The 56,053-nt window shown below is 71.5% G+C and carries 50 protein-coding genes, 4 tRNA genes and 2 pseudogenes (2 of these 56 running past the window's edge); 40 read left to right on the top strand and 16 right to left on the bottom strand.

From position 1 onward, the window contains the following. Positions 1 to 564, top strand: partial view of an ABC transporter permease gene (locus tag R4Z62_RS13675; RefSeq protein ID WP_385503486.1) — the 3' portion only. The gene continues 336 nt to the left of window position 1, outside the view; the window shows 564 of its 900 coding nt (coding positions 337-900); its start codon lies beyond the left edge, outside the window; its stop codon occupies positions 562 to 564. Positions 565 to 607: 43 nt separating this feature from the next. Here the strand turns inward: R4Z62_RS13675 and R4Z62_RS13670 are convergent, their stop codons facing one another. Continuing rightward, a complete protein-coding gene (locus R4Z62_RS13670; RefSeq protein ID WP_064534547.1) occupies positions 608 to 1,114 on the bottom strand; it encodes a DUF6668 family protein in 507 nt (168 codons plus the stop codon). Positions 1,115 to 1,291: 177 nt separating this feature from the next. On the opposite strand from R4Z62_RS13670, the gene R4Z62_RS13665 reads away from it, so the two are divergent. After that, positions 1,292 to 2,887 carry a tetratricopeptide repeat protein gene (locus R4Z62_RS13665; RefSeq protein ID WP_491519919.1) on the top strand — a complete coding sequence of 532 codons (1,596 nt, stop codon included), beginning with the start codon at positions 1,292 to 1,294 and terminating at the stop codon, positions 2,885 to 2,887. 25 nt (positions 2,888 to 2,912) lie between these two features. On the opposite strand, the gene R4Z62_RS13660 is transcribed toward R4Z62_RS13665, so the two are convergent. Further along, the gene (locus R4Z62_RS13660) at positions 2,913 to 3,398 is read right to left on the bottom strand and encodes a VOC family protein (RefSeq protein WP_064534549.1); all 486 of its coding nucleotides are present in this window, start codon (positions 3,396 to 3,398) and stop codon (positions 2,913 to 2,915) included. Between the two features lie 21 nt (positions 3,399 to 3,419). On the opposite strand from R4Z62_RS13660, the gene R4Z62_RS13655 reads away from it, so the two are divergent. After that, positions 3,420 to 4,064, top strand: coding sequence for a CGNR zinc finger domain-containing protein (locus R4Z62_RS13655; protein ID WP_385503479.1), 645 nt, complete (start codon positions 3,420 to 3,422; stop codon positions 4,062 to 4,064). A gap of 37 nt (positions 4,065 to 4,101) precedes the next feature. On the opposite strand, the gene rarD is transcribed toward R4Z62_RS13655, so the two are convergent. Then, positions 4,102 to 5,265 (bottom strand): EamA family transporter RarD, encoded by a 1,164-nt coding sequence (gene rarD, locus R4Z62_RS13650; RefSeq protein ID WP_491519918.1) that lies wholly within the window; start codon positions 5,263 to 5,265, stop codon positions 4,102 to 4,104. A gap of 155 nt (positions 5,266 to 5,420) precedes the next feature. After that, complete coding sequence (locus R4Z62_RS13645; protein WP_064534551.1) at positions 5,421 to 6,275, bottom strand: SDR family oxidoreductase; 855 nt, start codon at positions 6,273 to 6,275, stop codon at positions 5,421 to 5,423. Between the two features lie 89 nt (positions 6,276 to 6,364). On the opposite strand from R4Z62_RS13645, the gene R4Z62_RS13640 reads away from it, so the two are divergent. After that, a complete protein-coding gene (locus tag R4Z62_RS13640) occupies positions 6,365 to 6,787 on the top strand; it encodes a winged helix-turn-helix transcriptional regulator (RefSeq protein ID WP_491519917.1) in 423 nt (140 codons plus the stop codon). A 15-nt stretch (positions 6,788 to 6,802) separates the two neighbouring features. Here R4Z62_RS13640 and R4Z62_RS13635 read toward each other — a convergent pair. From R4Z62_RS13635 to R4Z62_RS13615, 5 genes and pseudogenes are all read right to left on the bottom strand, one after another. Further along, positions 6,803 to 7,803: pseudogene (locus R4Z62_RS13635) on the bottom strand (2-oxoacid:ferredoxin oxidoreductase subunit beta). Positions 7,804 to 7,851: 48 nt separating this feature from the next. Next, positions 7,852 to 9,772, bottom strand: a pseudogene (locus R4Z62_RS13630) (2-oxoacid:acceptor oxidoreductase subunit alpha); the annotation flags it as partial. 418 nt (positions 9,773 to 10,190) lie between these two features. Beyond that, the gene (locus R4Z62_RS13625) at positions 10,191 to 10,850 is read right to left on the bottom strand and encodes a response regulator transcription factor (protein ID WP_324604186.1); all 660 of its coding nucleotides are present in this window, start codon (positions 10,848 to 10,850) and stop codon (positions 10,191 to 10,193) included. Between the two features lie 409 nt (positions 10,851 to 11,259). After that, entirely contained in the window at positions 11,260 to 12,627 is a 1,368-nt protein-coding gene (locus R4Z62_RS13620) for a sensor histidine kinase (protein WP_382850995.1), read from the bottom strand. 210 nt (positions 12,628 to 12,837) lie between these two features. Beyond that, on the bottom strand, positions 12,838 to 14,070 hold the full coding sequence (locus tag R4Z62_RS13615; RefSeq protein ID WP_064534557.1) for a sensor histidine kinase: 1,233 nt from the start codon (positions 14,068 to 14,070) through the stop codon (positions 12,838 to 12,840). A 231-nt stretch (positions 14,071 to 14,301) separates the two neighbouring features. Between R4Z62_RS13615 and R4Z62_RS13610 the strand changes: the two genes are divergently transcribed. The 13 genes from R4Z62_RS13610 (at position 14,302) to R4Z62_RS13550 (ending at position 26,305) form a co-directional block, all read left to right on the top strand. Then, positions 14,302 to 14,730: an NADH-quinone oxidoreductase subunit A gene (locus tag R4Z62_RS13610; protein ID WP_491519916.1), complete on the top strand. Its 429-nt coding sequence runs from the start codon at positions 14,302 to 14,304 to the stop codon at positions 14,728 to 14,730. Next, positions 14,721 to 15,392 carry an NADH-quinone oxidoreductase subunit B gene (locus R4Z62_RS13605; RefSeq protein ID WP_491519915.1) on the top strand — a complete coding sequence of 224 codons (672 nt, stop codon included), beginning with the start codon at positions 14,721 to 14,723 and terminating at the stop codon, positions 15,390 to 15,392. Before R4Z62_RS13610 ends, R4Z62_RS13605 begins: the two co-directional genes overlap by 10 nt. Beyond that, positions 15,389 to 16,717: an NADH-quinone oxidoreductase subunit C gene (locus R4Z62_RS13600; RefSeq protein WP_491519914.1), complete on the top strand. Its 1,329-nt coding sequence runs from the start codon at positions 15,389 to 15,391 to the stop codon at positions 16,715 to 16,717. Before R4Z62_RS13605 ends, R4Z62_RS13600 begins: the two co-directional genes overlap by 4 nt. After that, positions 16,714 to 17,682, top strand: coding sequence for a complex I subunit 1/NuoH family protein (locus tag R4Z62_RS13595; RefSeq protein ID WP_382850986.1), 969 nt, complete (start codon positions 16,714 to 16,716; stop codon positions 17,680 to 17,682). The genes R4Z62_RS13600 and R4Z62_RS13595 overlap by 4 nt, the downstream gene beginning before the upstream one ends. Then, positions 17,682 to 18,257 carry a NuoI/complex I 23 kDa subunit family protein gene (locus R4Z62_RS13590; RefSeq protein WP_491519913.1) on the top strand — a complete coding sequence of 192 codons (576 nt, stop codon included), beginning with the start codon at positions 17,682 to 17,684 and terminating at the stop codon, positions 18,255 to 18,257. The genes R4Z62_RS13595 and R4Z62_RS13590 overlap by 1 nt, the downstream gene beginning before the upstream one ends. Then, complete coding sequence (locus R4Z62_RS13585) at positions 18,254 to 18,934, top strand: NADH-quinone oxidoreductase subunit J family protein (protein WP_064534566.1); 681 nt, start codon at positions 18,254 to 18,256, stop codon at positions 18,932 to 18,934. Before R4Z62_RS13590 ends, R4Z62_RS13585 begins: the two co-directional genes overlap by 4 nt. Continuing rightward, positions 18,934 to 19,359 carry an NADH-quinone oxidoreductase subunit NuoK gene (gene nuoK, locus R4Z62_RS13580; protein ID WP_491519912.1) on the top strand — a complete coding sequence of 142 codons (426 nt, stop codon included), beginning with the start codon at positions 18,934 to 18,936 and terminating at the stop codon, positions 19,357 to 19,359. Before R4Z62_RS13585 ends, nuoK begins: the two co-directional genes overlap by 1 nt. Next, on the top strand, positions 19,356 to 21,350 hold the full coding sequence (locus R4Z62_RS13575; RefSeq protein WP_064534570.1) for an NADH-quinone oxidoreductase subunit 5 family protein: 1,995 nt from the start codon (positions 19,356 to 19,358) through the stop codon (positions 21,348 to 21,350). Before nuoK ends, R4Z62_RS13575 begins: the two co-directional genes overlap by 4 nt. A 6-nt stretch (positions 21,351 to 21,356) precedes the next feature. Then, on the top strand, positions 21,357 to 22,931 hold the full coding sequence (locus tag R4Z62_RS13570) for a complex I subunit 4 family protein (protein ID WP_491519911.1): 1,575 nt from the start codon (positions 21,357 to 21,359) through the stop codon (positions 22,929 to 22,931). Beyond that, positions 22,928 to 24,451, top strand: a complete 1,524-nt coding sequence (locus tag R4Z62_RS13565) for an NADH-quinone oxidoreductase subunit N (protein ID WP_064534574.1) — start codon at positions 22,928 to 22,930, stop codon at positions 24,449 to 24,451. The genes R4Z62_RS13570 and R4Z62_RS13565 overlap by 4 nt, the downstream gene beginning before the upstream one ends. Before the next feature lie 189 nt (positions 24,452 to 24,640). Continuing rightward, on the top strand, positions 24,641 to 25,504 hold the full coding sequence (gene htpX, locus R4Z62_RS13560; protein WP_064534576.1) for a zinc metalloprotease HtpX: 864 nt from the start codon (positions 24,641 to 24,643) through the stop codon (positions 25,502 to 25,504). Further along, complete coding sequence (locus tag R4Z62_RS13555; protein ID WP_018564762.1) at positions 25,501 to 25,893, top strand: YccF domain-containing protein; 393 nt, start codon at positions 25,501 to 25,503, stop codon at positions 25,891 to 25,893. Before htpX ends, R4Z62_RS13555 begins: the two co-directional genes overlap by 4 nt. Before the next feature lie 145 nt (positions 25,894 to 26,038). Beyond that, positions 26,039 to 26,305 carry a GlsB/YeaQ/YmgE family stress response membrane protein gene (locus R4Z62_RS13550; RefSeq protein ID WP_064534578.1) on the top strand — a complete coding sequence of 89 codons (267 nt, stop codon included), beginning with the start codon at positions 26,039 to 26,041 and terminating at the stop codon, positions 26,303 to 26,305. A gap of 87 nt (positions 26,306 to 26,392) precedes the next feature. On the opposite strand, the gene R4Z62_RS13545 is transcribed toward R4Z62_RS13550, so the two are convergent. Then, positions 26,393 to 26,881 carry a YajQ family cyclic di-GMP-binding protein gene (locus R4Z62_RS13545; RefSeq protein WP_064534580.1) on the bottom strand — a complete coding sequence of 163 codons (489 nt, stop codon included), beginning with the start codon at positions 26,879 to 26,881 and terminating at the stop codon, positions 26,393 to 26,395. 317 nt (positions 26,882 to 27,198) lie between these two features. Between R4Z62_RS13545 and R4Z62_RS13540 the strand changes: the two genes are divergently transcribed. Continuing rightward, positions 27,199 to 27,280: transfer RNA gene (locus R4Z62_RS13540), tRNA-Tyr, on the top strand. A 394-nt stretch (positions 27,281 to 27,674) separates the two neighbouring features. Here R4Z62_RS13540 and R4Z62_RS13535 read toward each other — a convergent pair. Next, positions 27,675 to 28,670: a hypothetical protein gene (locus R4Z62_RS13535; RefSeq protein ID WP_491519910.1), complete on the bottom strand. Its 996-nt coding sequence runs from the start codon at positions 28,668 to 28,670 to the stop codon at positions 27,675 to 27,677. A gap of 627 nt (positions 28,671 to 29,297) precedes the next feature. On the opposite strand from R4Z62_RS13535, the gene R4Z62_RS13530 reads away from it, so the two are divergent. The 3 genes from R4Z62_RS13530 to R4Z62_RS13520 all read left to right on the top strand — a co-directional run bounded on the left by R4Z62_RS13530 (position 29,298) and on the right by R4Z62_RS13520 (position 31,500). Further along, entirely contained in the window at positions 29,298 to 30,284 is a 987-nt protein-coding gene (locus tag R4Z62_RS13530; RefSeq protein ID WP_491519909.1) for a hypothetical protein, read from the top strand. Positions 30,285 to 30,455: 171 nt separating this feature from the next. Further along, a complete protein-coding gene (locus tag R4Z62_RS13525) occupies positions 30,456 to 31,121 on the top strand; it encodes a class F sortase (protein ID WP_491519908.1) in 666 nt (221 codons plus the stop codon). 151 nt (positions 31,122 to 31,272) lie between these two features. Then, positions 31,273 to 31,500: a hypothetical protein gene (locus R4Z62_RS13520; protein WP_064534586.1), complete on the top strand. Its 228-nt coding sequence runs from the start codon at positions 31,273 to 31,275 to the stop codon at positions 31,498 to 31,500. Between the two features lie 55 nt (positions 31,501 to 31,555). Here R4Z62_RS13520 and R4Z62_RS13515 read toward each other — a convergent pair whose 3' ends face one another. Together R4Z62_RS13515 and R4Z62_RS13510 are read right to left on the bottom strand one after the other, a co-directional pair. After that, on the bottom strand, positions 31,556 to 32,212 hold the full coding sequence (locus R4Z62_RS13515; protein ID WP_064534588.1) for an SDR family oxidoreductase: 657 nt from the start codon (positions 32,210 to 32,212) through the stop codon (positions 31,556 to 31,558). 298 nt (positions 32,213 to 32,510) lie between these two features. After that, positions 32,511 to 33,824, bottom strand: a complete 1,314-nt coding sequence (locus R4Z62_RS13510; RefSeq protein WP_491519907.1) for an amidohydrolase family protein — start codon at positions 33,822 to 33,824, stop codon at positions 32,511 to 32,513. Between the two features lie 314 nt (positions 33,825 to 34,138). On the opposite strand from R4Z62_RS13510, the gene R4Z62_RS13505 reads away from it, so the two are divergent. From R4Z62_RS13505 to R4Z62_RS13480, 6 genes are all read left to right on the top strand, one after another. After that, positions 34,139 to 34,211 (top strand) — tRNA-Thr (locus tag R4Z62_RS13505). Positions 34,212 to 34,256: 45 nt separating this feature from the next. Beyond that, positions 34,257 to 34,329 (top strand) — tRNA-Met (locus R4Z62_RS13500). Positions 34,330 to 34,420: 91 nt separating this feature from the next. Beyond that, a complete protein-coding gene (gene rpmG / locus R4Z62_RS13495) occupies positions 34,421 to 34,585 on the top strand; it encodes a 50S ribosomal protein L33 (protein ID WP_003948671.1) in 165 nt (54 codons plus the stop codon). A gap of 114 nt (positions 34,586 to 34,699) precedes the next feature. Then, positions 34,700 to 35,152 carry a MaoC family dehydratase N-terminal domain-containing protein gene (locus R4Z62_RS13490; RefSeq protein WP_064534591.1) on the top strand — a complete coding sequence of 151 codons (453 nt, stop codon included), beginning with the start codon at positions 34,700 to 34,702 and terminating at the stop codon, positions 35,150 to 35,152. A 7-nt stretch (positions 35,153 to 35,159) separates the two neighbouring features. After that, complete coding sequence (locus R4Z62_RS13485; protein WP_018564771.1) at positions 35,160 to 35,588, top strand: MaoC family dehydratase; 429 nt, start codon at positions 35,160 to 35,162, stop codon at positions 35,586 to 35,588. A 53-nt stretch (positions 35,589 to 35,641) separates the two neighbouring features. Further along, entirely contained in the window at positions 35,642 to 36,697 is a 1,056-nt protein-coding gene (locus R4Z62_RS13480) for a UDP-N-acetylmuramate dehydrogenase (RefSeq protein ID WP_389597483.1), read from the top strand. 76 nt (positions 36,698 to 36,773) lie between these two features. On the opposite strand, the gene R4Z62_RS13475 is transcribed toward R4Z62_RS13480, so the two are convergent. After that, positions 36,774 to 37,406, bottom strand: coding sequence for an NAD(P)-dependent oxidoreductase (locus R4Z62_RS13475; protein ID WP_491519906.1), 633 nt, complete (start codon positions 37,404 to 37,406; stop codon positions 36,774 to 36,776). Between the two features lie 135 nt (positions 37,407 to 37,541). Between R4Z62_RS13475 and R4Z62_RS13470 the strand changes: the two genes are divergently transcribed. After that, positions 37,542 to 38,162: a TetR/AcrR family transcriptional regulator gene (locus R4Z62_RS13470; protein ID WP_064534598.1), complete on the top strand. Its 621-nt coding sequence runs from the start codon at positions 37,542 to 37,544 to the stop codon at positions 38,160 to 38,162. Positions 38,163 to 38,197: 35 nt separating this feature from the next. Beyond that, a complete protein-coding gene (locus tag R4Z62_RS13465; protein WP_491519905.1) occupies positions 38,198 to 38,944 on the top strand; it encodes a DsbA family protein in 747 nt (248 codons plus the stop codon). Positions 38,945 to 38,966: 22 nt separating this feature from the next. Here R4Z62_RS13465 and R4Z62_RS13460 read toward each other — a convergent pair whose 3' ends face one another. Both R4Z62_RS13460 and R4Z62_RS13455 read right to left on the bottom strand, forming a co-directional pair. Then, entirely contained in the window at positions 38,967 to 39,998 is a 1,032-nt protein-coding gene (locus tag R4Z62_RS13460; RefSeq protein WP_491519904.1) for an adenosine deaminase, read from the bottom strand. Between the two features lie 132 nt (positions 39,999 to 40,130). After that, on the bottom strand, positions 40,131 to 41,357 hold the full coding sequence (locus R4Z62_RS13455) for a pyridoxal phosphate-dependent aminotransferase (protein ID WP_064534604.1): 1,227 nt from the start codon (positions 41,355 to 41,357) through the stop codon (positions 40,131 to 40,133). A gap of 273 nt (positions 41,358 to 41,630) precedes the next feature. Between R4Z62_RS13455 and R4Z62_RS13450 the strand changes: the two genes are divergently transcribed. From R4Z62_RS13450 to R4Z62_RS13400, 11 genes are all read left to right on the top strand, one after another. Continuing rightward, positions 41,631 to 41,703 (top strand) — tRNA-Trp (locus R4Z62_RS13450). A gap of 107 nt (positions 41,704 to 41,810) precedes the next feature. Next, entirely contained in the window at positions 41,811 to 42,095 is a 285-nt protein-coding gene (secE, locus tag R4Z62_RS13445) for a preprotein translocase subunit SecE (RefSeq protein WP_018564778.1), read from the top strand. An 81-nt stretch (positions 42,096 to 42,176) separates the two neighbouring features. Beyond that, complete coding sequence (gene nusG, locus R4Z62_RS13440) at positions 42,177 to 43,124, top strand: transcription termination/antitermination protein NusG (RefSeq protein WP_491519903.1); 948 nt, start codon at positions 42,177 to 42,179, stop codon at positions 43,122 to 43,124. 170 nt (positions 43,125 to 43,294) lie between these two features. Further along, a complete protein-coding gene (gene rplK, locus R4Z62_RS13435) occupies positions 43,295 to 43,729 on the top strand; it encodes a 50S ribosomal protein L11 (RefSeq protein WP_018564780.1) in 435 nt (144 codons plus the stop codon). Between the two features lie 88 nt (positions 43,730 to 43,817). Next, a complete protein-coding gene (gene rplA, locus R4Z62_RS13430; RefSeq protein ID WP_018564781.1) occupies positions 43,818 to 44,543 on the top strand; it encodes a 50S ribosomal protein L1 in 726 nt (241 codons plus the stop codon). 172 nt (positions 44,544 to 44,715) lie between these two features. After that, positions 44,716 to 45,648 carry an SCO4651 family lipoprotein gene (locus R4Z62_RS13425; RefSeq protein WP_355476314.1) on the top strand — a complete coding sequence of 311 codons (933 nt, stop codon included), beginning with the start codon at positions 44,716 to 44,718 and terminating at the stop codon, positions 45,646 to 45,648. A gap of 88 nt (positions 45,649 to 45,736) precedes the next feature. Next, the gene (locus R4Z62_RS13420) at positions 45,737 to 46,687 is read left to right on the top strand and encodes an SCO4651 family lipoprotein (RefSeq protein WP_491519902.1); all 951 of its coding nucleotides are present in this window, start codon (positions 45,737 to 45,739) and stop codon (positions 46,685 to 46,687) included. Between the two features lie 301 nt (positions 46,688 to 46,988). After that, positions 46,989 to 47,519, top strand: a complete 531-nt coding sequence (gene rplJ / locus R4Z62_RS13415) for a 50S ribosomal protein L10 (protein WP_018564784.1) — start codon at positions 46,989 to 46,991, stop codon at positions 47,517 to 47,519. 116 nt (positions 47,520 to 47,635) lie between these two features. Then, positions 47,636 to 48,019, top strand: a complete 384-nt coding sequence (gene rplL, locus R4Z62_RS13410; protein WP_064534613.1) for a 50S ribosomal protein L7/L12 — start codon at positions 47,636 to 47,638, stop codon at positions 48,017 to 48,019. A 618-nt stretch (positions 48,020 to 48,637) separates the two neighbouring features. Beyond that, positions 48,638 to 52,123 carry a DNA-directed RNA polymerase subunit beta gene (gene rpoB, locus R4Z62_RS13405; RefSeq protein WP_018564786.1) on the top strand — a complete coding sequence of 1,162 codons (3,486 nt, stop codon included), beginning with the start codon at positions 48,638 to 48,640 and terminating at the stop codon, positions 52,121 to 52,123. A gap of 102 nt (positions 52,124 to 52,225) precedes the next feature. Beyond that, positions 52,226 to 56,053 carry the 5' portion of a DNA-directed RNA polymerase subunit beta' gene (locus R4Z62_RS13400; protein WP_064534615.1) on the top strand. It continues 87 nt past the right edge of the window, so 3,828 of the gene's 3,915 nt are visible here — the first part of the coding sequence; the start codon lies at positions 52,226 to 52,228; the stop codon falls past the right edge of the window.

Here is a 56,053-nt window from a genome sequence, read left to right as displayed (position 1 = left end):
GGCGACGCGATCGCGGGCGAGTCCGGCTCCGGCACCCTGCGCTATCTGCTGGTCGCCCCCGCCGGGCGCACCCGCCTGCTGCTCACCAAGTACGCCACGGTGATGGTCTTCTGCCTGGCCGCCACCCTGGTGGTCGCCGCCTCCGCGCTCGCCGTGGGCGCGCTGCTCTTCCCGCTGGGCGACCTGACGACGATCTCCGGCACCGAGATCACCTTCACCGAGGGACTGGGCCGGGCCCTGCTCATCGCCGTGGCGGTCGCCCTCTCCCTGACCGGTGTCGCCGCCCTCGGCCTGTTCGTCTCCACCCTGACCAGCAGCGGTGTCGCGGCGATGGCGACGACCGTCGGCCTGCTGATCACCGTGCAGATCGTCGACCAGATACCGCAGCTGCACGCGGTGCAGCCGTACCTCTTCCCGCACTACTGGCTGTCCTTCGCCGATCTCATGCGCCAGCCGGTCTACTGGGACGACCTGGTGAAGAACCTGGAGCTCCAGGCGCTGTACGTGGCGGTGTTCGGCTCGGCGGCGTGGGCCCGGTTCACGACGAAGGACATCACCGCCTGACCCGGCGGCTGTCCGTGGCTGCGGCGGACTGGCCGAGCGGAGGTCAGCGGGCGGCTCGTGCCGTGCCGGTGAGCCGGGCCAGCGGCTCCGCCTCGCGCGGCGGCGGACCGCTGAGGTCGCCGAGCCGCCAGGCCGGTACCCACGGCACGCGGTGCACATCGACGACGGACTCGATCGGCTCAAGCCGCTGCGCGAGCGGGCGCGGCAGCCGGCCGGGCGCGTCCGCGACGAGCACCACGGAGTCCAGGTCGAGCCCGGCCGGTGCCCCGCCCCCGCGGAACGCCTCCAGCGCCCGTACCACGGCGTCGAGGCCGGCCGCGTGGGTGCGGGCGACGAGCAGCACGGAGCGCGGGGCGCCGGGCGCGGGCCAGTCGCGTCCGCAGTCGTGGCCGCCGTAGACCGCCGCGAGCGTGGTCGTACCCGCGCCGCCGTGGGTCGCCACCCAGGAGTAGCGCCGGGGTGAGGCATAGGAGGGGGCCGTGCCGGGCGGCTCGGCGGACACCGGTCCGCGGATCCATATCTCCGGTCCCTGCTGCATGTCTGTTCGCATGCCCGTTCCCTCCGTGGTCACCACGACGATCTTGGCGCTCGCCGCGTTACTCCGGTCACAGGTCAGCGGTTCCTGGTGCGAGTCTGTGACGTCGCGGTGACGTGGAAACCGCAGGCGAGCAGCGACACTCGACAGTACGCGCAGGGCCGGATGGCACGCATCCGAGTGAGGGAGCCGATGTACCGACTGAGCCGCGAGAAGAAGCGGGAACAGAAGCGCGCCGCGCGCTCGGCGACGTCCGCGGCGGCACCGATCGCCGTGCACGTGCCCGTGCCCACGGCCGGATCCGGCGACGGCGACGGCGGCGGCGGGGGAGCCCGTGCCTGGGCCTCGGTCGCCGGGGTGCGGCTCGACCCGGCGCCCGGCGAGGAGATCCAGCAGACCGTGCTGAACCACCTCCACCGCATCGCCCTCACCACCGGCCGTCCCGTCCTCGCGACGGTCACCGACGAACGCATCGGCTATGTCGTCCCGCTCCGGGTCCACGGCGACGGCTCCAGCACGTTCACGGCCCAGCCGCTGCGCACCGCGCCGCCCCCGCTGGAGCGCGCCCCGGAAACAGGCCACCGGGAATTGGGTCAGCAGGGGGAGCAGCGGGAGCGGTACGAGACGGACCGGCCGCTGCCGGACGAGGGCCCGACCCACGTCCTGCGCCGGCTCCCGCGCCCGTCGGGGGAGCCGCGCCCGGCATCCGGGCCGCGCTCGGGGCCGCGATGGGCGGCGGAGGCACAGGGGGCACAGAAGGCACGGGAAGCGCGGGGGGCACAGGGGGCGTCGGAGCCGTCGCCGACGTTCGTGCTGCGCCCCGCGCGTGACCTGCCGGACGGCGACCGGCCGGACCCCACCCGGACAGCGGACCCGACCGCCGGTCCGACAGCGGGTCCGATCGCCGGTCCGACAGCGGACCTGACCGCCGGTCCGACAGCGGACCCGGTCGTCGATCCGACGGCGGGGCCGACCACATATCCCGTTCCGGACGCGGCACCGGACGCGGCACCGGCCCCGGTCCTGCCGCCCGGCACGGCGGTGGCGCCCACGGGCAGCTTCGGCCCGCCGCCGGTGATGGACCCGGAGCGTCCCGCGTCCGCCGGTACGCGCCCGGCGGTCGTGCCGGGCCCCGCACCCGAACTCGCGGAGCCCGCGCCGCTGCCGGTCTCCGTCCCCCGGCCCGCCGTCGCCCCCGTCATCGACCCCGAGACCGTCATCGGCCTCGACCCCGACCCCAGGCCCACCCCCGCCCGCGGGTTCGACGCCGTGGCCGAGGCCGTGCTCGGCGACGATCCGCGGACCCTGGCCGGTGGGGGCGGTGCCGTTCTGCTGGCCGAGCCCCTGGCCCAGGTCAACGAGGCGGTGCGCGCCGGGCAGATCGAGGAGGCGGCGGCCCTGGCGGAGCGCACGGTCGCGGAGGCGTCCGGCACGCTGGGCGCGACGCACCCCGAGGTGCTGCGGGTGCGGGAGCTGTCGGCGTACATCGCCTATCTGGCCGGTGAGTCCGAGCGCGCCTTCGCCCTCTCGCTCGACCTGGCCCGTATCCACCGGGCGGCGGACGACGCCGAGGGCGCGTACGGCAACGTCCGCAGCGCGGCCACCGCCTGGCGGGGCGTCCGCGATCCCGAGGAGGGGCTGCGTCTGGGCGGCGAACTGCTCGGCCTGTGGACCGAGCTGGCCGCCGAGGACGGTCCGGCGGCCGAGGACATCGAGGAACTGGAGTCCGCCCGCATCCGTATGGAGCGCCTGACCGAGCGGGCCGGCAGGCGGTCCGGGGGCCGGTGACCCGGTGACCCGGTGGCTGAGTGGCTCAGTGCACGCAGAACTCGTTGTCCTCCGGGTCCGCCATCACCACCCACTGCCCGGCGGGCTCCTTCACCTCCCGCAGCACCCGCGCGCCCAGCGCGCACAGCCGCTCCACCTCGTCGGCCCGCCGGTCCGCGCCGGGGTGCAGGTCCAGATGGAGCCGGTTCTTGCCGGTCTTCGCGCCGGCCGCCCGCTGGAAGAGCAGCCGCCGCCCCAGCCCGGTGCCGCGCTCGGGGTCGTACGGATCGTCCGGGTGCCGGACGCCGACCAGGTCCCGGAAGGCCGGGCGGCCGTGGTACTCGACGGTGGCCTCGGCAGGCAGCGCGCCGTACTGGAGCAGTTGCTCGACGAGGGCGCTGTTGTCCTCGGGCTCGTAGTGCAGCGCGCCCGCCCAGAAGTCGGCCTGCGCGTGCGGGTCGGCGGCGTCGATGACGAGCTTCCAGTGCACCGGCGCGGGGGTGCGGGCTGAGGACATCTGTGTCTCCGTCATGTAACCACTTATACTAGTTACATGAACGCGCAGGCAACGGAATCACCGGAATCGCCGGAACCGGCTCCCGGACTGACCCTGGTCTCGCACGAGGGGAAGCCGTACCGCTTCGACCCAGGCACGCTGTGTCTGGAACTGCTGCCCACGGGCGGCCCCGGGCCCTTCGCCCGCTACGAGGTGCTGCACACGCCCGCCGACCTCGTGACCTGGGCCGGACGCAGCAGGCTCGCCGACGGCCTCGGCCTCACGGTCACCGAGGACGAGCTGGAGCGGACACGCGCCGTCCGGGACGCGCTGTTCCTGCTCACCGCCGACCGCGCGCACGGCCGTCCGCCGCGGGGCGCGCACCTGGACGCGGTCAACGAGGCCGCCGCCGCGCCGCCCCTCGTCTCCCGGCTGACCCCCGAGGGCACCCGCGTCTGGGCACCCGGCGCCACCGGCACCCAGTTGCTCTCGACCGTCGCCCGCGATGCGATCGACCTGTTCAGCGGGCCCTTCGCGGACCGCGTCCGGGAGTGCGGCGCGCACGACTGCTTCCTGCTCTTCGTGGACACCTCACGTCCGGGACGGCGGCGCTGGTGCGCGATGGAGCACTGCGGGAACCGTGAGAAGGTCCGGGCGCACCGCGCCCGCGCGACCCGGCCCGACGACAGGACGACGCCCTGACGGCCCCGCGCCCGGCCCCCGGTCCGGCTCGGTCGGTCTACGCCTCCACCGCGCCCGTGGCCGACCGCGCGCCCTCGGCCGCAGCGTCGAGAGCAGAGGCCGGGGCCGGGGCCGGTTCCGGTGCCGAGTCCGACGCCTGCGCCTGTGCCTGTGCCTGCGCCGGAAGAGCGTCCGCCAGTGGCGCGGGCTGCCCCGCCACCACCTTGCCCGCCGCACCCGCACCCGCACGGTCACCCGCACCCGCACCCACACCCGCGCCCCCGCTCAACGGCGCGGCGCCCGCCGCGGCGAGTGCCGCGCGGGCCTGCGCCGCCCGGCGGGCCGTACGCAGCCCGTCCCAGGTCAGCAGGGTCAGCGCCAGCCACACCAGGGCGAACCCGGCCCAGCGCTCGGCCGGCATGGACTCATGGAAGTAGACGACGCCGAGCAGGAACTGGAAGACCGGCGCCAGGTACTGGAGCAGCCCCAGCGTGGACAGCGGCACCCGGATCGCCGCCGCGCCGAAGCAGACCAGCGGCAGCGCGGTGACGACGCCGGTGGAGGCGAGCAGCGCGGCGTGCCCGGCGCCCTCGCTCGCGAAGGTCGCCCCGCCGTGTCCGCCCAGCCACAGCAGATAGCCGAGCGCCGGCAGGAACTGCACCGCGGTCTCGGCGGCCAGCGACTCGACGCCGCCGAGGTCCACCTTCTTCTTCACCAGGCCGTAGGTGGCGAAGGAGAAGGCGAGGCAGAGGGAGATCCAGGGCGGCTGGCCGTAGCCGACGGCGAGCACCAGCACGGAGGCGGCGCCCGTGGCGACCGCCGCCCACTGCACGGGTCGCAGCCGCTCCTTGAGGAGCAGCACGCCCATCGCGATGGTGACCAGCGGGTTGATGAAGTAGCCGAGGGACGCCTCGACGACATGCCCGCTGTTCACGGCCCAGATGTAGACGCCCCAGTTGACGGTGATCACCGCGGCGGCGATCACGATGAGGCCGAGCCTGCGCGGCTGGCGCAGCAGTTCCCCGGCCCAGGCCCAGCGCCGTACGACGAGCAGCGCGGCCACGACGAACACCAGGGACCACACCATCCGGTGGGCGAGGATCTCCATCGCCCCGGCGGGCTTGAGCAGCGGCCAGAACAGGGGCACGAGGCCCCACATCCCGTAGGCCGCGAAGCCGTTCAGCAGACCTGTGCGCCGCTCGCCGGCCGACTTCTCGCTCACGGACCCTCCTTCGTGGCATGCCCGGCCGCCAGGCCGCGCGGCCGCGTTCCGGCGCGGCCAGCACGAAGGTAGCGCCGGGCACCCCCGTCTGTCATGCCCGTATCGCCATACGGTCATGACAGGTGGAGGAGCCCGGCGCGGGAGTGCCCGGTGTGTCAGCCCTTGAGTCCGGCGCGGATCGCCTCGGCGAGCGGGGTGGTCGGGCGGCCGGTCAGCCGGGACAGGTCACCGCTGTCGACGACCAGTTCGCCCTTCTCGATGGAGGCGTCCACCCCGGCGAGGATCGCCGCGAACGCCTCGGGCAGCCCGGCGCCGGTCAGGACCGCCTGGAACTCCTCGACGGAGACGTCGCGGTAGACGATCTCCTCGCCGGTCTGCCGGCTCAGCTCCGCGGCGAACTCGGCGAAGCCCCACGCCTCGTCGCCGCCCAGCTCGTACGTCTTGTTCTCGTGGCCCTCGCCGGTGAGCACCGCGACGGCGGCGGCCGCGTAGTCGGCGCGCGACGCCGAGGAGAGCCGCCCGGCGCCCGCGGCGTGCACGACGGCGCGGTGCTCCAGGGCGGGGGCCAGGTTCTCGGTGTAGTTCTCGTGGTACCAGCCGTTGCGCAGCAGGGTGTACGGCAGACCGGAGGCGAGCAGGGCCTCCTCGGTGCCGCGGTGGTCGTCGGCGAGGGCGGCCTTCAGGCTGCCGGGGGCGCTGGTGTAGGCGAGCAGGGCGACACCGGCGGCCTTGGCGGCGTCGATGACGACCCGGTGCTGCTGGACGCGGCCCTTGTCGAACTCGTTGCCGGAGACGAGGAGCACCTTGTCGCCGGCGGCGAAGAGGCCGTCGAAGGTCTCGGGCGCGTTGTAGTCGGCGACCGCGACGCGCACACCGCGCTCGGCCAGGTCGGCGGCCTTCTCCGGGGTACGGACCACGGCGGTGACCTGCTCGGCCGGAACCTTCTCCAGCAGTTGCTCCACGACCAGGCGGCCGAGGTGTCCGGTGGCTCCGGTGACGACGATGCTCATGAGGGGATCTCCTTGTGGGTGGCTCTGGCAGCCACCCTAGGAGCGAAGCTAACCAAAAGAAAGTACCCACTTTGAAGTAAGGTACCTACATGACGGAAAGCGCAGTGACCAGTGCCGCGTCCCGGACCGTGAGCGCCGAGGCGATGTGCCCGTACCGGCTCGTCCTGGAGCACGTCACCAGCCGCTGGGGCGTGCTCGTCCTGATCGAGCTGCTGGAGCGGCCGCACCGCTTCAGCGAGCTGCGCCGCGCCATCGGCCGGGTGAGTGAGAAGGGCGTCAGCGAGAAGATGCTCGCCCAGACGCTCCAGACCCTGGAGCGCGACGGCCTCGTCCACCGCGACGCCCGGCCCGTGATCCCGCCGCGCGTCGACTACTCCCTGACCGGGCTGGGCCGGGAGGCCGCCGAGCAGGTGCGCGCCCTCGCCGAGTGGACCCACCGGCGCATGCCGGACGTGGCGCGGGCCCGGCAGGCGTACGACGAGGCCCGGACGGAAGCCGTCCGGGCCTCGTGAGGAAGCGGCTCGTCCTCAGCCGACGACGGTCCAGGTGTCGTTGCCGGCGAGGAGGGCGGCCAGGTCGCCCGTGCCCTGCTGCTGTGCCGCGGTGTCGAGCTGGTCGGCCATGAGGGTGTCGTAGACCGGGCGTTGGATGTCGCGGAAGACGCCGACGGGGGTGTGGTGCAGGGTGTCGGGGTCGGCGAGGCGGGACAGGGCGAAGGCGGTGGTCGGGGAGGCGGCGTGGGCGTCGTGGACGAGGATGTCGGCCTCGTTGTCCGGGGTGACGTCGATGACGTGGAGGTCGCCGGTGGTGCGGTCGCGTACGACGCCGCGTTCGCCGTCGGTGCCGAAGCGGATCGGGCGGCCGTGTTCGAGGCGGATCATGGCCTCGCCGGCCTGTTCCCTGTCCTTGAGGGTGTCGAAGGCGCCGTCGTTGAAGATGTTGCAGTTCTGGTAGATCTCGACGAGGGCGGTGCCGGGGTGGGCGGCGGCCTGGCGCAGGACCTCGGTGAGGTGCTTGCGGTCGGAGTCGAGGGTGCGGGCGACGAAGGAGGCTTCGGCGCCGAGGGCGAGGGAGACGGGGTTGAAGGGGGCGTCCAGGGAGCCCATCGGGGTGGACTTGGTGATCTTGCCGGTTTCGGAGGTGGGGGAGTACTGGCCCTTGGTGAGGCCGTAGATGCGGTTGTTGAAGAGCAGGATCTTCAGGTTGACGTTGCGGCGCAGGGCGTGGATGAGGTGGTTGCCGCCGATGGAGAGTGCGTCGCCGTCGCCGGTGACGACCCAGACGGAGAGGTCGCGGCGGCTGGTGGCCAGGCCGGTGGCGATGGCGGGGGCGCGGCCGTGGATGGAGTGCATCCCGTAGGTGTTCATGTAGTACGGGAAGCGGGAGGAGCAGCCGATGCCGGAGATGAACACGATGTTCTCGCGGGCCAGGCCGAGTTCGGGCAGGAAGCCCTGGACGGCGGCGAGGATGGCGTAGTCACCGCAGCCGGGGCACCAGCGGACCTCTGGTCGGACTTGAAGTCCTTCATCGACTGCACGGCCTCCGCCTTGGGAACCAGGGACAGGGCTTCAGAGGCATCGATGATCTCTTTCAGTGCGTCGGCGAGTTGTTCGGCTTTGAAGGGCATGCCGTTGACCTGGTTGTAGGAGTGGGCGTCGACGAGGTATCTGGCGCGGATGAGGGTGGCGAGCTGGCCGAGGTTCATCTCGGGGATCACGATCTTGTCGTAGGCGGCCAGGAGGGTGCCGAGGTTGCGTGGGAACGGGTTGAGGTGGCGCAGGTGTGCCTGTGCGATGGGGATGCCTTCGGCGCGCAGGCGTCGTACGGCGGCGGTGACGGGGCCGTAGGTGGATCCCCAGCCCAGGACGAGGGTGCGGGCGTGGTCGGGGTCGTCGGCCTGGATGTCGGGCACTGATGCTGTCGATCTTGGCCTGGCGGGTGCGGACCATGAAGTCGTGGTTGGCGGGGTCGTAGGAGATGCTGCCGGTGCCGTCCTGTTTCTCGATGCCGCCGATACGGTGTTCCAGGCCGGGGGTGCCGGGCACGGCCCAGGGGCGTGCCAGGGTGTGGGGGTCGCGTTTGTAGGGCCAGAACACCTCGGTGCCGTCGGGCAGGGTGTGGTTGGGTCCGGTCGCGAAGGGGACGTGCAGGTCGGGGAGTTCGTCGATGTCGGGGATGCGCCAGGGTTCGGAGCCGTTGGCGAGGTAGCCGTCGGAGAGGAGGAAGACGGGGGTGCGGTGGGTGAGGGCGATACGGGCCGCTTCCAGTGCCGCGTCGAAGCAGTCCCCCGCCGTGCGCGGCGCCACCACGGGGACGGGGGCCTCGCCGTTGCGGCCGTACATGGCCTGGAGCAGGTCCGCCTGCTCGGTCTTGGTGGGCAGTCCGGTGGAGGGGCCGCCGCGCTGGATGTCGACGACCAGCAGCGGCAGTTCCAGGGAGACCGCCAGCCCGATCGTCTCCGACTTCAGCGCCACCCCGGGCCCGGAGGTCGTCGTCACGGCCAGCGACCCGCCGAACGCCGCGCCCAGCGCCGCCCCGATCCCCGCGATCTCGTCCTCCGCCTGGAACGTGCGTACCCCGAACGCCTTGTGCCGTGACAGCTCGTGCAGGATGTCGGAGGCCGGGGTGATCGGGTAGGAGCCCAGGAACAGTGGCAGTCCCGCCTGCCGGGAGGCCGCGACCAGCCCGTAGGCCAGGGCCAGGTTCCCCGAGATGTTGCGGTACACCCCCGGGCGGAAGGCGTGTGCCGCCGGCGCCACCTCGTAGGAGACGGCGAAGTCCTCCGTGGTCTCCCCGAAGTTCCAGCCCGCCCGGAACGCCGTCACGTTCGCCGCCGCGATCTGCGGGCGCCGCGCGAACTTCGCCGCCAGGAACCGCTCCGTGCCCTCGGTCGGCCGGTGATACATCCACGACAGCAGCCCCAGCGCGAACATGTTCTTGCTGCGCTCGGCCTCCTTGCGTGACAGACCCGACCCGGCCAGCGCCTGCACCGTCAGCGATGTCAGCGGCACCGCGTGCACCCGGAAACCGTCCAGCGACCCGTCCTCCACCGGGGAGGCCGCGTAGCCGACCTTCTGCAACGCCCGCCGCGTGAACTCGTCCGTGTTCACGATGATCTCCGCGCCCCGCGGCAGGTCCCCCAGGTTCGCTTTCAGCGCGGCCGGGTTCATCGCGACCAGCACGTTGGGGGAATCACCCGGGGTGAGGATGTCGTGGTCGGCGAAATGCAGCTGGAACGACGACACCCCCGGCAGCGTCCCGGCAGGCGCCCGGATCTCCGCCGGGAAGTTCGGCAGCGTCGACAGATCATTCCCGAACGACGCCGTCTCCGACGTGAACCGGTCCCCCGTGAGCTGCATCCCGTCACCCGAGTCACCCGCGAACCGGATCACCACCCGATCCACACGGCGGACGTCCTTCGTTCCGGCCGCCCTGCGCTGTTCCCCTACGACGGTTCCGTCGGCCTGTTCCGCTGGACTGCTGACCTGGCTGGTCACTGAACTGGACCTCCTCCGAGGCGGCTGTGGTGAACGGCCTTCCCGAAAGTCCTGGCGAAGACCTTCCCGATGTCAACCCTACGACCGTCAGCTCTGCCCTCCCGGCGGCTGTCGCATGCTGGACGGGCCCGCGAGACGGTCCTGTGCCCTGTTCTGTCACGCCGTTGCGGCCTCGCGGACCTCCTTCAAGGACGTTGCGCCACAGTCGCCCGTCCGGCGTACTCCCGGCCGGTCCGGACGGGTCCGGACCCGTCCCGCCGGTCCGGACCCGCACCGGCGGCTCCCGGACGGCCGGGAGCCGGACGGCCGGCATCCGGGCGACCCGGATCCGGACGGGCGGGATCCGGGCGACCGGGAGCCGGACGGGCGGGACCCGGATCGGGGCCCGCTGGGGGGCCCACCCGTTCAGTGTCGGCCGCTAGGAGTTCAGATAGGTGAGGACGGCGAGAACGCGCCGGTGATCCCCGTCACTCGGGGACAGGCCGAGCTTGAGGAAGATGTTGCTGACGTGCTTCTCGACCGCGCCGTCGCTGACCACGAGCTGGCGGGCGATCGCCGAGTTCGTCCGCCCCTCGGCCATGAGGCCCAGCACCTCGCGCTCGCGCGGGGTGAGCCCGGCCAGCACGTCCTGCTTGCGGCTGCGCCCGAGCAACTGGGCGACCACCTCCGGGTCGAGGGCCGTACCGCCCTGGGCCACCCGGACCACCGCGTCCACGAACTCGCGCACCTCGGCCACCCGGTCCTTGAGCAGATAGCCGACCCCGCGGCTGGAGCCCGCCAGCAGCTCGGTGGCGTACCGCTCCTCCACGTACTGGGACAGGACGAGCACCCCGAGCCCGGGGTGCGCCTTGCGCAGCCGCACCGCCGCCCGCACCCCCTCGTCGGTGTGGGTCGGCGGCATCCGCACATCGGCCACGACCACGTCGGGCAGCTCGCCCCGGCCGTGCAGATCGGTGATGGTCTTGATCAGCGCCTCGGCGTCACCGACACCGGCCACGACGTCGTGCCCGCGGTCGGTCAGCAGCCGGGTCAGGCCCTCCCTGAGCAGCACTGAATCCTCGGCGATGACCACCCGCACCCTGTCCTCCACGATCTTCGGCCCCCCACAGCCCCTCTACGGCAGTCCATGCGACTCCGTACGACCCAGTCCATGCGACTCGGTACGACACGGCCCAGCATTCCAGGATCCGGACCCTGACGCGCCGGAGCCCCGGGGGAAACCGTGCGGATCCCGGGGTGCCCCGGGCGATGGGGGAGGGGGTATGCGTTATTTGTACTGATCTTCCGGCCGGGGTCACGCCGTGCGGCCTGCCGCCCGCGGCCGGGAGGGGCCGTGGGCGGCAGGCCGCCGGTGCGGATTCCGCAGGTGGTACCGGTTCCGCTGGTGATACCGGTACCGCCGGTGGTGCCGGTTCCGCTGGTGGTACCGGTACCGCCGGTGGTGCCGGTTCCGTCAGGGCTTCGATTCCGCCGGTACGCCCGTGCGCTCAGCGCCGCCAGGGCAGCTCCGCCGTCACCCGGGTGGGCCCGCCGGCCGGCGAGTCGACGACGAGGATGCCGTCCACCGCGTCCAGCCGCTCGGCCAGCCCCGCCAGGCCCGATCCGGCGGACACATCGGCGCCGCCGACCCCGTCGTCCATGACCTGGAGCATCAGCCGGTCCTCGACCCGCCACACGTCCACCGAGGCGGAACCGGCCCGGCTGTGCTTGCTGATGTTCTGGAGCAGCTCGCACACCGTGAAGTACGCGATGCCCTCGATCGCCGCCGCCGGGCGCTCCGTCAGGTCCACGTCCACCTGCACCGGCACCGTGCAGCGCGAGGCGACCGAGGAGAGGGCCGCGTCCAGGCCGCGGTCGGTCAGCACGGCCGGGTGGATGCCCCGGGCCAGGTCGCGCAGCTCCTGGAGCGCGGTCTTCACCTCGCCGTGCGCCTCGTCCACCATCCGGGCCGCCGCCTGCGGGTCCTCGGTCAGCTTCTCCTTGGCGAGACCCAGGTCCATGGCGAGCGCCACCAGCCGGGCCTGTGCGCCGTCGTGCAGGTCCCGCTCGATGCGCCGCAGGTCGGCCGCGGCCGTGTCCACCACGACACCGCGGTCCGACTCCAGCTCCACCACGCGCGCCGACAGCTGCGACGGGCCGAGCAGCCCGTGCACCAGCACCCGGTCCACCGTGGTCAGCGCCCGCAGGATCCACGGCGTGGCCAGGGTGATCACCAGCCCGGCGAGGGCGGTCACCGTGATCTCGAACGGGTTGTCGAGGAAGATCTGGTGGTGCTCGTCGCCGTAGAGCTGGATGCCGCCCTGCCCGGCCCACGTGGGGAAGATCCAGTACCAGAGCGGATACGTCAGCAGCGACCACCCCATCGGCCACAGCACCATCGCCACCACGAACGAGAAGACCGCCCACGGGAACTGGAGCCCCGCGTAGAGCAGCGCCCGCCAGGAGGCGCCGCTCTTCAGCACCGCGCCGGTCCAGGCCAGCGGGCCGCGGCCCTTCATCACCAGCGGCTCCGGCTCGCCCACCTCCAGGCCGAGCAGCCCGCGCGCCCGCACCCGCTCCAGCGCGCCGAAGCCCCGGCAGCCCGCCAGCGCGCCCGCCAGCACCGGGATGCCCAGGAAGGTCACCAGCAGACCGGCACCCAGCGACACCATCGTGACGGCCCAGCAGAAGAGCGTGATGCTGATCGGCAGGCTGAGCAGGACGTACGCCAGCTCCTTCCAGCTACGCGCCTCGAACGGCGCCCGCAGCCCGGCGGGGAGCCGGTGCCGGCGCGGACCGCGCTCCTCGTCGTGGAACCCGGTCCCGCTGTAGGACCCGTACCCCTGTCCGTACTGCGATCCGTACTGGGTGGTCATCGGCGTCGTCCGTTCCCCTGGTGTGCTGCGCTGCTGGCGGCTGTTGTCGGCTGTTGCTGTCGCGGTGCCTGCTCCGGTGCGGCCGGGCCGCAGGTCGTCGCGGTCTCCCCGGTGTGATTCCGTCGCGGTCTCCCCGGCGTGATTCCAGAGTGCTGGACCGCGGCGCCCGCAACCATGGAGCGCGTCGGCGTCTCGGTCCGGGGGTTTTCCCTACCTCCGGCCGTGCGGGACCGCTGCGCCGCCCGGCGCGGGCGTACGGTCCCGCCAGGGCAGCTCCGCCGTGACCGTCGTCGGTCCGCCCGGCGGCGAGTCCACGACGAACAGCCCGTCGACGGCGCCCAGCCGCTCCGCGAGCCCCCGCATGCCCGTACCGCCGTCCAGGCTGGCGCCGCCGCGCCCGTCGTCGACGACCTGGAGCATCAGCCGGTCGTCGGCACGCCACACGTCCACCGAGGCGGAGCGCGCCCCGCTGTGCTTGCTGACGTTCTGGAGCAGCTCGGACACCGTGAAGTAGGCGATGCCCTCGATGGCCTCCGCCGGGCGCGCGGGCAGATCGGCCGTCACCTTCACCGGCACCGTGCAGCGCGAGGCGACCGAGGAGAGGGCGGCGTCCAGGCCGCGGTCGGTCAGCACGGCCGGATGGATGCCCCGGGCCAGATCACGCAGCTCCTGGAGCGCGAGCTTCACCTCGCCGTGCGCCTCCGCGACCATCTCGGCCGCCGTGTCCGGGTCCTCCAGCAGCTTCTCCTTGGCCAGACCGAGACCCATGGCCAGGTTCACCAGCCGGGCCTGCGCGCCGTCGTGCAGGTCCCGCTCGATGCGCCGCAGGTCGGCCGCGGCCGTGTCCACCACGACACCCCGGTCCGACTCCAGCTCCGCGATCCGCCGCTCCAGTTCGTCGGAGGGCGACAGCAGACCCCGCACCAGCGCCCGGTCCACGTTCGTCAGGCCCCGCGCGATGAACGGCAGCACCGGCCACAGCACGAACAGCGAGACCAGGGTCACGGAGAAGGTGAGGACACCCCAGGGCAGCCGGATGAAGTCGTACAGCACCGTGCGCCAGCCCACCGGGTCCTTCAGCATCAGCCAGAACCGGTTGAGCCAGCCCTTCGTACGGCCCATCGGCAGCGGACTCGGCTCGTCGATACGGACCCCGAGCAGGGCGCGCGCCCGCTTGCGCTCCAGCCGGCCCAGCAGCCGGGCGCCCGCCAGGCCGAACGCCAGCAGCGGCAGGCCCACCACCGTGACGGTCAGCGCCGCGCCGACGGACAGCACGGACACCACGTAGACGAAGCCGATCAGGGACACGGGCAGGTTCACCAGGAGATGCGTGATCTCCTTCCAGGTGGGCAGGTCGTAGGCGAAACGAGCCGGTGGCGGCCGGTCGCGGTCGTCCCCGGCGCCGCGCGCCGCCGGGCCGGCGGAGGAGATGGGTGCGCTCATACGGGCTAGCGTGCCGTGCGACGGCCCCGGACGCCATGAGGTCGGCCGCCCTGGTGAGCGGGGGAAAACCCCACCCCGCGTCCCAGCGTGCGACGGGCTGCTTACCCGCTCTTTAACAGGGCCTAGACTCCCGTGCGTACAGACCGTCGCACGGGCAGCATCAGCAGCACAGGCAGCACAGGCAGCACGGACACCACCGGGCACCACGGGTCAGGGAGCGAGGGACGGACGGTGACGCAGACGGTGCGGGGGGCGGCGCGCGAGACGACGCGGGGGCAGGCCGCCGTCGCGGCGGACTACTTCCACTCCTACTCGGTCGTCGGGCTGCTCGCCGTCGTCGGTGTGCTGTTCGTCGCCGTCGCGTTCGGCGCGGGCCGGCTGCTGCGCCCGGTGGTCCCCACGCCCGAGAAGCTCCTGACGTACGAGTGCGGTGTCGACCCCGTCGGCGAGGGCTGGGCCCACACCCAGGTCCGCTACTACGTGTACGCCTTCCTGTACGTGATCTTCGCCGTCGACTCGATCTTCCTGTTCCCCTGGGCGACGGTCTTCGCCGCCCCCGGCTACGGCGCGGCGACGCTGGTGGAGATGTTCGTCTTCCTCGGCTTCCTGGCCATCGGCCTGCTGTACGCATACAAGAAGGGCGTCCTGACATGGACGTGAACCCCGCCGTGCCCGAGCCGGTGGCCTCCGAGCCCGTCGCGCTTCCCGTGCCGCAGCGGCTCGGCGCGCTGTCCCGGCTGGCCCCCGAGCCGATGAAGGTGGTCCTGAACTGGGGCCGCCGCTACTCGCTGTGGGTCTTCAACTTCGGCCTGGCCTGCTGCGCGATCGAGTTCATCGCCGCCTCGATGGCCCGCCACGACTTCATCCGCCTCGGGGTGATCCCCTTCGCCCCCGGTCCGCGCCAGGCCGACCTGATGGTGGTCTCCGGCACCGTCACGGACAAGATGGCCCCCGCCGTCAAACGCCTGTACGAGCAGATGCCCGAGCCGAAGTACGTCATCTCCTTCGGCGCCTGCTCCAACTGCGGCGGCCCCTACTGGGACTCGTACTCCGTCACCAAGGGCGTCGACCAGATCATCCCCGTGGACGTCTACGTCCCCGGCTGCCCGCCGCGCCCCGAGGCGCTGCTCCAGGGGATCCTCAAGCTCCAGGAGAAGATCGCCAGGGAGTCGCTCGCGGAGCGGTACGGCACCGGGACGGCGCGCCCGTCGGCGGCGGCACTCCAGAGCGGTCTGGTACGGCCGCCGGGTGCCGGTGCCGGTGCCGGGGCTGAGGGGGCGGCCGGCGGTTCCGCCGGTTCCGGCGCTGGAGGCGAGCGATGAGCGGCGCCGGGTGGCTGCCCGCGCCCGCCGAGGAACTGTTCGGCGCCGGGGCCACGGCCGAGGAGTCCTACGAGGTCCTGACGGTCGACGTACCCGCCGACTCCTGGGTCTCCGCCCTGCTGACCGCCCGCGACACGCTGGGCTGCACCTACTTCGACTGGCTGAGCGCGGTCGACGAGCCGGGCACGGGCCTGCGGATCGCGGCGCACGTCGTGGCGCTGGCCCCGGTACGGAGGCTGCTCGTCCGCACGACGGTCCCGCACGAGCGGCCGGTCCTGGCCACCGCCGTCGAGGTCTACGCGGGCGCCGCCTGGCACGAACGCGAGACCCACGAGATGTTCGGCGTCGACTTCGCGGGCCACCCCGCCCTGGACCACCTCCTGCTCCCGGACACCTTCGAGGGCCATCCGCTGCGCAAGGACTTCGTCCTGGCCGCCCGGGTCGCCAAGGCGTGGCCCGGCGCGAAGGAGCCGGGCGAGTCGGACCACGGCGCACCCAAGCGCCGCCAGATGCTGCCGCCGGGCGTCCCCGACCCCAACGAGTGGGGTCCCCTCAAGGGCACCCTCCCGGCCGCCCCGGCCCGCCCCGCCCGGGGCGCCGCCCGCCCGGCGGGCGAACGCCCCGTCCGCACGCCCGGCGACCGCCCGGTACGCCGCACCCGCACGGCCGCCGGAGGCTCGGCGAGCCAGACGAGCGGGGACACGGGCACGGGTGCGGGCATGAGTACGGGCACGGGTACGGGCACAGGTACGAGTACGGGTACGGACACGGCGGAGGCCGGGGAAGCGGAGTCGCCCGCGGCCCCGCCCGCGACCCCGGGTGCGGCAGGCGGGGCGACCGCCGGGCCGCGCCGGATGCGGAGCGCGAGCCAGGGCTCGGCGAGCCAGACGGCAGCCGCCGCCACCCCGGCTGCCTCGGCCGGCCCGGTCACCCCGGAGACCCCGGAGACTCCCGAGACCCCGACGCGGCCGGAGAAACCGGCGGCTCCGCCGTCTCCGCCGTCCGCCCCGCGCCGTTCGCGCAGCGCGAGCGGCGGCTCCGCCTCGCAGCGGGCGGAGCGACCTGCGCCCCCGCCCCCGCCCGTCCCCGCCGCCGACCGCGCCACCCAGGAACCGCAGCCGCAGCCGCAGCCGCCCACACCCCCGCGCAGCGCGGACGCGCCCTGGCACCACGCCCGCCCGGCCTTCGACGAACCGGAGAACCCGGAGAACCCGGAGAACCCGGAGAACCCGGAGAACCCGGAGAACCCGGAGAACCCGGAGACGCCGAAGCAGCCCCCCGCCCCGGCCGCCCCCGACGACGACCCGGAAGGAGACCAGCGGTGAACGACGTGGCCGACGTCGCCCTGCGACTCCTGATCGTCTTCGTGGCCTTCCTCGTCCTCCCCCTGATCGTCGGTCAGACCGAGCACAAGGTGATGGCCCACATGCAGGGTCGCCTCGGCCCGATGTACGCGGGCGGTTTCCACGGCTGGGCCCAGCTCGTCGCGGACGGCGTGAAGTTCGCGCAGAAAGAGGACGTGGTCCCGGCGGGCGCGGACCGCCGCGTCTTCCAGCTCGCCCCGGCCGTCGCCCTCCTGCCGTACCTGCTGGTGCTGCTCGCGCTTCCGGTCGGCCCCGGCGCGGGCGCGGTCGGCCAGGTGCTGGACGCGGGCCTCTTCTTCGTGCTCGCCGTGATGGGCGTGGGCGTACTCGGCTCGCTCATGGCCGGCTGGGCCTCCGCCAACAAGTTCTCCCTCCTCGGCGGCCTGCGCACCGCCGCGCAGCTCCTCGCCTACGAACTGCCGATGCTGCTCGCCGCCGCCTCCGTGGCGATGGCGGCCGGAACGGTCTCGCTGCCCGGCATCCTGGACGCGTTCCACTGGTGGTGGCTGCCCTGGCAGATCGTCGGCGCGGTCGTCTTCTTCGTCGCCGGTCTCGCCGAACTGCAACGCCCGCCCTTCGACATGCCGGTGGCCGACTCGGAGATCATCTTCGGCGCGTACACCGAGTACACCGGGCTGCGGTTCGCCCTGTTCCTGCTCGCCGAGTACGCCGGGATCGTCGTCCTGTGCGGTCTGACCACCGTCCTCTTCCTGGGCGGCTGGCACGGCCCCTGGGGCGCGGACGGCCTCGGCTGGGTCTGGACGCTGCTGAAGACCGCCGTCCTCGCCTTCGTCGTGATCTGGCTGCGCGTCACCTACCCGCGGCTGCGCGAGGACCAGCTCCAGAAGCTCTCCTGGACCCTCCTCGTGCCCCTCGCCCTCGCCCAGATCGCCCTCACCGGCATCGTCAAGGTGGTGATCTCCTAGTGGCTCCCCTTCCCGGCTCCGGCCTGGCCAAGGGCCTCGCCGTCACCCTGCGCACGATGACGAGGAAGACCGTCACCGAGCAGTACCCGGACACCCAGCCCGACCTGCCGCCGCGCACCCGCGGTGTGATCGGCCTGTTCGAGGAGAACTGCACGGTCTGCATGCTGTGCGCCCGCGAGTGCCCGGACTGGTGCATCTACATCGACTCCCACAAGGAGACGGTGCCCGCCGCGGTCCCCGGCGGCCGCGAGCGCAGCCGCAACGTCCTCGACCGTTTCGCCATCGACTTCTCCCTGTGCATGTACTGCGGCATCTGCATCGAGGTCTGCCCCTTCGACGCGCTGTTCTGGTCACCGGAGTTCGAGTACGCCGAGACCGACATCCGCGACCTCACCCACGAGCGCGACAAGCTCCGCGAGTGGATGTGGACCGTCCCGGCCCCGCCCGCCCTCGACCCCGGCGCGGAGGAGCCGAAGGAGCTCGCCGCCGCCCGCAAGAGCGCCGACAAGCTCGCCGCCCAGGAGCAGGCCGCCGCCGAGCAGGAAACCGCCGCCCAGGAGGAAGGAGAAGCGTGACCCCCGCCGCAGCCCACCCCGGTTTCCTCTCGCCGACCGGCGTCGAGATCGCCTTCCTGCTCGTCGGCATCGCCACCTTCGGCGCCGCGCTCCTCACCGTCACCACCCGGCAACTGGTGCACGCCGCCCTGTGGCTGGTGGTCGCCCTCGGCGGCCTCGCCGTCGAATACCTGCTGCTCACCGCCGAGTTCATCGCCTGGGTGCAGGTCCTCATCTACGTCGGTTCCGTCGTCGTCCTCCTCCTGTTCGGACTGATGCTCACCAAGGCCCCCATCGGCCGCTCCGCCGACGCCGACTCCGGCAACCGGTGGGCCGCCCTCGCGGTGGCCCTCGCCGCCGCCGGCACCCTGGTCTGGGTCGTCGCCGACGCCTTCCGCACCACCTGGACCGACCTGGACGGCGCCGCCGCCGGCACCACCCGGGCCACCGGCGAGAGCCTCTTCCAGAACTGGGTCCTGCCCTTCGAGGCCCTCTCCGTGCTGCTCCTGGCCGCACTGGTCGGAGCGATCGTCCTGTCCCGCAAGGCCAAGGCGGACGCGGGCTCCGCCGACCCCGGCTCCCCGGCAGACGCCGGTGCCGGAGCCGGTCCCCGCACCCCGGGCCCGGCCGACGGACGACCCGTCGAACGGCTCGACGGGCGGCCCGCCGAACCGGCCGCCGAGGAGGGCCCCCGCTGATGCACCTCGTCTACCCGGCCGTCCTCTCCGCCCTTCTCTTCTGCACCGGGCTCTACGGCGTCCTCGCGCGCCGCAACGCGATCCTGGTCCTCATGTCGGTCGAGCTGATGCTCAACGCCGTCAACCTCAACCTGGTCGCCTTCGACGTCTGGCTCAGCAGAGCCGCCGCCGACACCCTGCACTCCGGCCAGGCGCTGACCCTGTTCACCATCACCATCGCCGCCGCCGAGATCGGCATCGGCCTGGCGATCGTCCTCGCCGTGTACCGCAACCGCGGCACCTCCGACATCGACCGGCTCCGCGACGCCGCCGAGCACCCCGATGACGACCCCGACGACGAACCCGACGACGACTTCGACGACGGCCCCGACGGCGAAGCCGCCGCGACCGCGCGGGCCGCCGGGAAGGCTGAGGCCACCGCGTGACCACGACCACCCTCGCCGTTCTCGTCCCCCTCCTGCCGTTCCTGGGCGCCGCCGCCGGACTACTCCTGGGCCGCACCGCCCCCGGCTTCGTCCGCCCGCTCGCGATCCTGCCGACCCTCGCCTCCCTCGTCCTCGCCGTGCTGGTCGCGGCCCGCCAGGGCGGCGGCCGGGCCGTCGACGCCGCCACCGAACTGACCCCCACCGGCTCGGTCCCCGTCGAACTGGCCCTGCACATCGACGGCTACGCCGCGCTCGTCGCCGTCCTCGTCGCCACCGTCGCCACCTGTGTGCAGCTCTACTCCACGGGCTATCTGCGCGAGGACCCGCGCTACCCGTCCTACGCCGCGCTCGTCTCCCTGTTCACCTCCGCGATGCTGCTCGTCGTCTACTCCGGCGACCTGATCGTGCTGCTGGTCGGCTGGGAGGTCATGGGCATCTGCTCCTACTTCCTGGTCGGCCACTACTGGGAGACCCCCGAGGCCCGCGCCGCCTCCCTCAAGGCCTTCCTGGTCACCAAGCTCGGCGACGTCCCCTTCCTCATCGGTCTGTTCGCGCTCGCCGCCGACGCCGGCTCCTTCCGGATCACCACGGTCCTGACCACCGTCGCGCACGGCGGCCTGCACCACCCCACGCTGGTCGCGCTGCTGCTCCTGGCGGGCGTGGCGGGCAAGTCCGCGCAGTTCCCGCTGCACACCTGGCTGCCCGACGCGATGGCAGGCCCGACCCCGGTGTCCGCGCTGATCCACGCCGCGACGATGGTCGCCGCCGGTGTCTACTTCGTGGCCCGGCTCCTCCCCGTCTTCCAGGCGTCCTCGGCCGCCATGACCGTCCTCGCCGTCATGGCCGCCGTGACCATGGCCGGTTCGGCGCTCGCCGCGCTCGCCCAGGACGACATCAAACGCGTCCTCGCCTACTCGACGATCGGTCAGCTCGGCTACATGACCGGCGCGCTCGCCGTGGGCGCGCCCGGCGCCGCCGTCTTCCACCTCCTGTCGCACGGCGCCTTCAAGGCGCTGCTCTTCCTCGCCGCCGGGGTGGTCATCCACGCGGCCGGGACCAACTCGCTGGCCGCCATGTCCCGCACCGGCGGCCTGCGCGAGCGCGTCCCCGACGCGTACTGGACGATGACCGTCGCCCTGCTCGCGCTCGCCGCGATCCCTCCCTTCAGCGGTTTCTTCTCCAAGGAGTCCGTGCTCGGCGCCGCCGAGCGGGTGGCCGACGGCCACACCGCGCACGCCCCCGGCACGGCCGGCTGGATCGTCCTCGTGGCCGGTCTGCTCACCGCCCTGCTGACCGCCGCCTACGCGCTGCGGCTGTGGCTGCTCGCCTTCCACGGCCGGGGTGCGCAGGCCCCCGACCACGGACGGCAGCCCCTGGCCATGAACGCCGTCCTGTGGGTGCTGGCCGTGCCCTCCCTCGCCTTCGGCGGACTCGCCTTCCGCGTTCTGCCCGACTGGTTCGACGGTGCCTCGCTCGCCCCGACGACGGCCACCTCCGTCCTCGGCACCGGCCTGGCCCTGGCCGGCGGTGTGCTCCTCTACGGCGCCTGGCGGCACACCACCGCGCTCGCCGCCCGCACCCCGATGGGCGCGGTCGCCGCCCACCCGGAGGCCGACGCCGGACTGGTCGAGGCCGAGGCCATCGCCACCCACCGGCCGGCCTACGGGGACCTCGCCGGAGCGCCCGACCCCGCCGACCCCGCTCGGCTGCTGCTCGGCCCGCTGCACCGCCACGCGGCCACCGGCTTCCACCTCGACGCGGTCTACCGGACCCTGTTCGTCCGCCCGGTCCTGGCCGGTGCGAGCCTCGTCCGGTTCCTCGACCGCGAGGTCGTCGAGACCTACGTACGCGGTGCCGGGGCCGCACCCCGGCTGCTCGGGGCCGCCGTACGGCGGGCCCAGACCGGCAATGTGCAGACCTATGTGAGCGCGCTGCTCGCCGGCACCGTCGTCCTGGCGGTCGCCGTCGTCCTCGTCGCCACGGGAGCGTGAGCAGGCGTGATCGATATCAGCGAGTCAGTGATGCAGTTCCTTCTGGCGTTCCTCGTCGCCGGCCCGCTCCTGGGCGCGGTCGCCGCCCTCCTGCCGGCCCCGCCCGGACTGAAGGGGAAGTCGCCCGAGCAGGCCGTGCTCCGGCACGGAGTGACCGTCACGGGTGTCCTGCTCGCCGCCGCGCTCGTCCTCGCGCTCGGCTTCGACCACGACCATCCGTCGAAGATGCAGGCCACGACGGACATCAGCTGGATCCCCGCACTCCACGTGCGCATCCACCTCGGCATCGACGGCATCTCGCTCCCCCTCGTCGTCCTGACCGCGCTGCTGACCTTCCTCTGCGCGCTGTACAGCTACTTCAAGCCGCCCGCGGGCCCGAGCCCGAAGGCGTTCGTCGCCCTGCTGCTCCTGCTGGAGTCCGGCACGCTCGCCACCTTCGCCGTCCTCGATCTGGTGCTGTTCTTCCTCGCCTTCGAGACGGTGCTCATCCCGATGTACTTCCTCATCGCCCGCTGGGGCGGCGCGGGCCGGCGGGCCGCGGCCTGGCGATTCATCCTCTACACCCTCCTCGGCTCGGTCGTCATGCTGCTCGGCCTGCTCCTGATCGGGATCAAGGCGGGCACATTCGACATGGTGGCACTCGCCACTGACAACGGCCGGTCGCTGACCGCGTCCGTGCAGGTCATCGCCGTTCTGGCGATCGGGCTCGGGCTCGCGGTCAAGACCCCGATGTGGCCGCTGCACAGCTGGCTGCCGGACGCCCACACCGCCGCCCCGACCGTCGGCTCGGTCCTGCTGGCGGGCGTCCTGCTGAAGATGGGGACATACGGTTTCGTCCGGATCCTGCTGCCCGTCGCGCCGCACGGCTTCCACACCTTCGCGCCCTACCTCGCGGCCTTCGCCGTCGTCGGCATCGTCTACGGCTCCCTGGCCTGCCTCGCCCTGGCCCGGCGCGGTGCCCGGGGCGACCTGAAACGGCTCATCGCCTACTCCTCGGTCGGCCACATGGGCTTCGTGCTGCTCGGCATCGCCACCGCCACCCCGACCGGCGTCAACGGCGCCCTGTTCGCCAACATCGCCCACGGCCTCATCACCGGCCTGCTCTTCTTCCTCGTCGGCGGACTCAAGGACCGCACCGGCAGCACCGACCTCGACACCCTCGCCGAGGAGTCCGGCGCCGCCCTGTACGGCAGGGCCCCGCGCCTGGGCGGCCTGCTGGCCTTCGGCGCGGTCGCCTCGCTCGGACTGCCCGGACTGGCCGGGTTCTGGGGCGAGATGCTCGCCCTGTTCGGCGCGTTCCGGCCCGCCGACGGCCTCAGCCGCCCCGCCTTCCTCACCTTCATGGCGATCGGCGCGTTCGGCACCCTGCTGACGGCCGCGTACATGCTCGCCGTGGTCCGCCGCGTCTGCATGGGCGCCGCGGCGGCCGAGACCCCGGAACTGCCCGACGTGCGCGGCTTCGAGTTCGCGGCCTGGACCCCGCTCGTCGCCCTGACCGTCCTCGCCGGGCTCTGGCCCAAGGCCCTGCTCGGGCTCACCGACCCGGCCGTGCAGCAACTCCTCGCGGGAGGCACCCGATGAGCGTCCTGGCCCAGTCGCCGGTCGCGTCGGCGGTCCAGTCCGTCGACTGGCTCGCCGTCGCGCCACCCGCCCTCACCGCGGTGACCGCCCTGGCGGTCCTGGTCGCCGACCTCTTCGTCCCGCGGGCACGCAAACCCCTCCTCGGCTGGGTCTCCGTCGCCGGACTCGCCGCCTCCGCGCTGCTCCTGCTGCCCCTCCTGGACGGCGACCGCGGCACCTTCTGCCGGCACCGGCAGCCCGGCGTGTGCAGCTACACCGCCGACCACTTCACCCTCGTCGTCCAGCTCCTGGTGCTGGGCGGCGCCCTGCTGGCGGCCCTGCTGTCGGTCACCGCCCTCAGGGACGCGCGCGGCGGACTCCCCGAAGGGGAGTACTGGTTCCTGCTGCTGTCCGCCACCGCCGGAGCGGCCCTGCTGCCCGCCGCCCGCGACCTGGCCACCCTGATCGTCGCCCTGGAGGTCGCCTCCCTGCCCGCCTTCGCCCTCGTGGGCCTCAGACACGGCGACCGCAGGTCCTCCGACGCGGCCCTGAAGTTCTTCCTGTCCTCGGTCACCGCCACCGCCGTCAGCCTGCTGGGCGTCAGCTTCGTCTACGCCACCACCGGCACCCTGTACCTCACCCAGGTGGCAGACCGCCTTCCGCACGTCGCCGGGCAGTTCCACACCCTCGCCCAGACCGGCGTCGTCCTCACCCTCGTCGGCTTCGCCTTCAAGCTCGCCGCCGTCCCGTTCCACTTCTGGGTCCCCGACACCTATGTGGGCGCGCCGCTGCCGATCGCCGCCTATCTGTCGGTCGTCGGCAAGGCGGTCGGCTTCACCGGCCTGATTCTCGTCACCGTCGTCGCGTTCCCCTCGTACGCCGACGTCTGGGGCCCGGCACTGGCGGCGCTGGCCGCACTCACCATGACCGTCGGCAACGCCGGTGCCCTGCGCCAGAGCGCCACGCGCGCGTACGGCGCGGTCCGGCTGCTCGCCTGGTCCTCCGTCGGCCAGGCGGGCTACCTCCTGGTGCCGCTCGCGGCGGCCGGATACACCGACGACCCGCGCGGGACCGTCGGCTCCACCGTCGCGTACGCCCTGATGTACGCCGCCGTGAACCTCGGCGCCTTCGCCGTGGCCGCGCTCGTGGGCCGCGCCCGGCCCCGCAACCGCCTCGCCGACTACCGCGGCCTGTACGCCGCCCACCCGGTGTGCGCCCTGCTGCTGGCCTTCTTCCTGCTGTGCCTGGCCGGGCTCCCGCCCGGGGTCATCGGCCTGTTCGCGAAGGTCACCGTCTTCTCCGCGGCGGTCGGCGCCGGACTCGGCTGGCTCGCCGTCGTCATGGCCGTCAACGTGGTGGTCGCGCTGTACTACTACCTGAGGTGGACGGCCCTGCTGTTCCGCGCGCCCGAGGGCGAACCGGTCCGGCACCGCGTCCCGGCGCCGCTCACCGCCGCGCTCGCCCTGACGGGCGTCCTGGGCGTCGCCCTGTCCGGCGCGCCCCAGCTGGTGCTGCGCTTCGCGGGCGGCGGACTGTTCTGACCCGCCCGGCACCGGGCACCCGTAGCGCACTCACCCGGACGGCCCGCGCGCCCTCGCGCCGACCGGGGAACCCGGGGCGTTCGCCTGGCGTTGACCAGTACGGAAGGGTCCACTGGACGTGACACCACACACCAGTGGACCGCACAGCAAGCGAAGGGTTCCCCTGCCGCACCACTTGGAGGGCGTACCGTGCACCGCCGGCACAACGGGCTCAGGACCGCAGTACTCCTCGGGGGACTGTCCGCACTCATCATCGTCATCGGCAGTTTCTTCGGCCGCACCGGCCTGGTCGTCGCCGTCCTCATCGCCCTCGGCACCAACGCGTACGCGTACTGGAACAGCGACAAGCTGGCCCTGCGCGCGATGCGGGCCCGCCCGGTCAGCGAGTTCGAGGCACCGGCCCTGTACCGGATGGTCCGCGACCTCTCCACCCAGGCCCGCCAGCCGATGCCGCGCCTGTACATCTCCCCGACGGAGGCGCCCAACGCCTTCGCCACCGGACGCAACCCGCGCAACGCCGCCGTGTGCTGCACGGAAGGCATCCTGCGCATCCTGGACGAGCGCGAACTGCGCGGTGTCATCGGCCACGAGCTGAGCCATGTCTACAACCGCGACATCCTGATCTCCTCCGTCGCCGGCGCCCTCGCCTCCGTGATCATGTTCCTGGTCAACTTCGCCTGGCTGATCCCGGTCGGCCGCTCGGACGACGACGAGGGACCCGGCATCTTCGGCATGCTCCTGGTCATGATCCTCGGCCCGTTCGCGGCCACCCTCATCCAGCTGGCCATCAGCCGCTCCCGGGAGTACGAGGCCGACGCCTCCGGCGCCCGCATCACCGGTGACCCGCTCGCCCTCGCCAGCGCCCTGCGCAAGCTGGAGGCGGGCACCCAGCAGCTTCCGCTGCCCCCGGAGCCGCGCATCGAGACCGCGAGCCACATGATGATCGCCAATCCCTTCCGCCCGGGACAGGGACTGTCGAGAATGTTCTCCACGCACCCGCCCATGGCGGAGCGCATCGCCCGACTCGAGCAGATGGCAGGTCGCCGACAGTGAAGACAATCCTGAACGTCATCTGGCTGGTCCTGAGCGGCTTCTGGCTGTTCCTCGGCTATCTGGCGGCCGGGGTGCTGCTGTGCATCACGATCATCGGCATCCCGTTCGGCATAGCGTCCTTCCGCATCGGCGTCTACGCCCTGTGGCCCTTCGGGTACACCACGGTCGAGCGCCGCGACGCGGGCGCGCCGTCCTGCGTCGGCAACGTGCTCTGGCTCGTCCTGGCCGGCTGGTGGCTGGCGCTCGCCCACATCGTGACGGGCGTCATGCTCTGCATCACGATCATCGGCATCCCGTTCGGCATCGCCAACTTCAAGCTCATCCCGGTCTCGCTGCTCCCGCTGGGCCGCGAGATCGTCCGGACCGACCAGCCCTTCGCCACCCGCTGAACCGGCGCATCCCGGCGTGCCGGGGCCGCCGCCGGATGCAACCGTGGGGACCGGCCGCGGCGTCTTCCCCGACGACACGGTGCGAACACGCGTGTGGCACTCACGGGCGACGAACCGAGGTCGCCGGGAAAGGCAGGTTCGGGACATGGGCGTCATCAGCTGGATCATCCTGGGACTGTTGGCCGGGGCCATCGCGAAGATCCTGCTGCCGGGCCGCGACCCCGGCGGCTTCATCGGCACGACCCTCATCGGTATCGCCGGTGCCTTCGTCGGCGGCTGGATCTCGGCCCGCTGGCTGGACCACCCGGTCAGCAAGCACTTCTATGACGGCGCCACCTGGGCGGCGGCCATCGGCGGCTCACTCGTCCTGCTGATCGCCTACCGCCTCCTCTTCGGCAACTCACGCGACTGACGCGAGGCGCTGCCGCGGCGCGGCGGACACACACAAGGGTGGGCACCGGTGCTCCCGGTGCCCACCCTTGTGTCTGCTCCGCCGGTCCTACCGGTAGTTCACGAACTGGAGCGCGAAGTCGAAGTCCTGGCCCTTCAGCAGCGCGATCACGGCCTGGAGGTCGTCCCGGCTCTTGGAGCTGACACGCAGCTCGTCGCCCTGCACCTGGGCCTTGACGCCCTTGGGGCCCTCGTCGCGGATGAGCTTCGCCACCTTCTTGGCGTTCTCCTGGGAGATGCCCTCCTCGACGGAGGCGAAGATCTTGTACTCCTTGCCGGACAGCTGCGGCTCGCCCGCGTCCAGGGCCTTCAGCGAGATGCCGCGCTTGATCAGCTTGGACTGGAAGACGTCGAGGACCGCCTTCACCCGCTCCTCGGAGTTCGCCTCCATGAGGATCTTCTCGCCGGACCACGAGATCGAAGCGCCCACGCCCTTGAAGTCGTAGCGCTGCGAGATCTCCTTGGCGGCCTGGTTGAGGGCGTTGTCGACCTCCTGCCGCTCGACCTTCGAGACGATGTCGAAACTGGAGTCGGCCATGTCCTGTGGCTCCTTGTATCGGGGTGGGTCGAAGTACGTGACGCGTGCGGGCCGGCGAGCGTGGGGAAACCGCCTGCCCCCGGCCGGCAGGCCCGGGTCCGCATCCGCCCCAGCCTAGGCCCTGTCATGGCCTTCCCGCCCGCCCCGGGGCCGCCTGTCGCCCGTCCCCGGGCCACTGGTCACCCGGCCCCCGGACACGGACGGCCCGGCTCCGGGACACCGATCAATCGGGTGGCGAAGCACCCCTGTGCATCGGGTATTGTTTACGTCGTTGCCACAGAGCACCGCCGAAAGGCAGTTCGACGGCAGCAAACCCCGGCGGTGTGCCCGAGCGGCCAAAGGGAGCAGACTGTAAATCTGCCGGCTCAGCCTTCCCAGGTTCGAATCCTGGCGCCGCCACACTGGGGAAAACCCCCTCCGACCAGCCTCTTCGGCAGGTCGGAGGGGGTTTCTTTGTTGCTGACGCCTGTTCGATCCCGCACCGGCCGCAGGCGGTGTGTGCGTGGGAAGGGTGACTGGCGGGTGGAGACCGGTCGGGGAATCCGGAGGTTCCGCACGGGAGCACGAAGCGAGCGTTGGGCTCCGGTCTCCGCCGAGAGCGGCCCTGACGCCTGACATCAGTGGCTGACACCAACAGGTGCGGACAGGGGCGGTCGGCCCCGGCTCCCAGGGGTCTGGCTCAGTTTCGTGCAGCAGTGACTGAGCGTTGCGAGCCGGGAGGCGGCTGCCTCGGTGGTCGGGGCTGGATTTGATACGGGTGCCGTCCGTACGGGGCCAGTCCCGGGTGGGACGGTCAGCGACGCCGACGGCGGCGTCGGAGAGGCTCCGGCCGGGCCGCCGCCTTGAGAGGCGCGAGGGCCTCCAGGAGCCGCCGGTAGGCGTCCGGGTCCCGCTCGAAGTCCGTCCCGGCCGCGATGGCGGCCCGGTCGGCGTCCTGCCCCCGGAGCAGGTCGACCGATGTCTGCGCGAACCGCTCCCACAGACCGTGCCGTTCGGCGTCGGCCACCAGCCGGCGCAGCTCGGTGACCGCCGCCTCGGCGTCGGCGCGGGCGGCCGGTCCGGCCTGGAGCCTGTTCCGCAGCCCGGCGGCGGGGGCCGCCTCCCTGAGCAGCGGGCGCAGCCGCTTCGCGAGGTCCCGGGCGTCCGCCGCCGCCCTGTGTGCCTGCGGCCCGGCCTCCCGCAGAACCCAGAGAGAGCGGACCAGTTCGGGGTCAGGTGCCGCGTCGAGCGACCCGTGGCGTCCGGCGTCCCGCACCGCATCCACGGCCCGCGCGTAGTCCTCGGCTGCCCACCCGGCAGCCTCGGCGAGCCGGGTCGCGCGACGCACGAGCTGTGCCTCCACGCCGAGGACCCGGGGAAGGGCGCGGAGGTTGCCGCCGACCATCCCGATCAGGATGAGCAGTACCCCCAGCAGCAGGAGGGTGTCCGAGGTGGTGAAGTCCTCCCCCGAGGAGACTTTCAAATCGTCCAGGTCCCCCCGGTTCGGCCCTTCCGTGAACATGAACCCGGACTCCCAGCCGTAGCCCCGACTGTCCTGGAAGTTCGGTGCCTTGAGAATGTCGCTCCGGCCGGCGTCGCAGTGGTACGGCCCCTCCCGCGTCTTCTTCTCATACGGGTCGCTCCACTGGACCCGGCAGGTGCCGTCAGCCTTCTCATCGACCACCGCCAAGTCGATCTGACGCGTCGCGGGCAGCTCCGGACCCGACTCGATCGCGTACAGCCCCGCCGAACAGGCGAAGAGCATGAAACCGGCCGTCAGAACCCAGCGGAAGAAAGGTACGTGCCTCATGTCGTCATCCCCCCCCCACCGGCAGCCTCGCACGGCGCATACAGGTGAGCTAGAGGCCAGCTCCGGCAGCGTGTCGCCACCGCCCCTGCCCGGGTCCGGCAGGGCGACCGCGTCCGGTCCGCTTCGCTGGCCCTGTCGCGGCCTACCGGACCTGGCCGTCCCTTACGCCGACCGCTCCGTCTTCCTTTCAACGTCGCCAGATGGCGACGGATCCCAGCGTTCAAAGACGGACTCCGATTCGTCCAGCAAGCACGGGCCCGAGCAACCCGCACGGCCCGTGGACCGAACTCCTGAAGCGGTGCTCACCGCCTGCCCGCCTGTCCCTGCGCGCCTTGAGCTGACTCTGGACTGGGGAAAACCCCCTTCGATCAGCCTTCAACGGCCGGTCGGGGGGGCTTTTCGTTGTGGCCGGTGGTGTGGCCGGTGTCGTCGGTGGTTCCGGTGCCTTGTCCCCGCGAAGGTGGTAAGCGCTGTCCCTTGTCGAGGTTCTGTGACACTTCACGGAAGTTCCTGTGGCGAACGTCTCCCTACTATTTTCCTACCGCACCGAAGGACCGGCCCCACTCGGGCAAGAGGAGCGGCCGCTCATCTCCACGCACCTTCTGCCTCTTTCGCCGGGAGCCTTCCATGTCCAGCTCTGTCCTTCGCAAGGGCCGCCGCAGCACGGTCCGTGCCGTGCTCGTCGGTGCCGCTGTCGCCGCCGCCGTCCTCGGTCCCGCAGCCGCCACCTTCGCCGCCACCACCGTGCCGGGCGCCGCCGCCCCGAGCGCCACCGCTCCCGCCAAGACCGCCCGGGACGCCGTTCCTGTCGCGCCTGCCGCGCCGTCCACCCCTTCCACCTCCACTCCGTCCTCGCCTTCCACGTCCGCTCCGGCCACCGGAAGCGCTACGCCCTCCGCGAAGCCCAGCGAGGCTCCGTACAAGGAATACGGTCTGATCGACGGTGAGGAGGTGCACGTCACCAAGCTGGCGCCGGGCGGGTACCGAGGGGACGTCATCACCGAGTTCGGCGAGCCGCCGACCGCCACCCTGCGCGCCGTGGACCACGACGCCAGCATCGCCATCCACGGCATGCGCATCGTGCTGCACTCCTCCGACGGCACGGTGGAGTCCTCGTGGCTGCCCATCCCCGACCACGACTGCACCGCCACCAAGACGATCCGCTCGGCCCTCGCTGCGCCCTACCGCGTGGAGCTCAGCAACGGGCCCGAGGGACCGAAGGCCCGTCTGCTGACCCCCGACGGACAGACCCTCGGCACCGTCGACCGCGCGCACCCGCTGAACGGTCAGTACGGCATGAAGATCGAGACCGTGAACGGCGAGCCGGAGTACTTCCAGCGGTCGCAGGGCGGTGACATGCCGTGGGGCAAGGCCTACGACTTCCCGGCGCCGCCGGCGTGCGCGAGCGGCAAGTCGCCGGCCACTGCCGGTACCGCCGCCCAGACCGAGGTCGTGCCCGTGGGCGCGGTGGCCGCCGGTGTCCAGGACGCCCAGGACGGAGCAGGCCGCGACAACACCACGGTGCTGGCCGGTGGCGCCGTGGCCCTGGCCGGAGCGGCCGGCGTCGGTGCCGCGCTGATCCGCCGGCGCCGCACGGTCCGCGTCGACAGCTGACCGGTTCACCCGGTCCACCCTGTTCACATGGGGTGCCTGCGAGGGCCGCGCACGCCCCGGGTGGTCCGGGTGCGCCCCACACCTGGCACCGGTGATGCGCCGGGGCGGACCATCGCCCCGGCGCGTCACCGGTATCGCCGTTCCCCCCCCCCGAATCCCAGGAGCTGTCGCGTGTCCGTCCCCCGATCCGCCCGGCGCCGCTGGTTCCCGGCCGCCGTCGCCCTCTCGTCGGCGGCCCTGCTGCTCGGCGGCTGGACGCTGGCCCGCGGGCTCACCGACAGCGACGGCGGAGACGGCCCCTACCGGGCCACCGTCTCCCACTCCCGCGCCGCCTCCGCCGCCCCGGAGCCCACGGCGGGCGCCCGTCCCGCCGCGCTGAGCGCGTCGAAGCCCGTGCGCGTGCGCATACCGTCCGCGAGCGTCGACACCGGACCGGTGCTCGAACTCGGCCTGGCGGCCGACGGCACCGTACAGGTCCCCACGGTCGCCCAGGCCGACGACATCGGCTGGTACAAGGGCGGCGTGACTCCGGGGCAGACCGGACCGGCGGTGCTCATCGGGCACTTCGACACCGCCGCCGGCCCCGCCGTCATGCGCGAGGTGTCCCGGATCCGGGTGGGGGACCCGATCACCGTCACCCGCGCCGACAAATCCGTCCTGACCTTCACCGTCCGCAAGCTCCAGCAGGTCGGCAAGGACGCCTTTCCCACCCAGGCCGTCTACGGCGACACCGAACGACCCGAACTGCGCCTGATCACCTGCGGCGGCCCGATCGTCGACGGCCACCACCCGGACAACATCATCATCTACGCCGACCTGACGGCCGCACGCACCTGACGGCCGTACACCACCTGACGGCCGCACGGACGCGACAGCGCCACGGACCTGACGACGGCTCGGGCCCGCCGCCCGCCGCCCGCCGCCCGTCGGCCGCCGCTGCCATGCCACTGCCACCGCGACTGTCGGTGCCCCGGTGCACACTGGAGCCATGTCCTTGTCGTCCGCCTCCGCGCGCCGCAGAGCCTGCCCCGTGTGCCGCCGTGAGATCGCCGTCGTGGCCGGGCGGTTCGCGCGGCACGATCCGCCCGGCGCGCGGGAGTCCGGAGAGCTGGTCTCCTGCCCCGGCTCCCGCCGTACGGCGCAACTGGGTGCCGTGCAGCCGTCGTTGGACGGCTACACCGTCCCCGAATTCCCCGGGCAGCTCAGCCTGTTCTGACGGCGGCGGCTGAGGAGGACGGGACAGGGCGGCGCGGAGGACGCGGAGCGCGGCGTCAGTTGCCGGCGACCGACTTCACCGCCACCGGCACCGGGGCCGAACCGCCGATCAGTTCCAGGGTCAGGCCGGCCGTCGCCGGGGTGTCCACCAGCTCGGCCAGGACGGCGGCCACGTCGTCGCGGGGGACCGACCCGCGGCCGGTGTGCGCCTCCAGGCGCACCTGGCCGGTACCGGGCCCGTCCGTCAGCGAACCGGGGCGCAGGATCGTCCAGTCGAGGCCGTCCAGGGAGCGGACGTGGTCGTCGGCCTCACCCTTGGCGCGCAGATACACGTCGAAGACCTCGTCGCCCCGGTGCGCCGCGTCCGCGCCCATCGACGACACGACCACATGGCGCCGCACACCGGCCAGGACCGCCGCGTCGGCGAACAGCACCGCCGCGCCCTTGTCCACCGTGTCCTTGCGCGCGGTGCCGCTGCCCGGCCCCGCGCCCGCTGCGAACACCGCCGCGTCCGCGCCCCGCAGCCGCTCCGCGACCTCCTCGACCGAGGCCGACTCCAGGTCCAGCACGATCGGTTCGGCGCCCGCGGCCCTCAGGTCGTCGCTCTGCTCCGCCCGGCGGATGATGCCCGCCGCCTCGTCCCCGCGCGCCGCGAGCAGCCGCTCCAGCCGCAGCGCGATCTGACCATGACCACCAGCGATGACAATGCGCATGTCTTCGACCGTACGCCCGGACAGCCGTATCCGCCGCACGACTTCGGCCCGCCCCGGCCGGTCTCCGCGCCCTCCCGCACCCCCGCGCCCGCCTGCCCCTTGCCGCCCCGCCGGCCCTTCCGCGCCCTCCTGCCCCCTGCCGTCCCGCAGGCCCTCCTGCCCCTTGCCGCCCCGGGGGCCCTCCCGCCCCCTGCCGCCCCGCAGGCGGTCGCGCCCCGCCTGCCCCCGGCCTTCGCGCACGCCCCCACGTCCCCGCGTCCCCACGTGCCCCACGGCTACGACAGCTCGCCCCCGGCGGCTACGACAGCTCTCCCCGCCCCTGCCGGGGCAGCCCCAGTTCCACCGAGGCGGCCGAGTCACAGAACTCGCGCACCGCGCTGGTGCGTGCCACCACGCGCCCCCGGTGCACCACGATCCGGCTGTACGCGAGCGACAGCGCCCCCGCGAGCCGGTCGCCGCGCACCGCGAGGAGTTCGGCCGGGAAGCCCGCCTCCACCCGCACCTCGGGCAGACCGAGCACCGCGCGGGCCGACGCGCTCACCATCTCGTAGGCCTCGCCGGGGCGCAGCCCGTAGCGGGAGGCCAGCAGATAGGCCGCCTCCAGCGGGTCGCCGCGGCCCACCGGGTTCGACACGTCCCGCAACGCGCCGCTGCCCGCCGCCACCCGCACCCCGGCCGCCCGCAGCAGCCGTACCGGCGCCGTCCCGGGCCCCTCCGCGCCCGCGCAGCCGCCCTGCGGCAGGCACACCACCGCCACCCCGGCGGCGGCCAGCTGGTCCGCGGTCCGGGCCGCGGCCTCGGCGGGCAGCCGGGCCAGGCCGCCGCAGGGGCTCAGCGTCACGCCGGGGCGCAGCCCGCCCGCCATCGCCGCGAGCCGGGCGAGCCGGGCCGGGTCGGTGGCGTCGGTGTGCAGGTCGACCGGGCAGCCGTGCTCGGAGGCCACCTCCAGGACCGCTTCCACGTACCCGGTGGGATCGGGGTCCACGTCCGGGCAGCCGCCGACCACGCACGCGCCCATCTTCACCGCGTCCCGCAGCACCGCGAGCCCGTCCGCGCCGGCCACCCCGGTCAGCACGCGCGGCACCGCCACCGTCGACAGCTCGGCCAGCCCGCGCAGCGCCCGCCGGGCCCGCAGCACCGCCGTCAGGGCGCCCAGCCCCTGCACGTCGCCCACGCGCACGTGCGCGCGCAGTGCGGTCGCGCCGTGCCCGAGCTGGAGCAGCGCCGCCTCCGTGGCCCGGCGCTGGACGTCCTCCGGGTCGTAGGAGACCGGGCCGTCCGTGTCGGCCGTCAGGGCGGTGTCGGCGTGGGCGTGCGGCTCGGCCGGGGCGGGCAGCAGCAGGTAGCCGCTGAGGTCGACGCGCGATCCGCCGTCCCCGGGCCCGTCCGCCCCGCGCTCGCCGCCGCGCTCGCCGTCGCGGCCCGCGCCCCCGGCCGGGCCGAGGCTGCCCGCTGTGCCCACCGCCTCGATGCGCTCTCCGGACAGCCGTACGTCCACGGTCCGCCCGTCGGTGAGCCGGGCCCCGCACAGCAGCAGGGTGTCCGGGTCCGGCCGCCCGGACGGGCCGGGCGAGGACGACGAGTGAGGCGGTTGCGGCTTACCGGGGGGCATCGCACTCCAGGTACGACAGAGGGACGGACGGTACGACAGACAGACAGACAGAGGGACGGACGGCGGACGGCGGACGGGGTGGAAAGCGGTGGTCGAGCGGGGGTGGGCGGTGCCCGGGGCGTGGTGCGCGCGGGGGGCCGCGCAAGATCACGCAGAGTGCGTCGAGCCTAGGGCGGCGGCGCGCCGGGAGACGGGAGGAGCGCAATAGTCGTACCGGTGTGGCCGTACGGAGAAGGGTCTCCGGAGCCGTCCGGCGGGGGCCGCGGAACGGATTTGGGCGAACGGCTGCGGACCGTGTAATGTCTTCATCGCTCGCCCCAATAGCTCAGTCGGCAGAGCGTCTCCATGGTAAGGAGAAGGTCTACGGTTCGATTCCGTATTGGGGCTCTGGTGTGAGAGGTTCCCGCCGTGAGGCGGGGCCGATCTCATCAAAGCGGTGTAGCTCAGTCGGTAGAGCAAGCGGCTCATAATCGCTGTGTCACCGGTTCAAGTCCGGTCACCGCTACTGACAGTAGCCGATTGCGGGGTCGGTCCTTCGATCGGCTACTCTTTTCTGCGTTGAAGTAAGTCCATCCGTTCGTCTTAGGAGCACTCACGTGGCTGCCACCGACGTCCGCCCGAAGATCACGCTGGCCTGCGTGGAGTGCAAGGAGCGGAACTACATCACCAAGAAGAACCGGCGTAACAACCCGGATCGCCTGGAGATGAAGAAGCACTGCCCGCGTTGCAACGCGCACACCGCGCACCGCGAAACGCGATAAATCAGGCTCATACGTGAGGCCGCCCCCGCACCATGGGGGGCGGCCTCACGGTGTTTCACCGTCTTCACCAGCTCCCTCCGCACGACCGCAGCTGACACCAGGAGGTGCCGAGCCATGGCGCTCGACCAGTCCTTCGTGGGGCGTTCCTACCCGCCCACCGCCCCCTACGAGGTGGGCCGGGAGAAGATCCGGGAATTCGCCCAGGCGGTGGGCGACGCCAATCCGGCGTACACGGACCCCGAAGCCGCGCAGGCACTCGGCCACCCCGATGTGATCGCCCCGCCCACCTTCGTGTTCCTGATCACCTACCGGGCCGCCGGAGAGGTCGTCCAGGACCCGCAGCTCGGGCTGGACTACAGCCGCGTGGTGCACGGCGACCAGAAGTTCGCCTACACGCGCCCCGTGCACGCCGGTGACCGGCTCTCCGTCACCTCGACCATCGAGGCGATCAAGACCATGGCCGGCAGTGACATCCTGGACATCCGCGGCGAGGTGCACGACGCGGCGGGCGAGCACGTGGTGACCGCCTGGATCAAGCTGGTGGCCCGCGCGGCCGAGGAGGCGTGAGGATCCGATGACGGCGAAGATCGCCTACGACGACGTCGAGGTCGGCACCGAGCTTCCGGGCCGGACCTTCCCCGTGACCCGCGCCACCCTCGTGCAGTACGCGGGCGCCTCCGGGGACTTCAACCCGATCCACTGGAACGAGAAGTTCGCCAAGGAGGTCGGACTGCCGGACGTGATCGCGCACGGCATGTTCACCATGGCCGAGGCGATCCGCGTCGTCACCGACTGGGCCGGCGACCCCGGTGCCGTGGTGCAGTACGGCGTCCGCTTCACCAAGCCCGTCGTCGTCCCGAACGACGACAAGGGCGCGCGGATCGACGTCGTCGGCAAGGTCGCGGCCAAGCTCGACGACCACACCGTACGGATCGACCTGACCGCCCTGTGCGAGGGGCAGAAGGTCCTCGGCCGCTCCCAGGCCCTCGTCCGCCTGGCCTGAGCCCGGCGGGAGCGTCGGCAAGGACGTCGGCGGGGCCCCGTAGTCTTGGGCGCGTGCAGGAACTCCACGACGCGCCCCTCGCCCCGCTGACGACCTTCCGTCTGGGCGGCCCCGCCGCCCGGCTGATCACCGCGACCACGGACGCGGAGGTCGTCGACGCCGTCCGCGCGGCCGACGCCGCCGGCACCCCGCTGCTGGTGATCGGCGGCGGCTCCAACCTGGTCATCGGCGACCAGGGCTTCGACGGCACCGCCCTGCGCATCGCCACCACCGGCTTCGACCTGCGCGGCACCACGCTGGAGCTGGCCGCGGGCGAGGTGTGGACCGACGCCGTCGCCCGGACCGTCGAGGCCGGACTCGCGGGCGTCGAATGCCTCTCCGGCATCCCCGGCTCCGCGGGCGCCACCCCCATCCAGAACGTGGGGGCGTACGGCCAGGAGGTCTCCGCCACCATCACCGAGGTCGTCGCCTACGACCGCGCGGCGGGCGAGACGGTCACCCTCTCCAACGAGGAGTGCGCCTTCTCCTACCGGCACAGCCGCTTCAAGGAGCACCCCGAGCGGTACGTCGTGCTGCGCGTCCGCTTCGGTCTGGAGGACGCGGGCGGCCTGTCGGCGCCGCTCAGGTACGCCGAGACGGCGCGCGCCCTCGGTGTGTCGGCGGGCGACCGCGTCCCGCTGGAGCGGGCCCGCGAGACCGTGCTGAAGCTGCGCGCGGGCAAGGGCATGGTCCTGGACCCCGAGGACCACGACACCTGGTCGGCCGGGTCCTTCTTCACCAACCCGATCCTCACGGACGCCGAGTTCGGCGCCTTCCGGGCCCGGGTGCGCGAGCGCCTGGGCGAGGACGCCGAGCCGCCCGCGTACCCGGCGGGGGAGGGGCGCACCAAGACCTCCGCGGCCTGGCTGATCGACCGGGCGGGCTTCACCAAGGGCTACGGCACCGGCCCGGCCCGGATCTCCACCAAGCACACGCTCGCCCTCACCAACCGCGGCGGCGCGACCACGAAGGACCTGCTGGACCTCGCCCGCGAGGTGGTGGCCGGGGTCCGCGAGGCGTTCGGCGTGACGCTGGTGAACGAGCCGGTGACGGTCGGCGTCAGCCTGTAGCGGCCGGCCTCCGGCGGCCTGTAGCGGCCGGCCTCCGGCGGCGACCGGGGCGGGTTCCCCTCAGTACGCCATCCCCTCAGTACGCCACCCCCACGCCCTGCTTCACCGCCGCCGGGTCGTCGGTCAGCGACAGCATCGCGTGGGCCACGTCCGCCCGCGCGATGAAGCGGCCGTGCGGCGGGAAGCCGCCGGTCACCGTGCGGTACGTGCCGGTGAGCGGCTTGTCCTGGAGGCGTGGCGGCCGGACCACCGTCCAGTCCGTGGCGCTGCGCGCCAGCTCGGCCTCCATCTCGCGCAGATCCGCGTAGACGTCCTTCAGGACCGCCGAGACCAGGCTCCGGGCCGCCCGGTCGAGGAACCCGTCGCCCTCCGGCTCGGGGCCCACCGGACCCGCGCTCACCACGAGCAGACGGCGCGTGCCCTCCGCCTCCATCGCGCGCAGCACCGTACGGGTCAGCCGGGCCGCGACCCCGGCGTCCTTGCGGCTGCGGGCGCCCAGACCGGAGAACACCGCGTCCCGGTTCGCGACGGCCGGGCGCACGGCCTCCGGGTCCACCAGCCCGGACCTGACCACCTCCAGGCGGTCACCGGTCACGGTCAGCCGGGCCGGGTCGCGGACGACGGCGGTGACCCGGTGCCCGGCGTCGAGCGCCTGCCGGACGATCTCTTGGCCGATGCCGCCGGTGGCGCCGAAAACTGTGAGGTTCATGAGCACGCTCCTGCCTGCCTGTCCGGGGACACCCCGGACCACCGGAGGTGGGTGAGTATTCACTCACCTCGTCTGGTCCTAGAGTGGGTAAGCACTCACCCACCCGTCAAGGCCGACCGGCCGATTGGACGTGACATGGAGACGAGACCGGCCCGCGTCCGCATCCTCGACGCCGCCCACGAGCTGATGCGCACCGTCGGGCTCGCCCGTGCCACCACCAAGGAGATCGCCAGGGCGGCCGGCTGCTCCGAGGCGGCCCTCTACAAGTACTTCGCGAGCAAGGAGGAGCTGTTCATCCAGGTGCTGCACGAGCGGCTGCCCCGGCTCACCCCGCTGCTGCGCGCCCTCGCCGCCGAGCCGGAACGGCGCACCGTGGCCGAGAACCTCACCGAGATCGCCCGCCAGGCCGCCCTGTTCTACGAGCAGAGCTTCCCGATCGCGGCCTCGCTGTACGCCGAGACCCAGCTCAAGCGCCGCCACGACGAGGCGATGCGGCGGATGGGCTCCGGCCCCCACCTGCCCATCGAGGAACTGGACGCCTACCTCCGCGCCGAGCGCTCGCTGGGCCGGATCGCCCCCGGCGCCGACACCTTCGCCGCCGCCTCCCTGCTCCTGGGTGCCTGCGCCCAGCGGGCCTTCGCGTACGACGCCGCGGACGCCCGCCCGGACGCCGACGCGTTCGCCGCCCGTCTGGTGGGCACGCTCCTGACCGGTCTCACCACCGGCGGGGCGGGGCGGGGCACAGACATCGCATAGGGTCGGTCCCCGTCCGGACAGGGAGGGGAAGAATCATGCGGGGCGTACGAGGCCTGCGAGGCAGCCGGGGCATCGTGATCACGGCCGCGGCCGTGCTGGTGGGCACGCTCGCCACCGGGTGCGACAAGGGGAGCGGCGACGCCGCGCACGGCGGCGACGGCGGGAACGGCACCGGTCCCGCCGCCACGGCGAGCCGCGCACCGGGCGCCACCGAGACCCTGGCGGCCGACGGCACCACCGTCCGCGTCGGTTCCGCGAGCGCGAAGACCGTCGTCCAGGTCTACGAGGACCTGCGCTGCCCGGTCTGCAAGAAGTTCGAGACCGAGGGCGGCGGCGAGGCCCTGCGCGAGCTGGTCCGCTCCGGCCAGGTCCGGGTGGAGTACACGCTCGCCTCCTTCCTCGACGCCCGGCTCGGCGGCCAGGGCTCCAAGAAGGCCGCCAACGCGCTGCGGGCGGCGCTGGAGGCGGGCCGCTTCGCCGAGTACCACGACGTCCTCTTCGCCCACCAGCCCGAGGAGAGCGTCGACGGCTTCACCGACGCGTACCTGCTGGAGCTGGCCTCCCGGGTGAAGGGGCTGCGCGGCGCCGGCTTCGACCGCGCGGTCAAGGACCTGAAGTACGGCGACTACGTGGCCGCCTCCGAACGCGCCTTCGACACCTCCGGGGCGACCGGCACGCCCACCCTGAAGGTCGACGGCAAGGCGGTCCCCTCCTCGATGACCGGCTCGCTCTTCGACAAGGAGGCGCTGCCCCTGGTCGTCGGGGCGCTGTCGCAGTCCTGACCCGCGGCCGCGCCGCCGCGGCTCAGGCGGCCAGCCAGTCGTCCACGCCCGACAGCAGCTTGGCCCGGACGTCCTCCGGGGCGGCCGAGGCGCGGATGGACTGGCGGGCCAGCTCCGCCAGCTCGGCGTCGGTGAAGCCGTGGTGGCGGCGGGCGAAGTCGTACTGGGCGGCCAGCCGGGAGCCGAACAGCAGCGGGTCGTCGGAGCCCAGGGCCATCGGGACACCGGCGTCGTACAGCGTCCGCAGCGGCACGTCCGCGGGCTTCTCGTACACCCCGAGCGCCACATTGGAGGCGGGGCAGACCTCGCAGGTCACCCCCCGCTCGGCCAGTCGCCGCAGCAGGAGCGGGTCGTCGGCGGCGCGCACCCCGTGGCCCACCCGGTGCGCGTGCAGGTCGTCCAGGCAGTCGCGGACCGAGGCCGGGCCCGCCAGCTCGCCCCCGTGCGGGGCCGCGAACAGGCCGCCCTCGCGCGCGATGGCGAACGCCCGGTCGAAGTCCCGGGCCATGCCGCGCCGCTCGTCGTTGGAGAGCCCGAAACCGACCACACCGCGGTCGCGGTAGCGCACGGCGAGGCGGGCCAGCGTGCGCGCGTCCAGCGGGTGCTTCATGCGGTTGGCCGCCACCAGGACCCGCATCCCGAGGCCCGTCTCGCGCGAGGCCGAGTCCACCGCGTCGAGGATGACCTCCAGCGCCGGGATCAGCCCGCCCAGACGCGGCGCGTACGAGGTCGGGTCGACCTGGATCTCCAGCCAGCCCGAGCCGTCCCTGATGTCCTCCTCGGCGGCCTCGCGCACCAGCCGCCGGATGTCCTCGGGCTCCCGCAGGCAGGAACGCGCCGCGTCGTACAGCCGCTGGAAGCGGAACCAGCCCCGCTCGTCGGTCGCCCGCAGCTTCGGCGGCTCCCCGCCGAACAGGGCGTCGGTCAGCGCCTCGGGCAGCCGTACGCCGTACTTGTCGGCCAGTTCCAGCAGGGTGGCGGGCCGCATCGACCCGGTGAAGTGCAGGTGCAGATGGGCCTTCGGCAGCTCAGAGACATCACGTACACGCTCCATCCGCCGATCCTGCCGCACCCGGGGCCGCGACCGGAAGCCGTTTCCCCGTTCGTGGTCTTGCTCGCACAAAGGTCAGGGCCCGACCACACTTCGACGTTGAAGTGTGGTCGGGCCCCTTCAGCAGCCTCTGCGTCAGTCCCGCGCCTCCGCGAGCAGCTTCTGGATCCGGCTCACGCCCTCCACCAGGTCCTCGTCACCGAGGGCGTAGGACAGCCGCAGATAGCCCGGGGTGCCGAAGGCCTCGCCCGGGACGACCGCGACCTCGGCCTCCTCCAGGATGAGGGCGGCCAGCTCCACGGAGCTCTGCGGGCGCCTGCCGCGGATCTCCTTGCCGATCAGCGCCTTCACCGAGGGGTAGGCGTAGAACGCGCCCTCGGGCTCCGGGCAGAGCACGCCGTCGATCTCGTCGAGCATCCGCACGATGGTGCGGCGGCGGCGGTCGAATGCCTCGCGCATCGCCGCGACCGCCGCCAGGTCACCGGAGACGGCGGCCAGCGCGGCGGCCTGGGCGACGTTCGACACGTTCGACGTGGCGTGCGACTGGAGGTTGGTCGCGGCCTTGACCACGTCCTTGGGGCCGATGACCCAGCCCACGCGCCAGCCGGTCATGGCGTACGTCTTGGCCACGCCGTTGACGACGACGCACTTGTCGCGCAGCTCGGGCAGGAGCGCCGGCAGGGACACGGAGACCGCGTCGCCGTACACCAGGTGCTCGTAGATCTCGTCGGTGAGCACCCACAGGCCGTGCTCCAGGGCCCAGCGGCCGATCGCCTCGGTCTCGGCCTCGGAGTACACCGCGCCGGTCGGGTTGGACGGCGAGACGAACAGGACGACCTTGGTGTTCTCGGTGCGGGCGGCCTCCAGCTGCTCGACCGAGACCCGGTAGCCGGTGGTCTCGTCGGCGACGACCTCGACGGGGACACCGCCGGCCAGCCGGATCGACTCCGGGTACGTCGTCCAGTACGGCGCCGGGACGATGACCTCGTCGCCCGGGTCGAGGATCGCGGCGAACGCCTCGTAGATGGCCTGCTTGCCACCGTTGGTGACGAGGATCTGCGAGACGTCCGGCTCCCAGCCGGAGTCGCGCAGCGTCTTCGCGGCGATCGCGGCCTTCAGCTCGGGCAGACCGCCGGCCGGCGTGTACCGGTGGTACTTCGGGTTCTTGCAGGCCTCGACGGCGGCCTCGACGATGTAGTCCGGGGTCGGGAAGTCGGGCTCACCGGCGCCGAAGCCGATCACCGGACGCCCGGCGGCCTTCAGGGCCTTGGCCTTGGCGTCCACGGCGAGGGTGGCGGACTCGGAGATCGCGCCGATACGGGCGGAGACCCGGCGCTCGGTCGGAGGGGTTGCAGCGCTCATACCGCCCATCGTTCCAGACCCCGAACATCCCGGGCACACCGGTTTCACACAGTGGGCGGAGGCGGGTCGGGTGCTGAACACGCGTCCGGATCCGGTCCCCGGCCAGGTGATCTTCCGGACGGATCGGCCCCGGCGGACGCCGAAGACCATTTTCTGTTCGACGCCCGGCCCCGGACCACGTACACTCTCACCTCGTTGGCCTTCAGCAAGTGGCCGCCGCACCCGGTGCACACCGGACTCGCGGTCGGATGCGGTACGTTGGGGGACACACAAAGGGTCGTAGCTCAATTGGTAGAGCACTGGTCTCCAAAACCAGCGGTTGGGGGTTCAAGTCCCTCCGGCCCTGCTACACACACCTTCGCCAGGATGTGTGCGCATGTACGTACAGCAATGCACCGCCGTGCGGCTCGACCGGGCGCGGCACGGCCACGACCCGGAATCAGGTGAGGACGAATGACGGACGCCGTGGGCTCCATCGACACGCCTGATGCCCAGGACGAGGTGGCGGAGTCCAAGAAGCCCCGCAAGGGCGGCAAGCGCGCCAAGAAGGGCCCGCTGAAGCGTCTCGCCACCTTCTACCGGCAGATCATCGCCGAGCTGCGCAAGGTCGTCTGGCCCTCGCGCAACGAACTGACGTCGTACACCACTGTGGTGATCTGCTTCGTCGTCGTCATGATCGCCCTGGTGACCGTGATTGACTATGGGCTCAACCACGCGGCCAAGTACGTCTTCGGCTGAGCCCAGAGCGAAGGGCGCCGTGGTTACCGGCGCCCGTTTTCGCATGTTCCACCCCTATGTATCCAGGAAGAAGCAGCCACCGTGTCTGACCCGAACCTGAACGACGCCATCGAGCCGACCGAGTCCGTGGATGACGAGCTCGACATCGTCGAGGGTGCGGACGAGGCGGACGGGGCCGAGGCTGCCGACGCCGCCGCGGGCGAGCCGGCCGAGGAGGCCGCCGTCCACGTCGAGGACGAGCCCCTTGAAAGCGCCGAGGACGCCGAGGGCGCCGAGGGCACCGAGAACGACGACGCCGTCGAGGGTGCCGAGGAGGCCGCGGCCGTCGAGGGCGCTGCCGACGCCGAGGAGACCGACGAGGACGAGGCGGCCGCCGAGGACGAGACCGGGGCCGTCGAGGAAGAGCCCGACGTCGACCCGGTCACCAAGCTGCGCGAGGAACTGCGCACGCTGCCCGGCGAGTGGTACGTCATCCACACCTACGCGGGCTACGAGAAGCGCGTGAAGGCCAACCTGGAGCAGCGCGCCGTCTCGCTGAACGTCGAGGACTTCATCTACCAGGCCGAGGTCCCCGAGGAAGAGATCGTCCAGATCAAGAACGGCGAGCGCAAGACCGTCCGGCAGAACAAGCTGCCCGGTTACGTCCTCGTCCGCATGGACCTGACGAACGAGTCCTGGGGCGTCGTCCGCAACACCCCGGGCGTCACCGGCTTCGTCGGCAACGCCTACGACCCCTACCCGCTGTCCCTGGACGAGATCGTGAAGATGCTCGCCCCGGAGGCCGAGGAGAAGGCCGCCCGCGAGGCCGCCGAGGCCGAGGGCAAGCCGGCCCCGCAGCGCAAGGTCGAGGTCCAGGTGCTGGACTTCGAGGTCGGCGACTCGGTCACCGTCACCGACGGTCCGTTCGCCACCCTCCAGGCGACCATCAACGAGATCAACGCCGACTCGAAGAAGGTCAAGGGCCTCGTCGAGATCTTCGGCCGCGAGACCCCGGTCGAGCTGAGCTTCGACCAGATCCAGAAGAACTAGTTCTTTCTGGGTGTACTGCTTCCGCGCAGGTCAGGCGGGCTGGTGACAGCCGGTCTGACCTGCTCGGTTTTCAGCCGCGCATCTATACCCGTTATCGTTGTGCGGTATGCCTGCGTCCGGGTGGTCCCCGAGCGCGGGCATGGACCCGAACCGAAAGGACCCGGAGAGCTATGCCTCCCAAGAAGAAGAAGGTCACGGGGCTCATCAAGCTCCAGATCAACGCCGGTGCGGCGAACCCGGCTCCGCCGGTCGGCCCGGCGCTGGGCCAGCACGGCGTCAACATCATGGAGTTCTGCAAGGCGTACAACGCCGCGACCGAGTCGCAGCGTGGCTGGGTCATCCCGGTGGAGATCACGGTCTACGAGGACCGTTCCTTCACCTTCGTGACCAAGACCCCCCCGGCCGCCAAGATGATCCTCAAGGCCGCGGGCGTGGAGAAGGGCTCCGGCGAGCCGCACAAGACCAAGGTCGCGAAGATCACCGACGCGCAGGTCCGCGAGATCGCCCAGACCAAGATGCCCGACCTCAACGCCAACGACCTGGACGCCGCCGCGAAGATCATCGCCGGCACCGCCCGTTCCATGGGCGTCACGGTCGAGGGCTGAACCCCAGCCTCCGTACCACCCTCGTAGAACCGTGGCAGGGCCTGCTCGGCCCGTACCACGACTCCTTTCAGAACCCACAGGAGCAGTTGTGAGCAAGCGCAGCAAGGCTCTCCGCGCTGCGGACGCCAAGATCGACCGGGAGAAGCAGTACGCCCCGCTCGAGGCCGTCCGTCTCGCCAAGGAGACCTCCACGACCAAGTTCGACGGCACCGTCGAGGTCGCCTTCCGCCTGGGTGTCGACCCGCGCAAGGCCGACCAGATGGTCCGTGGCACCGTGAACCTCCCGCACGGCACCGGTAAGACCGCCCGGGTCCTGGTCTTCGCGACCGGTGACCGTGCCGAGGCCGCGCGTGCCGCGGGCGCCGACATCGTCGGCGCCGACGAGCTGATCGACGAGGTGGCGAAGGGCCGTCTGGACTTCGACGCCGTCGTCGCCACCCCGGACCTCATGGGCAAGGTCGGCCGCCTCGGCCGCGTCCTCGGCCCGCGTGGTCTGATGCCGAACCCGAAGACCGGCACCGTGACCCCCGACACCGCCAAGGCCGTGACGGAGATCAAGGGCGGCAAGATCGAGTTCCGCGTCGACAAGCACTCGAACCTGCACTTCATCATCGGCAAGACGTCGTTCGACGACAGCAAGCTGGTGGAGAACTACGGCGCCGCGCTGGAGGAGATCCTCCGTCTGAAGCCGTCCGCCGCCAAGGGTCGCTACATCAAGAAGGCCGCCATCAGCACCACGATGGGCCCCGGCATCCAGCTCGACCCGAACCGCACCCGCAACCTCCTCGTCGAGGAGGACCCGGCCGCGGTCTGAGCCATCGGCTCACCCAGGTCGGCGACGAGCCCCGCATCCTCCGCGCGAGCGGAGGGGCGGGGCTCGTCCTGTTCCGTCGCGAACCGGCCGATCCCTTCGGCGCGCGCCCCCGCTGTCGGTGCCCTGCGCTAGCGTGCACGGCACACAGACCGCTCAGGGGTGGGGGGACCGGATGAAGAGCACGACCGTGCGCCGTACGGCATCGGTGGTCGCGGTGACGGCCGCGCTGGCGGGCGTGGCCGCCTGCGGCACGGGCGGGTCCTCCGGGGGAGCGGCGCACCGGGACGGCAGGGCGGCGGGGGAGACCGCCCGGGGCGGCGCCGCCACCCTGGCCGGCCCGCTGACGGCCCTGCGCACCGCCGCCGACTCCACCGGCCGCGCGGACTCCGCCCGGGTCGACATGACGGTCAGCATGGGCACGCTGATGTCGATGAAGGGCCACGGCGCCCTCTCCTGGGGCCACGGCCTGTCCGGCACGCTCAGCCTCACCTACACGGGCGGCACCGTGGCCGACACCATGCGCGCCACCGGCACCACCTCGATCGAGGCCCGTTATCTGCCCGACGCGTACTACGCCAGGATGAGCGAGGCGTTCGCCGCGCAGGCCGGCGGCAAGCACTGGCTCAGGTACGGGTACGACGACATGGCCCGGCTCGGCGGCGGCTCCGGCGCGTACCTCAAGGACCAGATGCAGAACAACACGCCGAACCAGGCCGTGAAGCTGCTGCTGGCCTCCGGCGACGTGAAGAGGGCGGGCGAGGAGCGGATCGCGGGCGCGCACACCACGCACTACCACGGCACGGTGAATGTCGCGGACCTCGCCGCGCGCACCGGCCACAGCCTCACCGCCGCCCAGCTCGCGGACATGAAGCGCCAGCTGACCGACTCCGGCATCACGACGGACACCGTCGACCTCTGGATCGACGACCGGAACCTGCTGGTCAGGAAGGTCGAGTCGGCGGACACGGCGAAGGGCGCCCTGACCACCACCGCCACCTACAGCGACTACGGGGTCAAGGTCGCGGTCGGCGCACCGCCGCGGGGCGACACGGCGGACTTCCAGGAGCTGCTGGCCGCCCAGGGCGCCGGTGCCGGCGCCTCCTGAATCAAAGAATCCCCCAAGCCCGGATGATCGGTGCTCGGATAGGCTCACCGGAACTGTGCGCAAGCCATCCGTTCCTTGGGGGGAAACCATGGACACCTCTGTACGTACGCCCCGCTCGTCCCGCACGCCCGTCCGCGCTCTGTCCGGACGCAGGGTCGCGACGGCCTCGCTGGCCGCGCTGCTCCTCGCCGCGGGCGCGGTGGGCTGTTCGGGGGACGACTCGAAGAGCGATTCGAAGAGTGACTCGAAGAGCGCGGGCAAGAGCGGAGCGGCCGAGACGCCGCAGCTCACCCCGGCCGCGGCCGTCGCCAAGGCCGCCAAGAACTCGCAGAACATCACCTCGCTGCGCTACCGCATGACCGGCCAGGTGCCGGAGCAGGGCCACATCAAGGCCGACGCCGAGATGCAGATGAAGCCCACCATCGCCATGAGCATGAAGATGACGATGCCCGACCAGCCCTCCACCGGCACCGTGGAGATCCGCCTCGTCGACAAGGTCATGTACCTCAACGGCGGGGCCGAGGCCGCCAAGGAGATGGACGGCAAGAGCTGGATGAAGTTCGACCTGTCCGGGACCGACGCGGGCAAGCAGATGGACCAGCTGGGCGGGGGCGGCGCGGCCCAGGCCGAGCAGAACCCGGCGACCGAGTCCACCTTCCTCACCGGCGCCAAGGACCTGCGCAAGGTCGGCTCCGAGACCGTGGAGGGCGTCGAGACCACCCACTACACGGGCACCGTCGCCCTGGCCGACCTGGTCAAGCCGCAGCCGGGCGAGAGCCCGGAGGTCGCCAAGACCCGCGAGAAGAGCCTGGAGCAGTACAAGGGCATGGGCGTCGACAAGGTCACCATGGACGCCTGGATCGACGGCAAGGACCAGACCAGGCAGTTCCGGATGCGCGGCACCGCCGCCAAGGGCCCGCTGGACATGACGATCACCTTCCTGGACACCAACAAGCCGGTGAAGGTCGCCGCCCCGCCGGCCGGTGAGACCGTCGACCTGGCCGAGATGATGAAGGGCGCCGGCGCGGGCCAGAGCTGACCGCGGGCCGCCGCGGGAGCGGATTTGCTCCGCGGCGGCACGGTCCCGTACTCTCCTACAGAAGCCAAAGACCGCTGGTCGTTGCCGTGCACTCAGATGAGGACGCGGTGGCCGAAGGATCCGCTGAAATTGCGGGCGACCCGCGCAGGTGACTGTGGAAGAACTCCCGGAGTGTGCACACCCACGGTGTGCGTACGACCGGTCGAGTCCGCCCCGAGCGCCTGCGCCGGGGCGTTTCGTTTTCCCCAGTCCTCCTTCGGGTCCGCGCGGTCAGAATCACCCGGAAGGAGGCCGAGGCTCTATGGCGAGGCCCGACAAGGCTGCCGCAGTGGCGGAGTTGACGGAGCAGTTCCGCAACTCCAGCGCTGCCGTGCTGACCGAGTACCGCGGTCTCACCGTGGCGCAGCTCAAGACGCTGCGTCGTTCGCTCGGTGAGAACGCCCAGTACGCCGTGGTGAAGAACACGCTGACCAAGATTGCGGCCAACGAGGCCGGGATCACCACGCTGGACGACCTCTTCAACGGTCCGACGGCTGTCGCCTTCGTCACCGGTGACCCGGTGGAGTCGGCGAAGGGTCTCCGTGACTTCGCCAAGGACAACCCGAATCTCGTCATCAAGGGCGGTGTCCTTGACGGCAAGGCGCTGTCCGCCGACGAGATCAAGAAGCTTGCGGACCTCGAGTCCCGTGAGGTTCTGCTCTCCAAGCTGGCGGGTGCCTTCAAGGGCAAGCAGTCCCAGGCTGCTCAGCTCTTCCAGGCGCTTCCCTCGAAGCTCGTCCGCACCGTGGACGCTCTTCGTGCCAAGCGGGACGAGCAGGGCGGTGCCGAGTAATTCGGCTCGCTTTCTGACCCTGGCCGTCTAGGCGGCACGGGTCGCAGCGGGCCGACGTACGCCCGCCACACCCAGTACATCCGGCACCTGCCGAATTAGTGGAAGGATCGCCCATCATGGCGAAGCTCAGCCAGGAAGACCTGCTCGCGCAGTTCGAGGAGATGACCCTCATCGAGCTCTCCGAGTTCGTGAAGGCCTTCGAGGACAAGTTCGACGTCACCGCCGCCGCCGCGGTCGCCGTGGCCGGCCCGGCCGGTCCGGCCGCCGCCGTCGAGGCCGCCGAGGAGCAGGACGAGTTCGACGTCATCCTCACGGGTGCCGGCGACAAGAAGATCCAGGTCATCAAGGTCGTGCGTGAGCTGACCTCCCTCGGCCTGAAGGAGGCCAAGGACCTGGTCGACGGTGCGCCGAAGCCGGTTCTGGAGAAGGTCGCCAAGGACGCCGCGGAGAAGGCCAAGGAGTCCCTCGAGGGCGCCGGCGCCTCCGTCGAGGTCAAGTGACCTCACGAGTCTCTGCTGATCGGGCAGGACTCTCCCGCGCGAGCTGAACACGGCCCGAAAGGGCTGTAACGCGAACGCACCGAAGAGCGATCATCCATCCGGGTGGTCGCTCTTCGGCGTTCCCGGGGGTGGCTGTGGCGGCCTTGCACCCGAGACCGGGAGGGGTATGGTGATCTTCGTTCGGCCTCGAGAGGCCCCCGGAGACAGGCCGCGAGTGACGATGGCAGCATCCGGTTCGGGTAGGGGGGCCTTGACGAACCGCACGCAGCGCGCAATTCTCAGGACGCGTCGTCACAACGATCCGAATCCGAGGCATGGATCGACGGCGAAGAGGGCAGTATCAACGTGCGTTGAGGGTGACAGGCCGTAGGCGGTGACGACAACGAGGGTTCCCAAAACCCGGCACTGGACATCAGTGGGCCAAGTGGCTACACTGACCCTTTGCGCTGCCTGTTAGCTGTCCCCTGCCCGTCACCAGGGGCATGCCCTCCCCCGAGCATCGACGACCGGACCGCACCTGACCTGGCCTGACGGCCCTGTCGGGGACCGTCCGTCCCGTTGTCCGAGAGAGGGGCCGGTACGCGCGTAGTGAGTCCGAGCCCTCGGAAGGACCCCCTCTTGGCCGCCTCGCGCAATGCCTCGACCGCGAATACGAACAACGCTGCCAGCACCGCCCCGCTGCGCATCTCCTTTGCAAAGATCAAGGAGCCCCTCGAGGTTCCGAACCTTCTCGCGCTGCAAACCGAGAGCTTCGACTGGCTGCTCGGCAACGACGCGTGGAAGGCTCGCGTCGAGGCGGCTCTGGAATCCGGTCAGGACGTCCCCACCAAGTCCGGCCTCGAGGAGATCTTCGAGGAGATCTCCCCGATCGAGGACTTCTCCGGGTCGATGTCGCTGACGTTCCGCGACCACCGCTTCGAGCCGCCGAAGAACAGCATCGACGAGTGCAAGGAGCGCGACTTCACGTACGCCGCCCCGCTCTTCGTCACGGCCGAGTTCACCAACAACGAGACCGGCGAGATCAAGTCCCAGACCGTCTTCATGGGCGACTTCCCGCTCATGACGAACAAGGGCACCTTCGTCATCAACGGCACCGAGCGTGTCGTCGTCTCCCAGCTGGTCCGCTCGCCCGGTGTCTACTTCGACTCGAGCATCGACAAGACGTCCGACAAGGACATCTTCTCCGCCAAGATCATCCCGTCCCGGGGTGCCTGGCTGGAGATGGAGATCGACAAGCGCGACATGGTCGGTGTCCGCATCGACCGCAAGCGCAAGCAGTCGGTCACCGTGCTGCTGAAGGCGCTCGGCTGGACCAACGAGCAGATCCTCGAGGAGTTCGGCGAGTACGAGTCGATGCGCGCCACCCTGGAGAAGGACCACACCCAGGGCCAGGACGACGCGCTGCTCGACATCTACCGCAAGCTGCGTCCGGGCGAGCCCCCCACGCGCGAGGCCGCGCAGACGCTGCTGGAGAACCTGTACTTCAACCCCAAGCGCTACGACCTCGCCAAGGTCGGCCGCTACAAGGTCAACAAGAAGCTGGGCGCGGACGCGCCGCTGGACGCCGGCATCCTGACCGTCGAGGACATCCTCTCGACGATCAAGTACCTGGTGAAGCTGCACGCCGGTGAGACCGAGACCGCCGGGGACAACGGCGGCACGATCGTCGTCGAGACCGACGACATCGACCACTTCGGCAACCGCCGTCTGCGCAGCGTCGGCGAGCTGATCCAGAACCAGGTCCGTACGGGTCTCGCCCGTATGGAGCGCGTCGTGCGCGAGCGCATGACCACCCAGGACGTCGAGGCGATCACGCCGCAGACCCTGATCAACATCCGGCCGGTCGTCGCCTCCATCAAGGAGTTCTTCGGCACCAGCCAGCTGTCGCAGTTCATGGACCAGAACAACCCGCTGTCGGGTCTCACCCACAAGCGCCGTCTGTCGGCGCTGGGCCCGGGTGGTCTCTCCCGTGAGCGGGCCGGCTTCGAGGTCCGTGACGTGCACCCCTCGCACTACGGCCGCATGTGCCCGATCGAGACGCCCGAAGGCCCGAACATCGGTCTGATCGGCTCGCTCGCCTCCTACGGCCGGGTCAACGCGTTCGGTTTCGTCGAGACCCCGTACCGCAAGGTCGTCGACGGCCAGGTCACCGACGAGGTCGACTACCTGACCGCCGACGAGGAGGACCGCTTCGTCATCGCGCAGGCCAACGCCGGCCTCAACGACGACATGCGCTTCTCCGAGAACCGCGTCCTGGTCCGCCGCCGCGGCGGCGAGGTCGACTACGTCGCCGGTGACGACGTCGACTACATGGACGTCTCGCCGCGCCAGATGGTGTCGGTCGCGACCGCCATGATCCCGTTCCTGGAGCACGACGACGCCAACCGCGCCCTCATGGGCGCGAACATGATGCGCCAGGCCGTGCCGCTCATCAAGAGCGAGGCCCCGCTCGTCGGCACCGGCATGGAGTACCGCTCCGCCGTCGACGCCGGTGACGTCGTCAAGGCCGAGAAGGCCGGTGTGGTGCAGGAGGTCTCCGCCGACTACATCACCACCGCCAACGACGACGGCACGTACATCACGTACCGCCTGCACAAGTTCTCCCGCTCCAACCAGGGCACCTCGGTCAACCAGAAGGTCATCGTCAACGAGGGCGACCGGATCATCGAGGGCCAGGTCCTCGCCGACGGTCCGGCCACCGAGAACGGCGAGATGGCGCTCGGCAAGAACCTGCTGGTCGCGTTCATGCCGTGGGAGGGCCACAACTACGAGGACGCGATCATCCTGTCGCAGCGCCTCGTGCAGGACGACGTCCTCTCCTCGATCCACATCGAGGAGCACGAGGTCGACGCCCGTGACACCAAGCTCGGCCCCGAGGAGATCACCCGGGACATCCCGAACGTCTCCGAGGAGGTCCTCGCCGACCTCGACGAGCGCGGCATCATCCGCATCGGTGCCGAGGTCGTCGCCGGCGACATCCTGGTCGGCAAGGTCACGCCCAAGGGCGAGACCGAGCTGACCCCGGAGGAGCGGCTGCTGCGCGCGATCTTCGGCGAGAAGGCCCGTGAGGTCCGCGACACCTCGCTGAAGGTGCCGCACGGCGAGATCGGCAAGGTCATCGGTGTCCGCCTCTTCGACCGCGAGGAGGGCGACGAGCTGCCGCCGGGCGTGAACCAGCTGGTCCGCGTCTACGTCGCGCAGAAGCGCAAGATCACCGACGGTGACAAGCTCGCCGGCCGCCACGGCAACAAGGGCGTCATCTCCAAGATCAACCCGATCGAGGACATGCCGTTCCTGGAGGACGGCACCCCGGTCGACATCATCCTCAACCCGCTGGGTGTCCCGTCCCGCATGAACCCGGGACAGGTCCTGGAGATCCACCTCGGCTGGCTCGCCAGCCGCGGCTGGGACGTCTCCGGCCTGGCGGAGGAGTGGGCGCAGCGCCTCCAGGCGATCGGCGCCGACCAGGTCGACCCCGGCACCAACGTCGCGACCCCGGTCTTCGACGGTGCCCGGGAGGACGAGCTGGCGGGTCTGCTCCAGCACACCATCCCGAACCGGGACGGCGAGCGCATGGTGCTCCCGACCGGCAAGGCGCGGCTGTTCGACGGCCGCAGCGGTGAGCCGTTCCCGGACCCGATCTCGGTCGGCTACATGTACATCCTGAAGCTGCACCACCTGGTCGACGACAAGCTGCACGCCCGTTCGACCGGCCCGTACTCCATGATCACCCAGCAGCCGCTGGGTGGTAAGGCCCAGTTCGGTGGCCAGCGGTTCGGCGAGATGGAGGTGTGGGCCCTTGAGGCGTACGGCGCCGCCTACGCCCTCCAGGAGCTGCTGACCATCAAGTCCGACGACGTCACCGGCCGCGTGAAGGTCTACGAGGCCATCGTCAAGGGCGAGAACATCCCTGAGCCCGGCATCCCCGAGTCCTTCAAGGTGCTCATCAAGGAGATGCAGTCGCTCTGCCTGAACGTGGAGGTGCTGTCCAGCGACGGTATGTCCATCGAGATGCGTGACACCGACGAGGATGTCTTCCGCGCCGCGGAGGAGCTCGGCATCGACCTGTCCCGGCGCGAGCCGAGCAGCGTCGAAGAGGTCTGACGGGAGTCCGGTAGGGGCCCCACCGCCGTGTGAGGCCCCCGCCGACCCCCAGGCCCCCGTTTCAGACCACAGACTTACGACCCTGAGAGGGATTGACGCATAGTGCTCGACGTCAACTTCTTCGACGAGCTCCGGATCGGCCTGGCCACCGCTGACGACATCCGTCAGTGGAGCCACGGCGAGGTCAAGAAGCCCGAGACCATCAACTACCGCACCCTCAAGCCGGAAAAGGACGGGCTCTTCTGCGAGAAGATCTTCGGTCCCACCCGGGACTGGGAGTGCTACTGCGGCAAGTACAAGCGCGTCCGCTTCAAGGGCATCATCTGCGAGCGCTGTGGCGTCGAGGTCACGCGTGCCAAGGTGCGCCGTGAGCGGATGGGCCACATCGAGCTGGCCGCCCCCGTCACCCACATCTGGTACTTCAAGGGCGTCCCGTCGCGGCTGGGCTACCTGCTCGACCTCGCCCCGAAGGACCTGGAGAAGGTCATCTACTTCGCGGCGTACATGATCACGTACGTCGACGAGGAGCGCCGCACCCGCGACCTGCCCTCGCTGGAGGCGCACGTCTCCGTCGAGCGCCAGCAGATCGAGAACCGCCGCGACGCCGACCTGGAGGCCCGCGCCAAGAAGCTCGAGACCGACCTGGCCGAGCTGGAGGCCGAGGGCGCCAAGGCCGATGTGCGCCGCAAGGTGCGCGAGGGCGCCGAGCGCGAGATGAAGCAGCTGCGTGACCGCGCGCAGCGCGAGATCGACCGCCTCGACGAGGTCTGGACCCGGTTCAAGAACCTCAAGGTCCAGGACCTGGAGGGCGACGAGCTCCTCTACCGCGAGCTGCGCGACCGCTTCGGCACCTACTTCGACGGCTCGATGGGTGCCGCGGCGCTGCAGAAGCGCCTGGAGTCCTTCGACCTCGACGAGGAGGCCGAGAAGCTCCGCGAGATCATCCGCACCGGCAAGGGCCAGAAGAAGACCCGTGCGCTCAAGCGCCTCAAGGTCGTCTCCGCGTTCCTCCAGACCAGCAACAGCCCCAAGGGCATGGTGCTGGACTGCGTGCCGGTCATCCCGCCGGACCTGCGTCCGATGGTGCAGCTGGACGGTGGCCGCTTCGCGACCTCCGACCTGAACGACCTGTACCGCCGTGTCATCAACCGCAACAACCGCCTGAAGCGGCTTCTCGACCTCGGCGCGCCCGAGATCATCGTGAACAACGAGAAGCGCATGCTCCAGGAGGCCGTCGACGCGCTCTTCGACAACGGCCGCCGCGGCCGCCCGGTCACGGGCCCCGGCAACCGTCCGCTGAAGTCGCTGTCCGACATGCTCAAGGGCAAGCAGGGCCGCTTCCGTCAGAACCTGCTCGGCAAGCGTGTGGACTACTCCGCGCGTTCCGTCATCGTCGTCGGCCCGCAGCTCAAGCTGCACCAGTGCGGTCTGCCCAAGGCGATGGCGCTGGAGCTGTTCAAGCCGTTCGTGATGAAGCGCCTGGTGGACCTGAACCACGCGCAGAACATCAAGTCCGCCAAGCGCATGGTGGAGCGCGGCCGCACCGTCGTGTACGACGTCCTCGAAGAGGTCATCGCCGAGCACCCGGTGCTGCTGAACCGTGCTCCCACCCTGCACCGCCTCGGCATCCAGGCCTTCGAGCCGCAGCTGGTCGAGGGCAAGGCCATCCAGATCCACCCGCTCGTGTGCACCGCGTTCAACGCGGACTTCGACGGTGACCAGATGGCCGTGCACCTGCCGCTGTCCGCGGAGGCGCAGGCCGAGGCCCGCATCCTGATGCTGTCCTCGAACAACATCCTCAAGCCGGCCGACGGCCGTCCGGTGACGATGCCGACCCAGGACATGGTCCTCGGTCTGTTCTTCCTCACCACCGACGGCGAGATGCGGAACGTGAAGGGCGAGGACCGCTCCTTCGCGTCCGTGGCCGAGGCGATCATGGCGTTCGACGCCGGTGAGCTCTCGCTCCAGTCGCGCGTGGACATCCGCTTCCCGGTGGGCACCATCCCGCCGCGCGGCTGGACCCCGCCGGCCCGCGAGGAAGGCGACGAGGGCGTCGGGGAGCGGGTGTGGCAGCAGGGTGACAGCTTCCGGCTGCGGACCACCCTGGGCCGCGCGCTCTTCAACGAGCTGCTGCCCGAGGACTACCCGTTCGTCGACTACGAGGTCGGCAAGAAGCAGCTCTCGGAGATCGTCAACGACCTCGCCGAGCGCTACCCGAAGGTCATCGTGGCGGCGACGCTCGACAACCTGAAGGCGTCCGGCTTCTTCTGGGCCACCCGCTCCGGTGTCACCGTCGCCATCTCCGACGTCGTCGTCCCCGACGCGAAGAAGGAGATCGTCGCCGGGTACGAGGCCAAGGACGAGAAGGTCCAGAAGCAGTACGAGCGCGGTCTGATCACCAAGGAAGAGCGCACGCAGGAGCTCATCCAGATCTGGACCCAGGCGACCAACGAGGTCGCCGAGGCGATGAACGAGAACTTCCCGAAGACCAACCCGATCTTCATGATGGTGAACTCGGGTGCACGAGGCAACATGATGCAGATGCGTCAGATCGCCGGTATGCGTGGTCTGGTGTCGAACGCGAAGAACGAGACGATCCCGCGTCCGATCAAGGCGTCGTTCCGTGAGGGCCTGTCCGTGCTGGAGTACTTCATCTCCACGCACGGTGCCCGTAAGGGTCTGGCGGACACCGCCCTGCGTACCGCCGACTCGGGTTACCTCACCCGTCGTCTGGTGGACGTCTCGCAGGACGTCATCATCCGCGAGGAGGACTGCGGCACCGACCGCGGCCTCAAGCTGCACATCGCGTCCCGCGACGCGGACGGCGTGCTGCGCAAGGCGGAGGACGTCGAGACGTCCGTGTACGCGCGCTGCCTCGCCGAGGACATCGTCGTCGACGGCAAGGTGCTGGCCCCGGCCGGTACCGACCTCGGTGACGTGCTCATCGACGAGCTGGTCAAGCACGGCGTCGAGGAGGTCAAGACCCGCTCGGTCCTGACCTGCGAGTCCGCCGTCGGCACCTGCGCCATGTGCTACGGCCGTTCGCTGGCCACCGGCAAGCTGGTCGACATCGGTGAGGCGGTCGGCATCATCGCCGCCCAGTCCATCGGTGAGCCCGGTACCCAGCTGACGATGCGTACCTTCCACACCGGTGGTGTGGCCGGTGACGACATCACCCAGGGTCTGCCCCGTGTCGTCGAGCTCTTCGAGGCCCGTACGCCGAAGGGTGTCGCCCCGATCTCCGAGGCCTCCGGCCGCATCCGGATCGAGGAGACCGAGAAGACCAAGAAGATCGTCGTCACCCCGGACGACGGCAGCGACGAGACGGCGTACCCGATCTCGAAGCGCGCCCGTCTGCTGGTCGGCGAGGGCGACCACGTCGAGGTGGGCCAGAAGCTCACCGTGGGTGCCACCAACCCGCACGACGTGCTGCGCATCCTGGGTCAGCGTGCCGTCCAGGTCCACCTGGTCGGCGAGGTCCAGAAGGTCTACAACTCGCAGGGTGTGTCGATCCACGACAAGCACATCGAGATCATCATCCGGCAGATGCTCCGCCGGGTGACGATCATCGAGTCCGGCGACGCCGAGCTGCTGCCCGGCGAGCTGGTCGAGCGCTCGAAGTTCGAGCAGGAGAACCGTCGTGTGGTCCAGGAGAGCGGACACCCGGCCTCCGGCCGTCCGCAGCTGATGGGTATCACCAAGGCCTCGCTGGCGACGGAGTCCTGGCTGTCGGCCGCCTCCTTCCAGGAGACGACCCGAGTGCTGACGGACGCGGCGATCAACGCCAAGTCCGACAGCCTCATCGGCCTCAAGGAGAACGTCATCATCGGTAAGCTCATCCCGGCCGGTACGGGCCTGTCCCGTTACCGCAACATCCGGGTGGAGCCGACCGAGGAGGCCAAGGCCGCGATGTACTCGGCCGTCGGCTAC

The organism is Streptomyces sp. PL-25 (genome assembly GCF_058344915.1).
Note: the sequence above shows the minus strand (reverse complement) of the source record. Positions and strands in the feature narration are given on the sequence as shown.

Excerpts from the sequence above, each read along its gene's own strand:
- R4Z62_RS13460 (WP_491519904.1), bottom strand. The coding sequence starts at position 39,998 with ATGGAGCGTGTACGTGATGTCTCTGAGCTGCCGAAGGCCCATCTGCAC.
- rplL (WP_064534613.1), top strand. The coding sequence starts at position 47,636 with ATGGCGAAGCTCAGCCAGGAAGACCTGCTCGCGCAGTTCGAGGAGATG.
- rplK (WP_018564780.1), top strand. The coding sequence starts at position 43,295 with ATGCCTCCCAAGAAGAAGAAGGTCACGGGGCTCATCAAGCTCCAGATC.
- R4Z62_RS13665 (WP_491519919.1), top strand. The coding sequence starts at position 1,292 with ATGTACCGACTGAGCCGCGAGAAGAAGCGGGAACAGAAGCGCGCCGCG.
- R4Z62_RS13455 (WP_064534604.1), bottom strand. The coding sequence starts at position 41,357 with ATGAGCGCTGCAACCCCTCCGACCGAGCGCCGGGTCTCCGCCCGTATC.
- secE (WP_018564778.1), top strand. The coding sequence starts at position 41,811 with ATGACGGACGCCGTGGGCTCCATCGACACGCCTGATGCCCAGGACGAG.
- R4Z62_RS13515 (WP_064534588.1), bottom strand. The coding sequence starts at position 32,212 with ATGCGCATTGTCATCGCTGGTGGTCATGGTCAGATCGCGCTGCGGCTG.
- rplJ (WP_018564784.1), top strand. The coding sequence starts at position 46,989 with ATGGCGAGGCCCGACAAGGCTGCCGCAGTGGCGGAGTTGACGGAGCAG.
- R4Z62_RS13510 (WP_491519907.1), bottom strand. The coding sequence starts at position 33,824 with ATGCCCCCCGGTAAGCCGCAACCGCCTCACTCGTCGTCCTCGCCCGGC.
- R4Z62_RS13470 (WP_064534598.1), top strand. The coding sequence starts at position 37,542 with ATGGAGACGAGACCGGCCCGCGTCCGCATCCTCGACGCCGCCCACGAG.
- R4Z62_RS13655 (WP_385503479.1), top strand. The coding sequence starts at position 3,420 with ATGAACGCGCAGGCAACGGAATCACCGGAATCGCCGGAACCGGCTCCC.
- R4Z62_RS13475 (WP_491519906.1), bottom strand. The coding sequence starts at position 37,406 with ATGAACCTCACAGTTTTCGGCGCCACCGGCGGCATCGGCCAAGAGATC.
- R4Z62_RS13620 (WP_382850995.1), bottom strand. The coding sequence starts at position 12,627 with ATGACCACCCAGTACGGATCGCAGTACGGACAGGGGTACGGGTCCTAC.
- R4Z62_RS13465 (WP_491519905.1), top strand. The coding sequence starts at position 38,198 with ATGCGGGGCGTACGAGGCCTGCGAGGCAGCCGGGGCATCGTGATCACG.
- R4Z62_RS13425 (WP_355476314.1), top strand. The coding sequence starts at position 44,716 with ATGAAGAGCACGACCGTGCGCCGTACGGCATCGGTGGTCGCGGTGACG.
- R4Z62_RS13605 (WP_491519915.1), top strand. The coding sequence starts at position 14,721 with ATGGACGTGAACCCCGCCGTGCCCGAGCCGGTGGCCTCCGAGCCCGTC.
- R4Z62_RS13565 (WP_064534574.1), top strand. The coding sequence starts at position 22,928 with ATGAGCGTCCTGGCCCAGTCGCCGGTCGCGTCGGCGGTCCAGTCCGTC.
- R4Z62_RS13530 (WP_491519909.1), top strand. The coding sequence starts at position 29,298 with ATGTCCAGCTCTGTCCTTCGCAAGGGCCGCCGCAGCACGGTCCGTGCC.
- nuoK (WP_491519912.1), top strand. The coding sequence starts at position 18,934 with ATGCACCTCGTCTACCCGGCCGTCCTCTCCGCCCTTCTCTTCTGCACC.
- R4Z62_RS13670 (WP_064534547.1), bottom strand. The coding sequence starts at position 1,114 with ATGCGAACAGACATGCAGCAGGGACCGGAGATATGGATCCGCGGACCG.
- R4Z62_RS13660 (WP_064534549.1), bottom strand. The coding sequence starts at position 3,398 with ATGACGGAGACACAGATGTCCTCAGCCCGCACCCCCGCGCCGGTGCAC.
- R4Z62_RS13550 (WP_064534578.1), top strand. The coding sequence starts at position 26,039 with ATGGGCGTCATCAGCTGGATCATCCTGGGACTGTTGGCCGGGGCCATC.
- R4Z62_RS13640 (WP_491519917.1), top strand. The coding sequence starts at position 6,365 with ATGACGGAAAGCGCAGTGACCAGTGCCGCGTCCCGGACCGTGAGCGCC.
- R4Z62_RS13520 (WP_064534586.1), top strand. The coding sequence starts at position 31,273 with ATGTCCTTGTCGTCCGCCTCCGCGCGCCGCAGAGCCTGCCCCGTGTGC.
- R4Z62_RS13420 (WP_491519902.1), top strand. The coding sequence starts at position 45,737 with ATGGACACCTCTGTACGTACGCCCCGCTCGTCCCGCACGCCCGTCCGC.
- R4Z62_RS13545 (WP_064534580.1), bottom strand. The coding sequence starts at position 26,881 with ATGGCCGACTCCAGTTTCGACATCGTCTCGAAGGTCGAGCGGCAGGAG.
- R4Z62_RS13485 (WP_018564771.1), top strand. The coding sequence starts at position 35,160 with ATGACGGCGAAGATCGCCTACGACGACGTCGAGGTCGGCACCGAGCTT.
- R4Z62_RS13615 (WP_064534557.1), bottom strand. The coding sequence starts at position 14,070 with ATGAGCGCACCCATCTCCTCCGCCGGCCCGGCGGCGCGCGGCGCCGGG.
- R4Z62_RS13535 (WP_491519910.1), bottom strand. The coding sequence starts at position 28,670 with ATGAGGCACGTACCTTTCTTCCGCTGGGTTCTGACGGCCGGTTTCATG.
- R4Z62_RS13645 (WP_064534551.1), bottom strand. The coding sequence starts at position 6,275 with ATGAGCATCGTCGTCACCGGAGCCACCGGACACCTCGGCCGCCTGGTC.
- R4Z62_RS13490 (WP_064534591.1), top strand. The coding sequence starts at position 34,700 with ATGGCGCTCGACCAGTCCTTCGTGGGGCGTTCCTACCCGCCCACCGCC.
- R4Z62_RS13600 (WP_491519914.1), top strand. The coding sequence starts at position 15,389 with ATGAGCGGCGCCGGGTGGCTGCCCGCGCCCGCCGAGGAACTGTTCGGC.